54 protein-coding genes and 1 pseudogene are annotated in these 54,496 nt (G+C 67.5%); 39 read left to right on the top strand and 16 right to left on the bottom strand.

Annotation, left to right across the window (positions count from 1 at the left end; translation table 11 throughout):
• Positions 1–128: 128 nt before the first annotated feature.
• From LWH48_RS11910 to LWH48_RS11875, 8 genes and pseudogenes are all read left to right on the top strand, one after another.
• Positions 129–1,100 (top strand): annotated as a pseudogene (locus LWH48_RS11910) (OmpP1/FadL family transporter); the annotation flags it as partial.
• A gap of 199 nt (positions 1,101–1,299) precedes the next feature.
• Positions 1,300–2,398 (top strand): peptide chain release factor 2 gene (prfB, locus tag LWH48_RS11905; protein WP_143004396.1). Its coding sequence is split into 2 segments (ribosomal slippage): positions 1,300–1,374 and positions 1,376–2,398, totalling 1,098 coding nucleotides; the frame shifts between segments, so codons are not numbered across the junction.
• 4 nt (positions 2,399–2,402) lie between these two features.
• Positions 2,403–3,953, top strand: a complete 1,551-nt coding sequence (gene lysS / locus LWH48_RS11900) for a lysine--tRNA ligase (RefSeq protein WP_232912744.1) — start codon at positions 2,403–2,405, stop codon at positions 3,951–3,953.
• Between the two features lie 243 nt (positions 3,954–4,196).
• Positions 4,197–4,583 carry a hypothetical protein gene (locus LWH48_RS11895; protein ID WP_161430017.1) on the top strand — a complete coding sequence of 129 codons (387 nt, stop codon included), beginning with the start codon at positions 4,197–4,199 and terminating at the stop codon, positions 4,581–4,583.
• Between the two features lie 74 nt (positions 4,584–4,657).
• Complete coding sequence (locus LWH48_RS11890) at positions 4,658–6,037, top strand: MFS transporter (RefSeq protein WP_232912743.1); 1,380 nt, start codon at positions 4,658–4,660, stop codon at positions 6,035–6,037.
• An 88-nt stretch (positions 6,038–6,125) separates the two neighbouring features.
• Entirely contained in the window at positions 6,126–6,434 is a 309-nt protein-coding gene (locus LWH48_RS11885; RefSeq protein ID WP_161430019.1) for a BolA family protein, read from the top strand.
• Positions 6,431–7,249 carry a hypothetical protein gene (locus LWH48_RS18260; RefSeq protein ID WP_269816191.1) on the top strand — a complete coding sequence of 273 codons (819 nt, stop codon included), beginning with the start codon at positions 6,431–6,433 and terminating at the stop codon, positions 7,247–7,249. Before LWH48_RS11885 ends, LWH48_RS18260 begins: the two co-directional genes overlap by 4 nt.
• Positions 7,239–7,787: a GNAT family N-acetyltransferase gene (locus tag LWH48_RS11875; protein ID WP_232912742.1), complete on the top strand. Its 549-nt coding sequence runs from the start codon at positions 7,239–7,241 to the stop codon at positions 7,785–7,787. Before LWH48_RS18260 ends, LWH48_RS11875 begins: the two co-directional genes overlap by 11 nt.
• Positions 7,788–7,801: 14 nt before the next feature.
• Here LWH48_RS11875 and LWH48_RS11870 read toward each other — a convergent pair whose 3' ends face one another.
• Positions 7,802–7,996 (bottom strand): cell division protein ZapB, encoded by a 195-nt coding sequence (locus tag LWH48_RS11870; RefSeq protein ID WP_161430021.1) that lies wholly within the window; start codon positions 7,994–7,996, stop codon positions 7,802–7,804.
• 97 nt (positions 7,997–8,093) lie between these two features.
• Positions 8,094–8,759 (bottom strand): 16S rRNA (guanine(966)-N(2))-methyltransferase RsmD, encoded by a 666-nt coding sequence (gene rsmD, locus LWH48_RS11865; RefSeq protein ID WP_232912741.1) that lies wholly within the window; start codon positions 8,757–8,759, stop codon positions 8,094–8,096.
• A 90-nt stretch (positions 8,760–8,849) separates the two neighbouring features.
• Between rsmD and ftsY the strand changes: the two genes are divergently transcribed.
• The 4 genes from ftsY to rpoH all read left to right on the top strand — a co-directional run bounded on the left by ftsY (position 8,850) and on the right by rpoH (position 12,870).
• Complete coding sequence (gene ftsY, locus LWH48_RS11860) at positions 8,850–10,241, top strand: signal recognition particle-docking protein FtsY (RefSeq protein ID WP_232912740.1); 1,392 nt, start codon at positions 8,850–8,852, stop codon at positions 10,239–10,241.
• The gene (gene ftsE / locus LWH48_RS11855; RefSeq protein ID WP_161430024.1) at positions 10,238–10,906 is read left to right on the top strand and encodes a cell division ATP-binding protein FtsE; all 669 of its coding nucleotides are present in this window, start codon (positions 10,238–10,240) and stop codon (positions 10,904–10,906) included. Before ftsY ends, ftsE begins: the two co-directional genes overlap by 4 nt.
• Complete coding sequence (ftsX, locus tag LWH48_RS11850) at positions 10,903–11,877, top strand: permease-like cell division protein FtsX (RefSeq protein ID WP_161430025.1); 975 nt, start codon at positions 10,903–10,905, stop codon at positions 11,875–11,877. The genes ftsE and ftsX overlap by 4 nt, the downstream gene beginning before the upstream one ends.
• 126 nt (positions 11,878–12,003) lie before the next feature.
• Positions 12,004–12,870, top strand: coding sequence for an RNA polymerase sigma factor RpoH (rpoH, locus tag LWH48_RS11845; RefSeq protein ID WP_232912739.1), 867 nt, complete (start codon positions 12,004–12,006; stop codon positions 12,868–12,870).
• Between the two features lie 180 nt (positions 12,871–13,050).
• Here the strand turns inward: rpoH and slmA are convergent, their stop codons facing one another.
• The 5 genes from slmA to coaBC form a co-directional block, all read right to left on the bottom strand.
• Positions 13,051–13,662 carry a nucleoid occlusion factor SlmA gene (gene slmA / locus LWH48_RS11840; protein ID WP_232912738.1) on the bottom strand — a complete coding sequence of 204 codons (612 nt, stop codon included), beginning with the start codon at positions 13,660–13,662 and terminating at the stop codon, positions 13,051–13,053.
• Positions 13,663–13,669: 7 nt separating this feature from the next.
• Positions 13,670–14,569: an acetylglutamate kinase gene (gene argB / locus LWH48_RS11835; RefSeq protein WP_232912737.1), complete on the bottom strand. Its 900-nt coding sequence runs from the start codon at positions 14,567–14,569 to the stop codon at positions 13,670–13,672.
• 68 nt (positions 14,570–14,637) lie between these two features.
• Positions 14,638–16,032 (bottom strand): phosphomannomutase/phosphoglucomutase, encoded by a 1,395-nt coding sequence (locus LWH48_RS11830; RefSeq protein WP_232912736.1) that lies wholly within the window; start codon positions 16,030–16,032, stop codon positions 14,638–14,640.
• Positions 16,033–16,072: 40 nt separating this feature from the next.
• A complete protein-coding gene (dut, locus tag LWH48_RS11825; RefSeq protein WP_232912735.1) occupies positions 16,073–16,540 on the bottom strand; it encodes a dUTP diphosphatase in 468 nt (155 codons plus the stop codon).
• Positions 16,541–16,582: 42 nt separating this feature from the next.
• Positions 16,583–17,848, bottom strand: a complete 1,266-nt coding sequence (gene coaBC / locus LWH48_RS11820) for a bifunctional phosphopantothenoylcysteine decarboxylase/phosphopantothenate--cysteine ligase CoaBC (protein ID WP_442908313.1) — start codon at positions 17,846–17,848, stop codon at positions 16,583–16,585.
• 130 nt (positions 17,849–17,978) lie between these two features.
• Here coaBC and radC point away from each other — a divergent pair, with 130 nt between their 5' ends.
• From radC to LWH48_RS11770, 10 genes are all read left to right on the top strand, one after another.
• Positions 17,979–18,653, top strand: a complete 675-nt coding sequence (radC, locus tag LWH48_RS11815; RefSeq protein ID WP_232912733.1) for a RadC family protein — start codon at positions 17,979–17,981, stop codon at positions 18,651–18,653.
• 299 nt (positions 18,654–18,952) lie between these two features.
• Entirely contained in the window at positions 18,953–19,189 is a 237-nt protein-coding gene (gene rpmB / locus LWH48_RS11810) for a 50S ribosomal protein L28 (RefSeq protein ID WP_023007520.1), read from the top strand.
• 43 nt (positions 19,190–19,232) lie between these two features.
• Positions 19,233–19,388, top strand: a complete 156-nt coding sequence (gene rpmG / locus LWH48_RS11805) for a 50S ribosomal protein L33 (RefSeq protein WP_021819788.1) — start codon at positions 19,233–19,235, stop codon at positions 19,386–19,388.
• A 103-nt stretch (positions 19,389–19,491) separates the two neighbouring features.
• Positions 19,492–20,322, top strand: coding sequence for a bifunctional DNA-formamidopyrimidine glycosylase/DNA-(apurinic or apyrimidinic site) lyase (gene mutM / locus LWH48_RS11800; protein WP_232912732.1), 831 nt, complete (start codon positions 19,492–19,494; stop codon positions 20,320–20,322).
• A 16-nt stretch (positions 20,323–20,338) separates the two neighbouring features.
• Positions 20,339–21,532 (top strand): class I SAM-dependent rRNA methyltransferase, encoded by a 1,194-nt coding sequence (locus tag LWH48_RS11795; protein WP_232912731.1) that lies wholly within the window; start codon positions 20,339–20,341, stop codon positions 21,530–21,532.
• 1 nt (position 21,533) lies between these two features.
• Complete coding sequence (locus tag LWH48_RS11790) at positions 21,534–21,851, top strand: putative signal transducing protein (protein WP_232912730.1); 318 nt, start codon at positions 21,534–21,536, stop codon at positions 21,849–21,851.
• A gap of 32 nt (positions 21,852–21,883) precedes the next feature.
• Entirely contained in the window at positions 21,884–22,318 is a 435-nt protein-coding gene (locus LWH48_RS11785; protein ID WP_232912729.1) for an acyl-CoA thioesterase, read from the top strand.
• 71 nt (positions 22,319–22,389) lie between these two features.
• A complete protein-coding gene (locus LWH48_RS11780) occupies positions 22,390–23,415 on the top strand; it encodes a tryptophan--tRNA ligase (protein ID WP_232912728.1) in 1,026 nt (341 codons plus the stop codon).
• 190 nt (positions 23,416–23,605) lie between these two features.
• Complete coding sequence (locus LWH48_RS11775; protein WP_232912727.1) at positions 23,606–24,802, top strand: YeeE/YedE family protein; 1,197 nt, start codon at positions 23,606–23,608, stop codon at positions 24,800–24,802.
• Positions 24,803–24,956: 154 nt separating this feature from the next.
• On the top strand, positions 24,957–26,636 hold the full coding sequence (locus LWH48_RS11770) for an NAD-dependent malic enzyme (protein ID WP_232912726.1): 1,680 nt from the start codon (positions 24,957–24,959) through the stop codon (positions 26,634–26,636).
• 72 nt (positions 26,637–26,708) lie between these two features.
• Here LWH48_RS11770 and acnA read toward each other — a convergent pair whose 3' ends face one another.
• The gene (gene acnA, locus LWH48_RS11765; RefSeq protein WP_232912725.1) at positions 26,709–29,453 is read right to left on the bottom strand and encodes an aconitate hydratase AcnA; all 2,745 of its coding nucleotides are present in this window, start codon (positions 29,451–29,453) and stop codon (positions 26,709–26,711) included.
• A gap of 187 nt (positions 29,454–29,640) precedes the next feature.
• Between acnA and LWH48_RS11760 the strand changes: the two genes are divergently transcribed.
• Both LWH48_RS11760 and trxB read left to right on the top strand, forming a co-directional pair.
• Positions 29,641–29,850 carry a CPXCG motif-containing cysteine-rich protein gene (locus LWH48_RS11760; protein ID WP_232912724.1) on the top strand — a complete coding sequence of 70 codons (210 nt, stop codon included), beginning with the start codon at positions 29,641–29,643 and terminating at the stop codon, positions 29,848–29,850.
• A gap of 109 nt (positions 29,851–29,959) precedes the next feature.
• Positions 29,960–30,910 (top strand): thioredoxin-disulfide reductase, encoded by a 951-nt coding sequence (gene trxB / locus LWH48_RS11755; RefSeq protein WP_232912723.1) that lies wholly within the window; start codon positions 29,960–29,962, stop codon positions 30,908–30,910.
• 322 nt (positions 30,911–31,232) lie between these two features.
• Here the strand turns inward: trxB and LWH48_RS11750 are convergent, their stop codons facing one another.
• The gene (locus tag LWH48_RS11750) at positions 31,233–31,478 is read right to left on the bottom strand and encodes a SlyX family protein (RefSeq protein WP_232912722.1); all 246 of its coding nucleotides are present in this window, start codon (positions 31,476–31,478) and stop codon (positions 31,233–31,235) included.
• A 94-nt stretch (positions 31,479–31,572) separates the two neighbouring features.
• Between LWH48_RS11750 and LWH48_RS18255 the strand changes: the two genes are divergently transcribed.
• Positions 31,573–32,037 (top strand): cold-shock protein, encoded by a 465-nt coding sequence (locus tag LWH48_RS18255; RefSeq protein WP_269816190.1) that lies wholly within the window; start codon positions 31,573–31,575, stop codon positions 32,035–32,037.
• A gap of 95 nt (positions 32,038–32,132) precedes the next feature.
• On the opposite strand, the gene LWH48_RS11740 is transcribed toward LWH48_RS18255, so the two are convergent.
• The 7 genes from LWH48_RS11740 to map form a co-directional block, all read right to left on the bottom strand.
• Positions 32,133–32,534: a hypothetical protein gene (locus tag LWH48_RS11740; RefSeq protein WP_232912721.1), complete on the bottom strand. Its 402-nt coding sequence runs from the start codon at positions 32,532–32,534 to the stop codon at positions 32,133–32,135.
• A 7-nt stretch (positions 32,535–32,541) separates the two neighbouring features.
• Positions 32,542–33,714: a succinyl-diaminopimelate desuccinylase gene (gene dapE, locus LWH48_RS11735; RefSeq protein ID WP_232912720.1), complete on the bottom strand. Its 1,173-nt coding sequence runs from the start codon at positions 33,712–33,714 to the stop codon at positions 32,542–32,544.
• Positions 33,701–34,726, bottom strand: coding sequence for a 2,3,4,5-tetrahydropyridine-2,6-dicarboxylate N-succinyltransferase (dapD, locus tag LWH48_RS11730; RefSeq protein ID WP_161430046.1), 1,026 nt, complete (start codon positions 34,724–34,726; stop codon positions 33,701–33,703). The genes dapE and dapD overlap by 14 nt, the downstream gene beginning before the upstream one ends.
• A 54-nt stretch (positions 34,727–34,780) precedes the next feature.
• Positions 34,781–35,125, bottom strand: a complete 345-nt coding sequence (locus tag LWH48_RS11725; protein ID WP_161430047.1) for an arsenate reductase — start codon at positions 35,123–35,125, stop codon at positions 34,781–34,783.
• Positions 35,125–36,351, bottom strand: a complete 1,227-nt coding sequence (gene dapC, locus LWH48_RS11720) for a succinyldiaminopimelate transaminase (RefSeq protein ID WP_232912719.1) — start codon at positions 36,349–36,351, stop codon at positions 35,125–35,127. The genes LWH48_RS11725 and dapC overlap by 1 nt, the downstream gene beginning before the upstream one ends.
• 312 nt (positions 36,352–36,663) lie before the next feature.
• Entirely contained in the window at positions 36,664–39,345 is a 2,682-nt protein-coding gene (locus tag LWH48_RS11715) for a [protein-PII] uridylyltransferase (RefSeq protein ID WP_232912718.1), read from the bottom strand.
• 4 nt (positions 39,346–39,349) lie between these two features.
• Complete coding sequence (map, locus tag LWH48_RS11710) at positions 39,350–40,141, bottom strand: type I methionyl aminopeptidase (RefSeq protein ID WP_232912717.1); 792 nt, start codon at positions 40,139–40,141, stop codon at positions 39,350–39,352.
• A gap of 316 nt (positions 40,142–40,457) precedes the next feature.
• Here map and rpsB point away from each other — a divergent pair, with 316 nt between their 5' ends.
• The 14 genes from rpsB to lpxB all read left to right on the top strand — a co-directional run.
• Positions 40,458–41,207: a 30S ribosomal protein S2 gene (rpsB, locus tag LWH48_RS11705; protein ID WP_161430051.1), complete on the top strand. Its 750-nt coding sequence runs from the start codon at positions 40,458–40,460 to the stop codon at positions 41,205–41,207.
• Positions 41,208–41,369: 162 nt separating this feature from the next.
• Positions 41,370–42,239 carry a translation elongation factor Ts gene (gene tsf, locus LWH48_RS11700; RefSeq protein ID WP_232912716.1) on the top strand — a complete coding sequence of 290 codons (870 nt, stop codon included), beginning with the start codon at positions 41,370–41,372 and terminating at the stop codon, positions 42,237–42,239.
• A gap of 113 nt (positions 42,240–42,352) precedes the next feature.
• Complete coding sequence (pyrH, locus tag LWH48_RS11695) at positions 42,353–43,114, top strand: UMP kinase (protein ID WP_161430053.1); 762 nt, start codon at positions 42,353–42,355, stop codon at positions 43,112–43,114.
• Between the two features lie 4 nt (positions 43,115–43,118).
• A complete protein-coding gene (gene frr / locus LWH48_RS11690) occupies positions 43,119–43,676 on the top strand; it encodes a ribosome recycling factor (RefSeq protein WP_232912715.1) in 558 nt (185 codons plus the stop codon).
• Between the two features lie 59 nt (positions 43,677–43,735).
• Positions 43,736–44,524, top strand: a complete 789-nt coding sequence (uppS, locus tag LWH48_RS11685; protein WP_269816189.1) for a polyprenyl diphosphate synthase — start codon at positions 43,736–43,738, stop codon at positions 44,522–44,524.
• The gene (locus LWH48_RS11680) at positions 44,517–45,317 is read left to right on the top strand and encodes a phosphatidate cytidylyltransferase (RefSeq protein WP_232912714.1); all 801 of its coding nucleotides are present in this window, start codon (positions 44,517–44,519) and stop codon (positions 45,315–45,317) included. Before uppS ends, LWH48_RS11680 begins: the two co-directional genes overlap by 8 nt.
• A 1-nt stretch (position 45,318) precedes the next feature.
• On the top strand, positions 45,319–46,518 hold the full coding sequence (gene ispC, locus LWH48_RS11675; RefSeq protein ID WP_232912713.1) for a 1-deoxy-D-xylulose-5-phosphate reductoisomerase: 1,200 nt from the start codon (positions 45,319–45,321) through the stop codon (positions 46,516–46,518).
• Between the two features lie 49 nt (positions 46,519–46,567).
• Entirely contained in the window at positions 46,568–47,926 is a 1,359-nt protein-coding gene (gene rseP, locus LWH48_RS11670) for a sigma E protease regulator RseP (protein WP_232912712.1), read from the top strand.
• A 169-nt stretch (positions 47,927–48,095) separates the two neighbouring features.
• A complete protein-coding gene (gene bamA / locus LWH48_RS11665; protein ID WP_232912711.1) occupies positions 48,096–50,444 on the top strand; it encodes an outer membrane protein assembly factor BamA in 2,349 nt (782 codons plus the stop codon).
• A 62-nt stretch (positions 50,445–50,506) separates the two neighbouring features.
• Complete coding sequence (locus LWH48_RS11660; RefSeq protein ID WP_232912710.1) at positions 50,507–50,989, top strand: OmpH family outer membrane protein; 483 nt, start codon at positions 50,507–50,509, stop codon at positions 50,987–50,989.
• Positions 50,990–51,008: 19 nt separating this feature from the next.
• Positions 51,009–52,046 carry a UDP-3-O-(3-hydroxymyristoyl)glucosamine N-acyltransferase gene (gene lpxD / locus LWH48_RS11655; RefSeq protein WP_232912709.1) on the top strand — a complete coding sequence of 346 codons (1,038 nt, stop codon included), beginning with the start codon at positions 51,009–51,011 and terminating at the stop codon, positions 52,044–52,046.
• 102 nt (positions 52,047–52,148) lie between these two features.
• Entirely contained in the window at positions 52,149–52,592 is a 444-nt protein-coding gene (gene fabZ, locus LWH48_RS11650; protein ID WP_161430061.1) for a 3-hydroxyacyl-ACP dehydratase FabZ, read from the top strand.
• Positions 52,589–53,356, top strand: coding sequence for an acyl-ACP--UDP-N-acetylglucosamine O-acyltransferase (gene lpxA / locus LWH48_RS11645; protein WP_161430062.1), 768 nt, complete (start codon positions 52,589–52,591; stop codon positions 53,354–53,356). Before fabZ ends, lpxA begins: the two co-directional genes overlap by 4 nt.
• An 86-nt stretch (positions 53,357–53,442) precedes the next feature.
• The coding region (gene lpxB, locus LWH48_RS11640) for a lipid-A-disaccharide synthase (RefSeq protein WP_232912745.1) at positions 53,443–54,496 on the top strand (1,054 nt) is incomplete at its 3' end.

Genomic DNA, 54,496 nt, shown 5'->3' with positions numbered 1-54,496 from the left:
TCACTTTGGTCATCAACGTGACACCGCTCAGGACCATGACACAGGGCAGCGCTGTGCAGCTGCAGCCAAGGCCGAGACGATAACTTAAATCGGGACGTTTTCTGTCTTGACGATGGGGTCCACTTTACTTTGCCTTCTACGCGCACCCGGTCAATGAAAAGCTGGCCTTTGGCTTCGGTGTCTATGCGCCTTTTGGTTCCAAGACCGATTACGAGGATGACTTTCAGGGCCGCTATTTCGGTAACTACACCGAAGTGACGGTAATCAGCGCACAGCCGACGGTATCCTATCGCTTCAATGACAAGTGGTCGGTCGGTGCTGGCATTACCTACAACCAGGTGGAGGGCGAACTTCGCCGTCAACTGCCGAGCAGTGCCGCTTATGATCCTGCCGGCGATATTGACTCACGTGTCGATGGCGACGATGACGGCTGGGGTTATAACCTCGGGGTGATCTATCAACCGGTTCCGGAGACCACGTTGGGCCTCACCTATCGCTCCAAGGTGGATTACACTCTGACCGGTGATTTTCGTGCCTATGATCCGATGGGGAATGTGGTTCGCGCCGATGATGCCAACCTTGATCTGACTACGCCGGAAACCGCCAACTTCTCCATTACTCAGCAGATGACAGACCGCCTCAAGCTGATGTTTGGTGCCTCCTGGACACGTTGGAGCCAGTTCGACCAGATTCTGGTGGTCAATAATCAGGGTGAGCAGATCACAAAGGAGACACAGAACTACTCGAATGCCTGGGCATTCGCCGTCGGTGGCGAATATCAGCTCAATCACCAGTTGGCACTTCGTGCGGGTCTCTCCATCGATAACTCGCCGACCAACGACGAGTATCGCAGCGTGCGTATCCCGTCTGATGACCGCCGTATCTTTTCATTGGGTGCTGGTTGGACACCTACTGACAACCTGACGCTGGACTTCGCCTATTCCTACCTCACAGAGCGTGGCACTCATGTAGAGCAGGAACGTGCTGATCTGCTGGCGAGTGCGGCAACAGGTGGTGTCCCGGTTGGCGGTGCCACCTACTCTGCCGACTACAAGAACGAGGCCCACGGCTTCGGCGCCCAGCTGACCTACCGCTTCTAGGCGTCAGCCAGCACGGCGTATCCAGGGAACCCGGCTTCGGCCGGGTTCCCTGCGTTAGGGGCCGGGAGGGCGCGGCGAGTGGATGCGACTCGGCGCGGCTTTCGCTACAATGGATGTCTTTTCCGTGCCGCCGCGGCGCCGGCCTCTCGCCGGTGCCGCGGCGGCCGTACGTCCACCGCAGATTCAGGCGAGACGCCCCATGCTGGAAACCAACCCGATTCACAACCTCATCAAGGACCTGTCTGAGCGGACAGATGTCCTGAGGGGGTATCTTTGACTATGCCGAGAAGAAGGATCGGCTAGAGGAAGTCACCCGCGAGCTCGAGGACCCCAACGTCTGGAATGATCCGGACTATGCCCAGAAGCTGGGCAAGGAGCGGGCCTCCCTGGAGCTTATCGTCGCCACCATCGACGAGCTGGACCAGGGCCTCGGCGACAGCCGCGACCTGCTGGAGCTGGCCGAGATGGAGGAGGACGAGGGCACCGTCGCTGAGGTGGAGAAGGAACTGGAGGGCTTCAGGGCGAGCCTCGAGAAGCTCGAGTTCCGGCGCATGTTCTCCGGCGAGATGGACGAGAACAACGCCTACCTCGACATCCAGGCGGGCTCCGGCGGCACCGAGGCCCAGGACTGGGCCAACATGCTGCTGCGCATGTACCTGCGCTGGGCCGAGCATCACGGCTTCAAGGCGGAGATCACCGAGCTCTCCGCCGGCGAGGTGGCGGGCATCAAGTCGGCCTCCCTGCATATCCAGGGCGACCACGCCTTCGGCTGGCTGCGCACCGAGACCGGCGTGCACCGCCTGGTGCGCAAGAGTCCCTTCGACTCCGGTGGCCGCCGCCATACCTCGTTCGCCTCGGTGTTCCTGTCACCGGAGATCGACGACAGCTTCGAGGTGGAGATCAATCCCTCGGACCTGCGGGTCGATACCTATCGCTCCAGTGGTGCCGGCGGCCAGCACGTCAACACCACCGACTCGGCGGTACGCATCACCCACGAGCCCACCGGTATCGTGGTGGCTTGCCAGAGCCAGCGCAGCCAGCACGCCAACCGCGACTTCGCCATGAAGCAGCTCAAGGCGAGGCTGTGGGAGCACGAGATGGAGAAGCGCAACGCCGCCAAGCAGGAGGCCGAGGACTCCAAGTCGGACATCGGCTGGGGCAGCCAGATCCGCTCCTACGTGCTGGATGACCAGCGTATCAAGGATCTGCGCACCGGCGTGCAGACCAGCAACTGCGACAAGGTGCTGGATGGTGATTTAGACCAGTTTATCGTCGCCAGCCTAAAGCAAGGATTGTAGCGAAATGGCCAACGAGAGCCCCACCCCGGACAGCCCCCAGAACGACGAGAACCGCCTGATCGCCGAGCGTCGCGCGAAGCTGGCGGCGCGCCGCGAGCGGGCCGCCGCGCAAGGCGAGAGCGCCTTTCCCAACCACTTCCGTCGTGACAGCCATGCCGCCGAGCTCAACGCAGCCCTGGGCGACAAGGACAAGGCCGAGCTCGAGGCGTTGAACCGTCAGGCCGGCGTGGCCGGGCGTATCATGCGCAAGCGTGGCCCCTTCATCGTCATCCAGGACGTCAGCGGCCAGATCCAGCTCTATGTCGACAAGAAGGGGCTGCCCGCCGAGACCCTCGAGGAGATCAAGGGCTGGGATATCGGTGATATCGTCGCGGGGCGTGGCCCGGTGCACAAGTCGGGCAAGGGCGACCTCTACGTGATGATGGAGGAGGCGGTGCTGCTCACCAAGAGCCTGCGTCCGCTGCCCGACAAGTTCCACGGCCTCACCGACATGGAGGCGCGCTACCGCCAGCGTTATGTGGACCTGATCATGAACCCCGACTCGCGTCAGGTGTTCGAGACCCGTGCCGGGGTGATCAGCGCCATGCGCCGCTTCTTCGAGGCGCGCGGCTTCATGGAGGTGGAGACCCCCATGCTGCAGGCGATTCCCGGCGGCGCCACGGCGCGCCCCTTCGTCACCCACCACAATGCGCTGGACCAGGACATGTACCTGCGCATCGCACCGGAGCTCTATCTTAAGCGCCTGGTGGTGGGCGGTTTCGAGAAGGTTTTCGAGATCAACCGCAATTTCCGCAACGAGGGGCTCTCCACGCGTCACAACCCCGAGTTCACCATGATCGAGTTCTATCAGGCCTACGCGGACTACCATGACCTGATGGACCTCACCGAGGAGATGCTGCGCACCCTGACTCGCGAGGTGCTGGGCACCACCACCGTGGTCAATACCGTGCGCAACCGCGACGGCGAGGTGCTGGAGCATTTCGAGTACGACTTCGGCCAGCCGCTGCGCCGTCTGACCGTGTTCGACTCGATTCTCGAATATAACCCCGAGATCCATGCCGATGCGCTGGCCGATGAGGCCGCGGCGCGCCAGATCGCCGAGCGTCTGGATATCGACGTCAAGGATGGCTGGGGACTGGGCAAGATCCAGATCGAGATCTTCGAGAAGACCGTGGAACATCGCCTGCAGCAGCCCACCTTCATCACCGAGTACCCCACCGAGGTCAGCCCGCTGGCGCGCCGCAAGGACGCCAATCCTTTCGTCACCGAGCGATTCGAGTTCTTCGTCGGCGGCCGCGAGATCGCCAACGGCTTCTCGGAGCTCAACGACGCCGAGGATCAGGCCGAGCGCTTCCGCGAACAGGTGGCGGAGAAGGAGGCCGGCGACGACGAGGCGATGTACTACGATGCCGACTACGTGCGCGCGCTCGAGTATGGCCTGCCGCCCACCGCCGGCGAGGGCATTGGTATCGATCGCCTGGTGATGCTGCTCACCGACAGCGCCTCGATCCGCGATGTCCTGCTGTTCCCGGCCATGCGGCCTGAGGTGGACTGACATTTGCGTCGATGGCGGAAGAGCTCGGGGCTGATCCGGGGGTAGGCCTCCGAGGAGGCGCTGTGAACCCCTCCCTGGGCGCTACCGACGCCATCCCTGGCGTAGGACCTCCTCTTCGGCCTACCCCCGGCGCTCCCTCGCGCATGGGCAACAGCGGCTGTCCTGGTCTGTAAGAGGGAAGCATTGGTAAACACTGCAGACAGCGCCCATAATGGCGGTCGTTTCGACGTCGAGGAGACCACCATGAAACTGCTCAATCGCTCTGCCCTGAGCGTCCGCCCGACCCAGCACTTCGTGGACTGGATCAACGGGCTCGAGCCCACCCTCGGCGACGATGACCTGACGCTGGCCGACGTCGAGCGCGAGAGCACCGTCTACCTGATTCCCGAGATGGACACCCCGGAGGCCCTGCAGGGCTTCGTGCGCGAGCGCTATCTCGAGATCCTCGAGACCGAGCTGCGCGCCTGGGAAGAGGACGAGCGGCAGTGGCCCGAGACCATCGACTGGTCGCTGTTCCAGCGCTTCCTGCAGCTCGAGCACAGCTATCTGGCCATCGACCTCGACAACGAGGCGGCGCTGGAGATCTCCGAGATCGATGACAGCCTGCTGCTGGAGACCGATCAGGACTGACGGTCGACTCGCAGTATCCAGGAGAAACCGGCTTCGGCCGGTTTCTTTTTTGACGGACCCCGACGGAACATGGAATGAGCCGACTCTTCGAGACGCGCCCCGGCGACGATGGCCTGCCGGGACCCGAACGGCGCCTGGCCGTGCTGGCGCTGATCCTGGGTACCCTGATGGCGGTGGTGGACACCACCATGGTCAATATCGCGCTGCCCTCTATCGCCAGGAGCCTCGAGGTCTCCGCCTCCCGGGTGGTGTGGGTCACCAACCTCTTCCAGGTCAGCTGTGCCGCCTTCCTGCTGGTATTCGCCGCTCTCAGTGAGCTGCTCAGCCGGCGTCGACTCTACGTGGCCGGCGTCGCGGTCTTCGCCCTGGCGGCGCTGGGCAGTGCGCTCTCGACCAGCCTCGAATCGCTGCTGCTGTTCCGTGCCTTGCAGGGGCTGGGGGCGGCGGCAACCCTCTCCATCGGTCCCTCGATCTACCGGCAGATCTTTCCCACGCGGCTGCTGGGCAGTGCCCTGGGGCTCTCCGCCATGGTGGTGGCGGGCGGCTATGCCGCCGGTCCGGCCATCGGCGGGCTGCTGCTCTCGGTGGCCGACTGGCCCTGGCTGTTCGCGCTGCATCTGCCGCTGGGCGCGGTGGCGGTGGTGCTGGCCTGGCGGGCGTTGCCCCGCGAGTCGGCACGCCCCGGCGGCTTCGACTGGCAGGGGGCGCTGCTCTCGGTGGCCATGCTCGGCGGCTTCTTCGTCGCCATGGATGGCCTCGGGCATGGCATGCCGGTCTGGGCGCTGGTGGCGTGGCTGGGCAGCAGCCTGGTCGCGGCGCTGCTGTTCCTGCGTCGCCAGCGGCGTGCCACCCATCCGCTGCTGCCGCTGGCGATCTTCGCCGAGCGGCGCTTCAGCCTGGCGCTGGCCGCCCAGGGCAGCGCCTTCGTGGGCCAGGGGCTCGCCTTCGTGGCACTCTCCTTCCTGTTCCAGCAGCAGATGGGCTTCACGCCGCTGGAGACCGCCTGGCTGTTCACTCCCTGGCCGCTGGCGATCATGCTGGTGGGGCCGCTGGCGGGCCGGCTGGCCGACCGGGTGAACCCGACCCTGCTGGCCTCGCTGGGCCTGACCCTGCTGATGGTCGGCCTCGCCGCGCTGGCCCGGCTAGATGCCGAGGCCGGGGTGGTCGAGGTGTTGTGGCGCATGGCGCTGTGCGGGCTGGGCTTCGGGCTCTTCCAGCCGCCCAACAACCGCGAACTCATCGGCAGCGTGCCCGCCGCGCGCAGTGCCAATGCCTCCGGGGCCATGAGCACCTCGCGCACCGTGGGGCAGTCGCTGGGGGTGGCCCTGGTGGGTGCCTTCCTGGCCGCCGGCGTGGCGGTGCAGGCGACGCTGTGGCTGGGCGCGCTGACCACCCTGATCGCCTTGCTGTTCAGCCTGCTGCGGGTCCCGCTTGCCGCCGCCCGGGGCGAGTAGCGACGAGCGCGCGCGACCCAGGCGCATCGTTCGCGCCGCCGATAGCGAGTACAATGGGGCCTTCACTTCACCACTTCGGGAAGCCGCCATGAGCATCCAGTCAAGCATCGAAGAGAAGCTCAAGGCCCTCGAGCCCGCCTTTCTGCAGGTGGAGAACGAGAGCCATCGGCACGCCGTGCCGCCCAACTCCGAGACCCACTTCAAGGTCACCCTGGTCAGCGAGCGCTTCGCGGGGCTGATGCCGGTCAAGCGTCACCAGCAGCTCTACTCCCTGCTGGCCGACGAGCTGGCTGGCCCGGTGCATGCCCTGGCCCTGCACCTCTACACGCCGCAGGAGTGGGAGGCCAGCGGCCAGGCGCGCCCCGACTCCCCCGACTGCCAGGGCGGCGGGCGGTGACCAGCGAACCGCAGCGCCTCCAGTACCTGGAGGCGATGGGTCTGACCGCCTGGGTATCACGCTATGTGCTGCCCAACGCACGCAGCACCCCGGCCTGCGACTGGGAGCTGCCCGAAGCCGCCCCCGAGGCCGATCACGGCGAGCGCCTGCATGCCCTTCTCGAGGAAGCGCGGGAGCAGCCTGCTGCCCCCCGGCCGGAGGCCCCCGCCCAGGAGCGTGCCGTGCGCCCGCCGCGACCGGGCAAGGCGCGAGCGGCCCTGCTGGGGGATATCCCGACTTCGCCAGAACCCGACAGCGGGGCCGAGACGGCAGGACCTGCCGCGCAGGCGCCGGGAGAGGCGCTGCGCTTCGCCTTCCAGGTCGCCTGCCTGGAAGGGCGCTGGCTGCTGGTGCTGCCGGGCGAACAGGCGCCGGGGCGTCCCCAGCTGATGCTGCTCGCCAACCTGCTGCGGGCCGCGGGTATCGATTCGCCGCTGCCGGTCTTCCAGGACTTTCGCTGGCCGCTGCAGGAGGGGCTGCCGGTGCATGAGCCGCTGGAGGAGGCCCGCGAGGGCCTGAAGGCCTTCATTGCGGGAGCCAGCCGGCGCGGCTGGGCGCCACGCCGGCTGCTGATGTTCGGCCAGGATGACATCCTGGGCCGGGTGCTGTCGTTCGAGGCGGGGCACTGCCCGCTGTTCGACCTGCCAGCCTGGCAGGCGCCGTCACTGAGCGAGCTCTCCACCAATGCCGATGCCAAGCGCGCGCTGCTGCCGCAGCTGCTGGAGCTGGGCGAGGCGTGGCGAGACGCGGCAGGGGAAGTGCCGGATGAACGCTAGCAAGCGCGGGAAGAAGCCGATGCTGGTGCGCCTGACGGAGGCCGACCTCCCGGCGGTGGCGGCGCTGGAGGCGGCTCATGGCTGGCCTGTGGGCGGCTCCGAGGCGCAGTGGAAGACAGCCCTGGCCGACCCCGCCACGGCTGTCTACGGCTTGATGGCCGGCGATGCCCCGATGGGTGATGAACTGCTGGGCTATGCCGCCGTGGCCCGGCTGCCCTTCGAGGCGGAGCTGCAGGCGATCCTGGTGGACGAGGCGTTGCGGGGCCAGGGGCTCGCCCGGCAGCTACTCTCCGTGGTGGCCGACCAGGCCCGTGACTGGGGCAGTGAGCGGCTGCTGCTGGAGGTGCGGGCGGGCAATGCCCCGGCCATAGCGCTCTATCGTGCGGCGGGCTTTCGCGAGGATGGCATTCGTCGCGGCTACTATCCGCCCCTGCCGAGTCGTGACTCGTCCGCGTTGCATGCCCCGGACACGCCACCGCCCCGGCAGGCCGGGGCGGTCAGGGAAGATGCGCTGCTGATGTCGCTGGCGCTGGGGTGAGTCCGCTCGGCGGCTCAGCCCTGGCTGTCGCCATCCAGCTCGTCCAGCTTGCCCAGCACGGCGGTCAGGCGGCGCTCCCACTCCTCGCGCTCCTGCTTCAGGCGGCTGTTTTCCTCGCGCAGCTCTTCGGCTTCCATCTTCAGCAGCTCCAGAGCCTCCACGGCACTGGTGACCTTCTGTTCGAGCCGGTTGAAGAGTTCGATGCTCATCCTGTTCTCCTGAGGTGTCGTTCCGGGTGGTCCTTGCGGCCGAGCCGGGGGCCGTGGCGGGCGTTCCAGCCCAGCAGCGTAACGCCGAGCTACTGGCTCAGCAAGCGTCGTCGGGCGGCGACATCACTCCGGCCTGACGGCGGTAGAGCCGGCCATGGCTGTCGCCGGCCTGCACCTCGCGGTGCAGCTGCCAGCCGGCGGGGACCTGCGGGTCGAGTCCGCCCTCGGTCTCCAGGTAGATGAAGGCGTCGTCCGCCAGCCAGCCCGCCTCCAGGGCGGCGCAGCAGGGCTCGGCCAGGCCCTGTCGGAAGGGCGGGTCGAGGAAGACCAGGCTGGCGGGGCAGGGCGTGCCGGCCAGGAAGGTGGCAACATCGGCGTTGACGACCCGCCCGCGCGGCGCTGCCCCCAGGGTGGCGAGGTTCGCGGTGAGCTGGTCGGCGACCCGGGCATCGCGCTCCACGAAGGTGGCTTCCCGGGCGCCTCGCGAGAGGGCTTCCAGGCCGAGGGAGCCGGTGCCGGCGAAGAGGTCCAGAACCCGGGCGCCGGGCAGGGTCGCTGCCAGCCAGTTGAACAGGGTCTCGCGGACCCGGTCGGGCGTGGGCCGCAGCCCGGGGCTGTCGAGTACCGGCAGCAGTCGGCGGCGGTAGTCGCCGCCGATGATGCGCAGGCGGCCGGCACTCCGGTGGCCGGTGTCCTTGCCGCCGTGCTGGCGGGCGGTGGCGGGCTTGCCTGAACGGCGTGAGCGTGGGTGGCGTCGAGTCATGGCGAGGATTGTAACGGGCGGCTTGTCCACAGTCATGGTGGGCAGTGGTAGGATGTGGCGATTCGTTCATCCGCGAGGCTGATTCTGTCCATGTTCGGTTTTTTCAAGCGCAAGAAGAAGCAGGAGCAAGAGGCGACCCGGGAGGAGCATGACCTCCAGGACGAGACCGCCCCGCCTGCCGATGAGGGTGAAGGCTCCGCCGAGGGGGAGCGTGACGGTGAGCCCGAGGGCCGGGCCGAGCCACCGCACGCCGAGACGGCCGAGGAGCCTCTCGACAAGGGCGTCGCGGAGGACGGCGCTGCGGCGCGTCAGCCGGAGTCCGAGGTCGATGTGGCACCTGATGCAGGGGGCGACCAGGCAGCAGGCGTTGCCCCCGATGTCCCTGAGCAGCAGGCTGCTGTCGAGCCCGAGCCCGAGCCCGAGCCCGAGCCCGAGCCCGAGCCCGAGCCCGAGCCCGAGCCCGAGCCCGAGCCCGAGCCCGAGCCCGAGCCCGAGCCGCCCCGGACCGCGCTGCAGGAGAAGCCGGTCGCCGGCGAGAAGAAGGGCTGGTTCGCTCGCATCCGCTCGGGCCTCGGCAAGACCCGCGCCAACCTGACCGACGGCCTGGCCGACCTGTTCCTGGGCCGGAAGCAGATCGATGACGACCTGATGGAGGACCTCGAGACCCAGCTGCTGATGGCGGACGTGGGCATCGAGGCCACCACCGAGATCATCGATCGCCTGACCGAGCGGGTCTCGCGCAAGGAGCTCAAGGATAGCGATGCACTTTACCGCGCCCTGCAGGAGGAGCTGGCCATCATGCTCGAGCCGGTGAGCCATCCCCTGGTGCTGCCGCCCAAGGGGGAGGGGCCCTTCGTCATCCTGGTGGTTGGCGTCAACGGCGTGGGCAAGACCACCACCATCGGCAAGCTGACCCAGCGCTTCCAGCGCGAGGGGCGCAGCGTGATGCTGGCCGCCGGCGACACCTTCCGAGCCGCCGCGGTGGAGCAGCTCAAGGTGTGGGGCGAGCGCAACAAGGTACCCGTGATCGCCCAGCACACCGGCGCCGACAGCGCCTCGGTGGTCTATGACGCCGTGGCGGCCGCCAAGGCCCGCGGTGTCGATGTGCTGATCGCCGATACCGCCGGGCGCCTGCACAACAAGGCTCACCTGATGGAGGAGCTCAAGAAGGTCCATCGGGTGATGGGCAAGCTAGATGCCAGCGCGCCCCACGAGGTGATGCTGGTGCTCGACGCCGGCACCGGTCAGAACGCCCTCTCCCAGGCCAGCACCTTCCACGAGGCGGTGCCCATCACCGGGGTCACGCTGACCAAGCTCGACGGCACCGCCAAGGGCGGAATCATCTTCGCCCTGGCCAAGCAGCTGGGTATTCCGATCCGCTTCATCGGGGTCGGCGAGTCTCTGGACGACCTGCGGCCCTTCGTGGCCGGCGAGTTCGTCGATGCCCTGTTCGACCGCGAGAGGGACGACGCCCAAGGATGATCGTCTTCGAGCACGTCGGCAAGCGCTATGGCGGGCGCTTCGATGCCCTCGCCAACCTCGATTTCCGCGTGCGGCGTGGCGAGATGCTGTTCCTGACCGGCCACTCCGGTGCCGGCAAGAGCTCACTGCTGCGCCTGATCATGCGCCTGGAGCGCCCCTCCCGGGGGCGAATCCTGGTCGCCGGCCACGATATCGACCGGCTCCACCCCAGCCAGGTGCCCTTCTATCGTCGCCAGATCGGCGTAGTCTTCCAGGATCACCAGCTGCTCTACGACCGCTCGATCTTCCACAACGTGGCGCTGCCCCTGGCGATCCAGGGCGTCGAGCCCCGCGAGGCGGCGCGTCGGGTGCGGGCGGCACTCGACAAGGTAGGGTTGCTGCACCGCGAGAAGGCGTTGCCCATCGAGCTTTCCGGCGGCGAGCAGCAGCGCGTCGGGATCGCCCGGGCGGTGGTCAACAAGCCGGCCCTGCTGCTGGCCGACGAGCCCACCGGCAACCTCGACCCCCAGCTCTCCGCCGATATCATGGCGCTGTTCGAGGACTTCAACCGCATCGGCACCACGGTGATGATCGCCAGCCACGACCTGGCGCTGATCGCCCGACTCCACCATCGCACACTGCGCCTGCGCGAGGGTCGCCTGGTGGGTGACCAGGAGGCCGCATGAGCCGTTCTCCCGCTCCGCCCCCTCGCGGCGCTCGCACTCACCGTACGCGTTCATCGAGCCGCTTCCGCGGCTGGCTGCGCCACCATCGGGCCATGGCCCTGGACAGTGCCCGGCGGCTGCTGCGGACGCCCATCGGCAGCCTGGTGACCATGCTCGCCATCGCCATCGCCCTGGTGCTGCCGGCGGCGCTGTGGCTGACCCTGGACAGCGCACGGCTGCTCGACGCCGAGCTCACCGAGAGCGCGACCCTCACCGCCTACCTCGCCCCGGGGGTCGATGATGGCGAGGCGGGACGCATCGAGGAGGCCCTGGGGGCCCAGCCCGGCGTAGCCCGCACCCGGCTGATCACCGCCGCCGAGGGCATGGCGGAGTTTCAGCAGGCGCTGGGGCTCACGGACGCCCTGGCGCGCCTCGACGACAACCCTCTGCCGGCCAGCGTGGTGGTGACCCCCGAGGCTCCGGCACCGGATGCAGTGCGGGAGCTGGCCGAGACGCTGGGGGCGCTGTCCGGAGTGGAGGAGGTGCGCCTGGACATGGCCTGGATCGAACGCCTGCGCAGCCTGGCCGAACTGGGGCAGCGCGTGGCGCTGGCGCTGGCGGTGCTGTTCGGTGGGGGAGTGCTGCTGGTGGTGGGCAATACCATCCGCCTGGCGGTGGAGAGTCGCCGCAAGGAGATCGAGGTGATCACCCTGATCGGCGCCACGCATGGCTTCGTGCGCCGCCCCTTCCTCTACAGCGGCGCCTGGTATGGCCTGGGCGGCGGCCTGCTGGCCTGGGCGCTGCTGACCCTGGGCGGGGAGTGGCTGGCGGCACCGGTCTCGGCGCTTGCGGCCAGCTACGGTGCCAGTTTCAGCCTGCCCCGGCTGGGGGCGGGCGGTTCCGCCACCCTGGTCGGCTGTAGTATACTATTGGGCTGGTTAGGTGCCTGGATCGCGGTCAGTCGCCACCTCGCGGAGGTGAAGCCGCGCTGAGGCCAGGCCAGCGCGTCGATGGCTCCAAGGCCACGGGCCTCGCGGAACTTTTCGATGTTCCTGGCGTCTGAAGAGCCGCACGCCAAGACACACATGGGCTGATTGAATTGAGGAGACATCCTGCACATGAGCAACAGTCTTCTTCCGGTGGGCCAACTCTCCCCGGGGCACGACCTCAACGGGTATATCCGGGCAGTGAATGGCATTCCCATGCTTACCTCCGACGAGGAGCGTGAGCTGGCCTTCCGACTGCATGATGAGGGCGATCTGGAGGCGGCACGCCGCCTGGTGCTGTCGCACCTGCGCTTCGTCGTGCATATTGCCCGCAGCTACTCCGGCTATGGCCTGCCTCAGGCGGACCTGATCCAGGAGGGCAACGTCGGCCTGATGAAGGCGGTCAAGCGTTTCGATCCCAATCAGGGCGTGCGACTGGTCTCCTTTGCCGTGCACTGGATCAAGGCCGAGATCCACGAGTTCGTGCTGCGCAACTGGCGTATCGTGAAGATCGCCACCACCAAGGCCCAGCGCAAGCTGTTCTTCAACCTGCGCAGCGCCAAGAAGCGCCTGGCCTGGCTCAACAGCGACGAGGTCGAGGCGATCGCCAAGGACCTCGACGTCAAGCCCGAGGTGGTGCGCGAGATGGAAGGTCGGCTCTCCTCCCACGATGCCGGCTTCGATGCGGCTCCCGGCGAGGATGACGAGAGCAGCTGGCAGGCGCCGGTGCACTATCTGGACGACGCCTCCGCCGATCCGGCGACCCAGCTCGAGGCGAGCGACTGGGAGGGTGACTCCACGCGCCGCCTGCAGCAGGCCATGGAGGCCTTGGACGAGCGCTCCCGGGATATCCTGCAGCGTCGTTGGCTCAGCGAGCCCAAGGCGACCCTGCACGACCTGGCCGATGTCTACGGTGTCTCCGCCGAGCGCATCCGCCAGCTCGAGAAGAACGCCATGAAGAAGATCAAGCAGCAGATCGGCGACGCCCTGGTGGCATGACCCACGGCAGGGCGCCTGGTGTCTGGCGTGGGCGGCTGAGCTCGCCATGAAGTATCGAGGAGCAAGCTGCAAGGGAATCCCTTGGCTTGCTCCTTCTGGTTCAGGCCAGCCTGACTTGCTCCTTGCTCCTTGCTCCTTGCTCCTTGCTCCTTGCTCCTTGCTCCTTGCTCCTTGCTCCTGTCAGGCCGTCTGCGGCGCCTCCCGGAGCAGCTGCGCCGAGAGCAGCCCCCACTGGTCCTCCCAGTGCTCGGTGGGGCGGCGGCGGAAGTCGCTCCTCACGTACTGGCTGATGCGCCCTTCGGCGGTGGCCAGCAGCAGGTTGGCGGCGGCGGAGGCGGGCAGGCTGGGGCGACGCCCCTCGCGCAGCTCGGCCTCGCGCAGGACCTGCTTGAGCTGGGTCTCGAGCCGCTCGAACAACTGGTGGATGCGGGTTCGCAGGCGCGCCGTCTCGCCGGTGAGCACGCCGCCATCGAGCAGTCGTGAGAGGCCGGGGTTCTTCTCGGCGAAGCCCAGCAGCAGGGCCAGCAGCGCCGCGCAGCGCGGCAGTGCCTCGTGCTCCTCTTCCAGGATGCGCCCGATACGGGCGAACAGGGTCTCCTCGATGAACTCGATGAGGCTCTCGAACATGCGTGCCTTGCTGGGGAAGTGGCGATAGAGCGCGGCTTCGGTGACGCCGACCTGCTTCGCCAGGGCGGCCACGGTGATGCGCTTGCCGCTATCCTCTTCCAGCATCAAGGCCAGTGCCTGCAGGATCTGCTCGCGGCGACTGGGGGTGGGAGTTGCCTGCGTCATGGTTTGGTCAGCTTTCGTCGGTGATCAGGGTGCCGACCCCGGCGTTGGTAAAGATCTCCAGCAGGGTGGCGTGGGGCACCCGGCCGTCGATGATATGGGCGCTCGCGACGCCGCCCTTCACTGCCTCCAGGGCACAACGGATCTTGGGCAGCATGCCGCCGTGGATGGTGCCGTCACTGATCAGCGCATCCACCTGGGCTGTCGTCAGGCCGGTCACCACCTCGCCGGAGCCATCCATCAGGCCGGCCACGTTGGTCAGCAGCATCAGCTTCTCGGCACCGAGCGCCTCGGCCACCTTGCCGGCCACCAGGTCGGCGTTGATGTTGTAGCTGTGGCCCTCGGCGTCTACCCCGATGGGGGCGATCACCGGGATGAAGTCGCGCTCGGCGAGCATCTCGATCAGGTCGGTGGAGATATGCTCCACCTCGCCGACATGGCCGATGTCGATGATCTCGGGGACGGTCATTTCCGGGCTCTGGTGCTCCACCTTGAGCTGGCGGGCACGTATCTGGGCGCCGTCCTTGCCGGTGAGGCCGATCGCCTTGCCGCCGCACTGGTTGATCAGGTTGACGATGCCCTTGTTGACCAGGCCGCCCAGCACCATCTCCACCACGTCCATGGTCTCGGCATCGGTGACCCGCATGCCATTGACGAAGCGTGACTCGATGTTGAGCTTCTTGAGCAGCTCGCCGATCTGCGGACCGCCGCCGTGGACCACCACCGGATTGATGCCGACCTCCTTCATCAGCACCATGTCGCGGGCGAAGGAATCGATCAGGGTGTCCTCGGTCATGGCGTTGCCGCCGTACTTCACCACCACGGTCTTGCCGGAGAAGCGCTGGATATAGGGCAGCGCCTCGGAGAGCACCTCCACCACCAGGCGCGGGTCGCGGGTTTGTTCGGTCATTTCGGGTTCCCTTGTCATGCTCGAGACCCGCCGCTGATGCGGCGGGTCAGCCATAGGGTAGCGTGCGCCTACAGCGCCACTTCCAGTTCGGGTGCCACTGCTTTCAGGGCGTCGGCGAAGCGCGCCTTGATGCGCTCGAGTGCCGCCTCGTCCTTACCCTCGAAGCGCAGTACCAGCACCGGGGTGGTGTTGGAGGCGCGGCACAGGCCCCAGCCGTCGGGGTAGTCGACACGGATGCCGTCGAGGGTGGTCTTGACCCCCTCCTCGCCGAAGTCGCCCTCGCGGGCCAGGCGTGCCACCAGGTCGAACTTGGTCTCGTCGGTGACGGTGATGTTGATCTCCGGGGTGCCCTTGTCCTGGGGGTAACGGTCGAAGAAGGCGTCGGCATCCAGCTCCTGGCGGGAGAGGATCTCCAGCAGGCGGGCGGCGCCGTAGAGGCCATCGTCGAAGCCGTACCAGCGCTCCTTGAAGAAGATATGCCCGCTCATCTCGCCGGCCAGCAGGGCTCCGGTCTCCTTCATGCGCGCCTTGATCAGCGAGTGGCCGGTGCGCCACATCTCGGGCTCGCCGCCGGCCTCATCGATCACTCGGGCCAGGTTGCCGGTGCACTTGACGTCGAAGATCACCTTGGCTCCCGGGTTGCGCTCCAGCATGTCCTCGGCGAAGGCCATCATCAGGTGGTCGGGATAGATCAGGCGGCCGGAGGGGGTGATCACGCCGAGGCGGTCGCCATCACCGTCGAAGGCCAGGCCGATATCGGCGCCGCTCTCCTGCACTACGCGGATCAGGTCCTGCAGGTTCTCGGGCTTGCCCGGGTCCGGGTGGTGGTTGGGGAAGGTGCCGTCGATCTCGGCGAACAGCGGCAGCGTCTCGACGCCGAGCTTCTCCACCAGTTTGGGGCCGAGCTCGCCGGCCACGCCATTGCCGCAGTCCACCACCGCCTTCAGCGGGCGGGCCAGGCGCACGTCGGCCAGGATGCGCGCCAGATAGGCGTCGCGCACGTCTACCTCGCGCACGCTGCCCTGGCCTGTGCTCAGGTCGCCCTCGACGATACGGGTGTGCAGGGCGGTGATCGCCTCGCCGGAGAGGGTCTCGCCGCCGAGCACGATCTTGAAGCCGTTGTAATCCGGCGGGTTATGGCTGCCTGTGACCATCACCCCCGAGGCGGTGCCGTCCAGCGCATGGGTGGCAAAGTAGAGCACCGGGGTGGGCACCATGCCGACATCGATGACGTCGCGGCCGGCGGCGGTCAGCCCGCGCATCAGGGCGTCCTTGAGACGTTCGCCGGAGAGTCGACCGTCACGGGCCACCACCACGGTTGATTCGCCCCGGGCGGCGGCCTCGCTGCCGATGGCACGGCCGATCAGCTCGACGCTGTCCTCGGTAAGGGTGTCATCGACGATGCCGCGGATATCGTAGGCGCGGAAGATGGAGGCGGGAACGGTCTGGGTGTCGGCTGTCATGGGTGTCCTTTTCCTGTTGGTCGCAGCGCATGGTCCGGTATCAGTGACGGCCCGAACTGCCGAAGCCGCCGCTGCCACGCGGGGTGGTGTCGAAGTCATCGACCACCTCGAGTTCGGCCTGCACCACGGGGACAAGCACGTACTGGGCCAGGCGCTCGAAGGGCTCGAGAGTGAAGTCGGCCGCACCGCGGTTCCAGACCGAGATCATCAGCTCGCCCTGGTAGTCCGAATCGATCAGCCCCACGAGGTTGCCGAGCACGATGCCATGCTTGTGGCCCAGGCCCGAGCGGGGCAGGATCATGCCAGCCAGGCCCGGGTCGGCGATATGGATGGCCAGGCCCGTACGCACCAGCTCGCACTGGCCGGGCGCCAGGGTCAGGGGCGCATCGAGCAGGGCGCGCAGGTCCATGCCGGCGGAGCCCTGGGTAGCATAGTGGGGCAGGTGGTCGCGCAGGCGCTCGTCGAGAAGCTTCACGGCCAGGCGCGGCTTGGCATCGGTTCGGGGCATCGGCGGTTCCTGGTTGTTCGTCGGAGTTTGCTGGCGCTGGACTCAGCGGGTGGTGCGTGCGGCGAGGCAGGCCAGGGCACGGCCCATCACCGCCCGGGCCATCTCGCGCTTCGGCTGGGGCGCAAGGTGCTCCTGCTCCTCACCCGCAGTGCCACGCCACAGCATCAGGGCGGCGTTATGGTCGCTGCCGAAGCCGAGTCCTTCCCGGGAGACGTCGTTGGCGATGATCATGTCGAGCCCCTTGCGGGCGAGCTTGTCCCGGGCGTAGCGCTCCACGTCTCGGGTCTCGGCGGCGAAGCCTACCACCAGCGGTCGGCTGGCCTCGGGCAGGGCGGCCACCGCGGCGATGATGTCGGGGTTCTTGACCAGGCGCAGGGTCAGGGCGTCCTCGCCTTCCACCTTCTTGATCTTGTGCTCCGCGGCCGTTTCGGCGCGGTAGTCGGCCACCGCGGCACAGCCGATGAAAAGGTCGCTCTCGGGTGCCAGTCGCTGGGCGGCGGCGTGCATCTCGCGGGCCGTCTCCACCTCGAGACACTCCACGCCGGCCGGGCAGGCCAGGGCCACCGGGCCACTGATCAGCTTGACCCGGGCGCCCAGCGCCGCGGCGGCCTCGGCCAGGGCGTAGCCCATCTTGCCGGAGCTGTGGTTGGAAAGGTAGCGCACCGGATCCAGCGGCTCCCGGGTGGGGCCAGCGGTGATGGTAATGGTCAGCCCCGAGGCGGGACCCTTGCCGGTGTTCGCGGCTCCCTCTGCCACCCGCAGGGCCTCGAGTATCGCCTCGGGCTCCAGCATGCGCCCGGGACCGACATCGCCACAGGCCTGGTCGCCGCTGTCCGGCCCCAGCAGGCGCCAGCCGTCCTCGGCGAGCCGGGCGGCGTTGCGCCGGGTGGCGGGGTGGGCCCACATCGCCTGGTTCATGGCCGGGGCCATCACCTTCTCGGCGTCGCTGGCCAGGCACAGGGTGGTGAGCAGGTCGTCGGCCATGCCGACGGCCAGCCGCGCCATCAGGTCGGCGGTGGCGGGGGCGATCAGGATGGTGTCGGCCCAGCGGGCCAGCTCGATGTGCCCCATGCCGGCCTCGGCCTCGGGGTCGAGCAGCGAGGTGCGCACCGTCTCGCCGGTCAGTGCCTGCAGTGTCAGCGGGGTAATGAAGGCCTGGGCGCCCTGGGTCATGACGACCCGCACTTCACAGCCCGCCTGCTTGAGCAGGCGGGCGAGCAGGGCGCTCTTGTAGGCGGCGATGCCGGCGCTGATGCCGAGCAGCACGCGTCGGCCTGTCGTGGGTCCGGATGGCGATGACATGGGCATGTCCCAGGGCGCTGTTGTCAGCCGCCTACCTTACCATCGGCGCCCGACCTTGCGTAGCCGGACTGGCCATGCCGGAAGTGTGGCTACACTGAGATCACGCGGCGTGTGGGAGAAGAGTGGGAGGGTGGCGATGTCGATCAGGGACTGGCCGGAGGGGGAGCGCCCCAGGGAGAAGTTGCTGGCGCTGGGGGCGGAGGTGCTCTCGGATGCCGAGCTGCTGGCGATCTTCCTGCGGGTGGGCGTGCAGGGTCGCTCGGCGGTGGACCTGGCGCGTGACCTGCTGCTGGAGTTCGGTGGCCTGCGCCAGTTGCTGGAGGCCGAGCGCGAGCGCTTCTGTGCGGCGCGGGGCATGGGGGATGCCAAGTACGTGCAGCTCCAGGCTACCCTGGAGCTGTCGCGGCGCCACCTGGCCAGCCAGCTGGCACGGGGGGAGGCGCTCACCTCGCCGACCCTGGTGCGTGCCTATCTCTCCAGCCAGTTGCGCCATCTCGGGCACGAGGAGTTTGCCGCGCTTTTCCTCGATACCCAGCACCGGGTGATCCGCTACGAGTCGCTGTTCCGCGGCACCCTGGACAGCGCCTCCGTCTATCCCCGCGAGGTGGCTCGCCGCGCTCTGGAGCTCGGTGCCGGGGCGCTGATCCTCGCCCACAACCATCCCTCCGGCGTGGCCGAACCCAGTGATGCCGACCGGCGCATCACCGAACGGCTGCGTGAGGCATTGGGGCTCTTCGAGATCCGCGTGCTCGACCATTTCGTGGTGGGGGATGGCGAGGTTGTCTCCTTCGCCGAACGAGGGTGGTTATAGTCAGCGGGGCATGACGCGGGGCGCCACTTCCTCTATAATGCCGCCTCGGCTGCGCCTGACCCCGCAAATCGGGGTCGCCTGCCAAGCGCCTGCCCACCGTCAGTCGCCTTTCGCGTCGCACTCGCCGTCGCGGGGCATGTCATGCCCTTGCGCTCCGGGCTTGTCCGGCGAGGCGGTCTCTGGTATAAAGTGCAGCCTTTGAATTCCCTTGGGTCAAATGTCACGGGATCTCCCGGTTTGCCCGACAGGTTTTGAACACAACAGGTGATTGAACACCTGGCCAGTGGTTGGAGGCTCCCATGTCCAAAGTATGTCAGGTTACCGGCAAGCGCCCGGTGACTGGTAACAACGTTTCACACTCCCAGCGCAAGACTCGCCGCCGGTTCCTGCCGAACCTGCACACCCACCGTTTCTGGGTGGAGTCCGAGAACCGCTTCGTCAAGCTGCGCGTCTCTTCCAAGGGCATGCGCATCATCGACAAGAAGGGTATCGAGGCGGTACTCGGCGATATCCGCAAGCGCGGCGAAGCCGTCTAAGCGATTCGCTTTCTAGCGATTCATCAAAGGGGAGCAAGTAGTCATGCGTGACAAGATCAGAATGGTGTCCAGCGCCGGTACCGGCCACTTCTACACCACCGACAAGAACAAGCGGAACACTCCGGACAAGCTGGAGATGAAGAAGTTTGATCCGGTCGTCCGTAAGCACGTGATGTACAAGGAAGCCAAGATCAAGTAAGCCTTGATCCTCTTCCGCAGGTGTTCAAGCCTGTTGACCTGAACCCGGCTGACTCCTCAGCCGGGTTCAGGCGTTTCTGAGGCTGCCGCAGAGACTGCCGTCGATGCCCGAACTTCCCGAAGTCGAGACCACCCGCCGCGGTATCGCGCCCCATGTCGAGGGCCGCGAGATCGGCGAGGTGATCGTGCGCCAGCCCCGCCTGCGCGTGCAGGTGCCCGGCGACCTGACCGAGCGGCTGGTGGGCGCGCGCATCGGTACGCTGGCCCGACGCGCCAAGTACCTGCTGCTGCCCCTCTCCGGGGGAGAGGCCGCCGGGGCCACCCTGCTGTGGCATCTGGGCATGTCCGGGAGCCTGCGTATCGCGCGTCTCGGCGAACTCCCCAGGAAGCATGATCACCTCGACCTGGTGCTCGACGACGGCGTCATCCTGCGCTACCACGACCCGCGCCGCTTCGGCTTCGTCGACTGGCTGGCCGGTTGCCCCGAGCAGGATTCGCGCCTGGCGCGCCTGGGGCCCGAACCGCTCTCGGCGGCCTTCGACGGCGAACGGCTCTACCGGCTTTCCCGCGGGCGCCGCGTTGCGGTCAAGCCCTTCCTGATGGACAACACCGTGGTGGTGGGGGTAGGCAATATCTACGCCTCCGAGGCGCTGTTCATGGCCGGCATCGACCCGCGCCGTGCCGCCGGGCGCATTTCGGCCGAGCGCTATGCTCGCCTGGCCGCCGCCGCCAAGGAGGTGCTGGCCGCGGCCATTACCCAGGGCGGCACCACCCTGCGTGACTTCGTCGGCGGCACCGGCGAGCCCGGCTACTTCAAGCAGCGGCTCAATGTCTATGGCCGCCACGGCCAGCCCTGCCGCCGCTGCGGCGCCGAGTTGCGCCTCATTACCCTCGGGCAGCGGGCCAGTGTCTACTGCCCCCACTGCCAGACCTGATTCCCCGGAGAGACCCATGACCCTGTCCTCACTGCGCCTGAAGAAGAACGCCGACCGCCGCCTCAAGGCCGGCCACCTGTGGCTCTACTCCAACGAGATCGACACCGATGCCACCCCGCTCAAGGGGCTGGAGGCCGGGGCGCAGGTGGTGGTGGAGGCCGCCAACGGCAAGGCGATGGGCGTGGCCTACGTCAATCCCAACTCGCTGATCTGTGCACGGCTGGTCTCCCGGGACCCCAAGCAGGGCCTCGACCGTTCGCTGCTGGTGCATCGTCTCAACCAGGCGCTGGCGTTGCGCCAGCGCCTGTTCGCCGCGCCCTACTACCGGCTGGTGCACGGCGAGGGCGACCTGCTGCCGGGGCTGGTGATCGACCGCTTCGGCGATACGCTGGTGGTCCAGCTCAATACCGCCGGCATGCAGGCGGCCCTGCCCGAGCTGCTCGACGCCCTGGACAAGGTGCTCTCGCCCACCACCGTGGTGCTGCGCAACGACACTTCGGGGCGGCGCCAGGAGGGCCTCGAGCGCGTCGTGGAGGTGGTCAAGGGGGAGGTGAGTGATCCCGTGCTGCTGGAGGAGAACGGCGTGCGCTTCGCCGCGCCGGTGCTCGACGGCCAGAAGACCGGCTGGTTCTATGACCACCGCGCCAACCGCGCCTGGCTCAACCAGTTCGTGGCCGGCAAGCGGGTGCTGGACCTGTTCAGCTATGTGGGTGGCTGGGGCGTGCAGGCGGCGGCCCACGGTGCCAGTGAGGTGCTCTGCGTGGATGCCTCCGCCCCGGCGCTCGAGCGGGTCGCCGAGAATGCTGCGCTCAACGGCCTCCAGGAGCAGGTGTCGGTGGGCGAGGGCGACGCCTTCGAGGCGCTGGCGGCCCTCAAGGCGGAGGGAGAGCAGTTCGATGTGGTGATCCTCGACCCGCCCGCCTTCATCAAGAAGCGCAAGGATATCCCCAACGGCGAGCGCGCCTACGCGAAGCTCAATCGCGAAGCGATGCGCCTGCTGGGGCGTGACGGCCTGCTGCTCTCCGCCTCATGCTCCATGCACCTGGCGCCGGAGCGACTGGTGGACGTGGTGCGCGGTGCGGTGCGCCACCAGGACCGCCATGGCCAGGTCCTCTTCCAGGGCCACCAGGGGCCGGATCACCCGGTGCATCCGGCGATCCCCGAGACCAGCTACCTCAAGGCGCTGGGTGTGCGAGTCTTCCGGGACTGACATGGCAGGAGAGGCGGTGCGGGTCTTCGCCCACAGCAATGCGCTGCTGGTCAGCCATGTGCGCAACCTGCTCGAGGCGGCGGGGATCCCGGCACAGCTGCGCAACATGACCCTGGGCGGCGGCGCCGGCGAGCTGCCGCTGGGGGAGTGTGAGCCCGAGGTGTGGGTGAAGCCGCATAACCGCGAGCGGGCGGAGGCGCTGATTCGCGAGGCCCTGGCCGGGGCGAGCGAGGCACCGGCCTGGCGCTGCCCCGACTGCGGCGAGCCGCTGGATGGCGTCTTCGACGCCTGCTGGAACTGCGGGGCGCTGCGTCCCTGAGATTCGAGCCCCTGACATGCGAGGAGCGTCTTATGGAGTGGGATCTGCCCGAGCCCTTCGTCATCGAACTCGTTGTCGAGCCCGCGGCCATCGATGAGTATGACCATGCCAACAACGCCGAGTACCTGCGCTGGATCGAGCGGGTGAGCTGGGCCCACTCCGACGCCCTGGGGCTCACCCTGGCGCGCTACCGGGAACTGGATCGCGGCATGGCGGTACACCGCCATGAGCTGGATTACCTGGCCCCGGCCTTCGCCGGCGACCGTCTTGCGCTCGCCACCTGGATCATCGCCGATGACAGCCGCCTGACCCTGACCCGCCGCTTCCAGCTGATCCGTCTTGCCGATGGCCGCACCCTGCTGCGGGCGCGCACCCGCTTCGCCTGCATCGAGCTCTCAAGCGGCCGCCCGCGGCGCCTGCCCGAGGAGTATCGGCGGATCTACGGCGAGGCGGCCGTGGCCGAGTGACCCCGGTCGCCTTGGCGGGGTGCGCGCGTTACCATAGCGGCCATTTCCGAACCGCAGAGTCAGCTTTTCCCATGAGTGCAGCTTCCGAGAAGACCCGCGTTCTTACCGGCATCACCACCACCGGTACCCCCCACCTGGGCAACTACGTCGGCGCCATCAAGCCCGCCATCGAGGCGAGCCAGGACCCCAACGTGCAGTCCTACTACTTCCTGGCCGACCTGCATGCGCTGATCAAGTGCCAGGACCCGCGCCGGGTGCAGGAGTCGCGCCTGGAGATCGCCGCTACCTGGCTGGCCCTGGGCCTGGATACCGACAACGCCATCTTCTACCGGCAGTCGGATATCCCCGAGATCCCCGAGCTGACCTGGATGCTCTCCTGCGTCTGCGCCAAGGGGCTGATGAACCGCGCCCACGCCTACAAGGCGGCGGTGGCGGAGAACGAGGCCGCCGGCAACCAGGATCCCGACAAGGGCATCACCATGGGCCTGTTCGGCTACCCGGTGCTGATGGCCGCCGACATCCTGATGTTCAATGCCAATCGGGTGCCGGTGGGGCGTGACCAGATCCAGCATATCGAGATGGCCCGGGACATGGCCGGGCGCTTCAACCACCTCTACAAGGGCCAGTACTTTACCCTGCCCGAGGCGGCGGTGGACGAGAAGGTGGAGGTGCTGGGTGGCCTGGATGGCCGCAAGATGTCCAAGAGCTACAACAACACCATCCCGCTGTTCGTCTCCGCGAAGAAGCTGCAGAAGCTGGTGCGCAAGATCAAGACCAACTCCTTGGAGCCCGGCGAGCCCAAGGACCCGGATACCTGCACCCTGTTCCAGATCTACTCCGCCTTCGCCACGGCGGAGGAGAGCGCGGCCATGCGTGACGAGTATGCCAATGGCATCGGCTGGGGCGAGGCCAAGAATCGCGTCTTCGAATACCTCGATGAGCACCTGCGCGAGCCCCGCGAGCGCTACCAGGCGCTGCTGGAGGATCCGGGCCATATCGAGCAGGTACTGCTGAAGGGGGCCGAGCGTGCCCGCGCCGAGGCCGCCCCGCTGATGGACCGCCTACGCCAGGCCGCGGGCCTGGGGCGCTTCGTCTGAGGCACGACCTGCCGGACGTGACAGCGGGCGCCTTCGGGCGCCCGCTGTCGTTGAGGGGCGGGACGTGTGGTACATATTCTTTTTTTGGAATCAATTCTTTCATTTAAATGCTTTTACGTGCTTTTCCGGGATCGTTAACATGGCCGGCCCATCGGGCTCCCCGCCCCTGACGATTTCGAGAGAGCACGCCATGAGTGAACTCGCCCTGACCCAACGATCCCGACTCTCCCTGCCGGTGTTGGCCACCGCCGGCCTGGTCGCAGCCGCCCTGGTGGTCGGCAGCGTCTTTGGCATTCGGCTCGGTGCCCTGATGCTGGTCGGCGGCCTGCTGGGCATGGTGCTCTACCATGCGGCCTTCGGTTTCACCTCCGCCTGGCGGGTCTTCATCACCGAACGCCGCGGCCGCGGCCTGCGCGCCCAGATGGTGATGCTGGCCATCGCGGTGCTGCTGTTCTTCCCGGCACTTTCGGCCGGCAGCCTGTTCGGCCAGTCCGTCTACGGTTACGTGTCACCGATCGGCGTGTCGGTGGTGTTCGGTGCCTTCCTGTTCGGCATCGGCATGCAGCTGGGCGGCGGCTGTGCCTCCGGCACCCTGTTCACCGCCGGCGGCGGCAATGCACGGATGCTGATCACGCTGCTGTTCTTCATCGTCGGCTCGGTCATCGGTACCGCTCACTTCAGCTGGTGGCAGAGCCTGCCCGCCTTCCAGCCGGTGTCGCTGGTCAACGAGTTCGGTGCCGGTGGCGGCATCGTGGTGAGCCTGGTGCTGTTCGCCGCCATCGCCGGCTTCACCGTACTGATGGAGAAGCGCCGCCACGGTCAGCTGGAGCGGGCGCCGACGATCGATGCCGGTAACCGTCGCTGGCTGACCGGACCCTGGCCGCTGCTGGGCGGTGCCGTGGCCCTGGCGCTGCTCAACTTTGCCACTCTGGCCCTGGCCGGCCGCCCCTGGGGTATCACGTCGGCTTTCGCCTTGTGGGGTGCCAAGGGCTTCGAGTCGCTGGGCGGCGACGTCAGCCAGTGGGGCTACTGGCAGGCGAGCTGGAATGCCTCCGCCCTGCAGGCCAGCGTATGGAGCGACATCACCACGGTGATGAACGTCGGCGCCCTGGTGGCGGCTTCCCTTGCCGGCAAGTTTGCCCCCAATTTCCGCATCCCGGCGCGTTCGGTACTGGCGGCGGTGATCGGCGGCATCATGCTCGGCTATGGTGCTCGCCTGGCCTTCGGCTGCAATATTGGCGCCTACTTCGGCGGTATTGCCTCCGGCAGCCTGCACGGCTGGGTGTGGCTGGTGGCGGCCTTCGCCGGCAACATGCTCGGGGTGAAGCTGCGGCCCCTCTTCTTCACTGGCGAAGCGGCGCTCAAGCCTGCTGCCAAGGGCTGCTGAGCCCGGTCGGTACTCCGAGAGTGTCCCGTGATTGCCGCGTGATCCGCGCCCCGGCCCAGGCCGGGGCGCGGCTTTTTCGTGCGTGGTAGAGTATCGCTACAAGGCGCCGGTAGAGCGCCAACGGCCCGTTCCCGTCAACCGATCGAGAGCTGAGATGACCACCGAAGCCAAGCGCCCCCTGTATATCCCCTATGCCGGCCCGCCGCTGCTGGAGATGCCGCTTCTCAACAAGGGCAGTGCCTTCAGTCAGGAGGAGCGCATCGAGTTCAACCTGATCGGCCTGCTGCCGCAGTGCGTCGAGAGTATCGAGGAGCAGGTGGAGCGGGCCTACCGCCAGTATCGCCAGTGTCAGACCGACCTCGACAAGCACATCTATCTGCGCGCCATCCAGGACGACAACGAGACCCTCTACTATCGGCTTGTCTCGGAGCATCTCGAGGAGATGCTGCCGATCATCTATACGCCCACGGTGGGCAAGGCGTGCCAGGAGTTCTCGAACATCTATCGCAATCACCGTGGCCTGTTCATCAACTACGGCGACCGCGATCGCATGGACGATATCCTGCGCTCCTCCACCAAGGAGAAGGTCAAGGTGATCGTGGTCACCGACGGTGAGCGCATCCTCGGCCTGGGCGACCAGGGCATCGGGGGCATGGGCATCCCCATCGGCAAACTGGCGCTGTATACCGCCTGTGGCGGCATCAGCCCGGCCTATACCCAGCCGATCATGCTCGATGTGGGCACCAACAACCAGGCGCTGCTCGACGACCCCATGTACATGGGCTGGCGTCACCCACGCATCTCCCAGGAGGAGTACGACGCCTTTATCGCGGAGTTCATCGCTGCGGTGAAGCGGCGTTGGCCCGGCGTGCTGCTGCAGTTCGAGGACTTCGCCCAGGCCAATGCCGTGCCGCTGCTCACGCGTTACCGCGACGAGCTGTGCTGCTTCAACGACGACGTCCAGGGCACCGCCTCGGTGGTGGTGGGTACCCTGATGGCCGCCTGCCAGGCACGTGGTGAGGGCATCGCCCAGCAGCGGGTGGTGTTCGTGGGCGCCGGTTCCGCCGGCTGCGGCATCGCCGAGCAGGTGGTGGTGGCGATGCAGGCCGAGGGCCTCACCGACCGGGAGGCCCGCGCCCGTATCTACATGGTCGACCGCGAGGGGCTGGTCACCGACGACCAGGAGTGGCTGCGCGACTTCCAGAGCCGCCTGGCCCATGAAGCGGCACTCACCCAGGGCTGGAGCGGCCAGGAGCTGGTGGAGACGATCCGTCGGGTCAGGCCCAGCGTGCTGATCGGTGTCTGTGGACGCCCGGGCATCTTCACCGAGGAGGTGGTGCGTACCATGCACGCCGGCTGCGAGACGCCGGTGATCATGCCGCTCTCCAACCCCACCTCACAGGCCGAGGCGCTGCCCGAGGACGTGATCCGCTGGACCGACGGTGCCGCGCTGGTCGCCACCGGCAGCCCCTTTGCCCCGGTGGAGCATGGGGGGCGCACCATCCCCATCGCCCAGTGCAACAACGCCTATATCTTCCCCGGCATCGGCCTGGGAGTGGTGGCCTCGGGTGCGAGGCGGGTGACCGACGACATGCTGATGGCGGCCTCCCGGGCGCTGGCCCGCGAGGCACCCATCGTCAAGCAGGGCGAGGGGGCGCTGCTGCCGCCGCTCGCCAAGATCCGTGAGCTATCCAAGGCGATCGCCTTCGATGTGGCCGGCCAGGCCCAGGGCGAGGGCGTGGCGCTGAAGACCGATGGCATCAAGCTGCGCGAGGCCATCGAGCGCAACTCCTGGGAGCCGGAGTACAGGCGTTATCGTCGCCGCTCCTTCTGATAGTGCACTGAATCGAGAAAGGCCCCGCCGGTTTCCCGGCGGGGCCTTTTGCTGCTGCGCTGAGGGTTGGGGTTACGCGGCGCCGATCATCTTGCGTAGCACGTAGTGGAGGATGCCGCCGTGGCGGTAGTACTCCAGCTCGTTGGCGGTGTCGATACGGCACAGCGCCTCGAGCGTCTTCTCGCCCTTGTCGGAGGCGATGGTCACCTTGACCTTGCCGCCCGGGGTGAGCTCGGAGAGCCCCTCGATGGAGATCCGCTCGTCACCGGTAAGGCCCAGTGACTGGCGGCTCTCGCCTTGCGGGAACTGCAGCGGGACCACACCCATGCCGATCAGGTTGGAGCGGTGGATACGCTCGTAGGACTCGGCCAGTACCGCCCTTACGCCGAGCAGGCGGGTGCCCTTGGCGGCCCAGTCGCGGCTGGAGCCTGTGCCGTACTCCTTGCCGGCCACCACCACCAGCGGCGTGCCCTCCTGCTGGTAGCGCATGGCAGCGTCATAGATCGCCATCTGCTCGCCTGAGGGAACATGTCGGGTCTCGCCGCCGACCACGCCATCGAGCATCTCGTTCTTGATGCGCACGTTGGCGAAGGTGCCGCGCATCATGATCTCGTGGTTGCCGCGGCGCGAGCCGTAGGAGTTGAAGTCCACCGGCTTGACCCCGCGCTCCTGCAGGTAGCGACCGGCGGGGCTGTCGGGCTTGATGGCACCGGCCGGCGAGATATGGTCGGTGGTCACCGAGTCGCCCAGCATGGCCAGGATGTGGGCCCCCTTGACGTCCTCGATGGCGTCGGGCTCGCGCCCCATACCCTCGAAGAAGGGCGGGTGCTGGATGTAGGTCGAGTCGTCGGACCACTGGTAGACCTTGCTCTGAGGGACCTCGATGGCCTTCCACACCTCGTCGCCGTCGAACACCTCGGCATACTCCTTGCGGAACATCTCGGTGTTGACCTGCTCCACGGCCTCGGCGATCTCCGCCTGGCTGGGCCAGATGTCCTTGAGGTAGACCGGCTCACCGTCCTTGCCGGTGCCGATGGGCTCGCGGGTCAGGTCGAGCTGGACGTTGCCGGCCAGGGCATAGGCCACCACCAGGGGCGGCGAGGCGAGCCAGTTGGTCTTGACCAGCGGGTGGACCCGGCCCTCGAAGTTGCGGTTGCCGGAGAGGACCGAGGCCACGGTGAGGTCGGCTGTGTCGATGGCCTTCTCGATGGGCTCGGCCAGCGGCCCCGAGTTGCCGATGCAGGTCGTACAGCCGTAGCCCACCAGGTTGAAGCCCAGGGCATTGAGGTCATCCTGCACGCCGCCGGCAGCCAGGTAGTCGGTGACCACCTTGGAGCCCGGTGCGAGCGAGGTCTTGACCCACGGCTTGGTGGTAAGCCCCTTCTCGCGGGCCTTCCTCGCCAGCAGGCCGGCGGCCATCATCACGCTGGGGTTGGAGGTGTTGGTGCATGAGGTGATGGCGGCGATCACCACGGCCCCCGGGTCGAGCCGGAAGGCCTCGCCGTCGAGGTCCACGTCCTGGCTGTCGGCGTGTTCGTAACTCTCCTCGATGCCGACCGCGGTCTGGCCGCCCTCGGACATCAGCTTGCCTTTCTCGGTGGTGGAGAGCGGCTTGCCGTCGTCCTCCATCACCTTGGAGAAGGCCGACTTCATGTCCTTGAGCGCCACCCGGTCCTGGGGCCGCTTGGGGCCGGCCAGGCTGGCCTCGACCTCGGTCATGTCCAGTGCCAGGGTGTCGCTGAATATCGGCTCGTCGCCGGGCTCACGCCACAGCCCCTGGGCCTTGCTGTAGGCCTCCACCAGTGCCAGCTGGGCGTCGTCGCGGCCGGTGAGGCGCATGTAGGTCAGCGTCTCGTCATCCACCGGGAAGAAACCGCAGGTGGCGCCGTACTCCGGGGCCATGTTGGCGATGGTGGCGCGGTCGGCCAGCGGCAGGTCCTTGAGGCCGTCACCATAGAACTCGACGAACTTGCCCACCACGCCGTGGTTGCGCAGCATCTGGGTCACGGTGAGCACCAGGTCGGTGGCGGTGATGCCCTCGCGCAGCTTGCCGGTGAGCTTGAAGCCCACCACCTCGGGGATCAGCATCGAGACCGGCTGGCCGAGCATGGCGGCCTCGGCTTCGATGCCGCCTACGCCCCAGCCCAGCACGCCCAGGCCGTTGATCATGGTGGTGTGGGAGTCGGTGCCCACCAGGGTGTCAGGGTAGGCCAGGGTCCGGCCGTCCTGCTCCTTGGTGAACACCGTCTTGCCCAGGTACTCGAGGTTGACCTGGTGGCAGATGCCGGTGCCGGGCGGTACCACGCGGAAGTTGTCGAAGGCCTGCTGGCCCCAGCGCAGGAATTCGTAGCGCTCGTGGTTGCGCTCCATCTCGATGGCCACGTTGTCCTTGAACGCCGTGGGGTTGCCGAACTTGTCGACCATCACCGAGTGGTCGATGACCAGGTCCACCGGCGACAGCGGGTTGATGCGCGCCGGATCCTCGCCCAGGCTTTCCACGGCGGCCCGCATGGAGGCCAGGTCGACCACCCCGGGTACACCGGTGAAGTCCTGCATCAGCACCCGGGCCGGGCGGTAGCCGATCTCGCGGTCGGAGCGCCCCTCCTGCTGCCAGTCGACCAGCGCCTGCATGTCCTCGCGGGCGACGCTCTCGTCGTCGGCGAAGCGCAGCTGGTTCTCGAGCAGGATCTTGAGGGTCTTGGGCAGGCGGTCGATGCTGCCCAGGGCCTCGGCGGCCTTCGGCAGGCTGTGGTAGTGGTAGGTATTGCCCGCGGCCTCTAGGGTCTGCAGGGTATCGGGAATGGAATCGGTGCTCATCGAAGTCCTCCTCGTCGCGGAGAGTGAACGAACCTTCCTGGTCGTCTGAGAGTACATGGTCATGATAGGCAGGCTTTTCAATGGCTGCCTGGCGGGCTCGCTTGAAACGTCAGGTGTTCGCCGCCATCTAGTCGACACACACTCTTCACGTTCTTGATGACGGGCCGGTGACGCCCGGGGAGCCAGAATGCATGAGCAGGAGCTGATCCCGCGGCGGGTGCGCTGTCCCTATTGTGATGCCCCCTTCGACCTGCTGCTGGATGTTTCTCAGGGCAGTCAGCTCACCTGGGAGGATTGCCACGTCTGCTGCGCGCCGATCCAGGTGCGCATCGACGCCGACCCCGGCGACCCGGAGGCGTTGACGGTCTCGCTGGGGCGCGACGACGAGGTGATCTAACCACCCGTGTCGGGCACGCGACGACGCGACGCGTCGGACGGGCCGCGATGTGCGCCGGTGGCTGCTACAATGGCGCCACTTTATCAACTCCCTAGCCACGAGGTTACTCATGAGCGATGCGCGTCACGAACGCCTGATCATTCTCGGCTCTGGCCCGGCGGGCTACACCGCCGCGGTCTACGCGGCCCGCGCCAACCTCAAGCCGCTGTTGATCACCGGCATGCAGGCGGGTGGCCAGCTGACCACCACCACCGATGTGGACAACTGGCCCGGCGACGACGCCGGCGTGCAGGGGCCCGAGCTGATGGAGCGCATGCAGCGCCATGCCGAGCGCTTCGACACCGAGGTGCTGTTCGACCATATCCACGAGGTGGAGCTGCGGGAGCGGCCCTTCACCCTGAAGGGCGACAACGGTACCTACACCTGCGACGCGCTGATCATCGCCACCGGGGCCAGTGCCCGCTATCTGGGGCTCGAGTCGGAGCAGAAGTTCATGGGGCAGGGGGTCTCGGCCTGCGCCACCTGCGATGGCTTCTTCTACCGCAACCAGGAGGTGGTCGTGGTGGGCGGCGGCAACACCGCCGTGGAGGAGGCGCTCTACCTGGCCAACATCGCCTCCAAGGTGACCCTCGTGCACCGTCGCGACAGCCTGCGTTCCGAGAAGATCCTCCAGGACAAGCTGTTCCAGAAGGGCGAGGAGGGCAAGGTGGTGCTGGAGTGGAACCACACCCTGGATGAGGTGCTGGGCGACAACACCGGCGTGACCGGCGTGCGCCTCAAGTCCACCGAGAGCGGCGAGACGAAGGAGCTGGCCGCGCCGGGCGTCTTCATCGCCATCGGCCACAGCCCCAACACCGGCATCTTCGAGGGGCAGCTGGAGATGAGCGGTGGCTATATCCGGGTCAAGTCAGGCCTCGATGGCAACGCCACCGCTACCAGCGTGCCGGGTGTGTTTGCCGCCGGCGATGTCATGGATCATGTCTACCGCCAGGCGATCACCTCCGCCGGCAGCGGCTGCATGGCCGCCCTGGACGCCGAGCGTTATCTGGACGAGGTGTAACCCATCTCATCCGGCAAAAAACGCCGAGTGTCAAAGCCACTGAGGTGAGCGGCGCCGGGGACAGTCCGTAGAGGAGGTCCTACGCCAGGGGTGAGGAGCACTGCTCCGAACGGGCTGGCCATGGATGGCCAGCACCGGTCCTGCAAGCGTAGCAGGACGCGAGAGCGAAGCAGGGCGTCGGTAGCGCCCAGGGATGGGTTCACAGCGCCTCCTCGGCGGTCCGGCGATCCGGGGACTGTCGCCGGGCAAGCCGCGGTTCGGTGCCGCGTAGGCCAGGTGGACAGCTGGGCCTGGTTGGTGATCATGCCAACTCCCCAGAGTGCTAGTAGTGCGGCGGCAGCTCGTCCTCGGGGCGAGGTTGCGCCGCGTCACTCTCCTGCAGCGCCCGCTGCTGCTCGCGGATCTTCTGCTGCATCAATGCATTGATGCGCTCCAGCTTGGCCAGGCGCGTCTCCTGGGCGGCTACCGCCTGATCCAGGGTATCCAGCCAGTGCTCCTGGTAGGCGATACGGCTCTCCAGCGCCTCCAGGCGCTCGTTCAGGGCATCGGACGCCCGTGTTGTGCTCATGCTAGAATCCTGTCGCTGCGTGTCACCGTTCACCGTGGCACCTTCCCATGGTTGTCAATATCGTTCATTACCAACAAGAGAGTCATTCGAGTCCATGAATCGCAAGGTCATGTTTCGCTGTAGTCTGGTCAGCCTGCTGCTCGCCGCCCCGGCGCCGCTGCTGATCGCCCTGTTCATTCACCTGGCCGGCGGCGCCCTCTCCGAGGCGCTGTTCGAGAGCCTCGCCATCGGCGGCGTCGCCGTGGTCTATGCCGCGGCCGCGCTGGCGGTCTTCCTGGTGCTGCTTATCGGCACCCTGGCGGTCAATGTCCTTACTCCCCAGCTGGTCAACCTGGCCGAGGTCGAGAACGACGATCGCGAGCTCGGCGAGGTGAAGTGGTTCAACGTCAACAAGGGGTACGGTTTCATCACTCGTGACAGCGGCGAGGATGTCTTCGTCCACTTCCGCGCCATTCGCGGTCGCGGTCATCGCACCCTGGCCGAGGGCCAGAAGGTGCGCTATCACGTGGTGGAGAACGAGAAGGGCCTGCAGGCCGACGATGTTACCGTGATCACCTAGCAGTGCGGCTGCGCCCGTCGGCGCGGCCAGAGTAACGTCGGCACTCTCGCTAGACACGACATCGCCCCGCACATGCGGGGCGATGTCGTTTGCGGCTAGTGGCCGGAGTCGGGCCAGTGGATCTCCTCCTCGCGGCCGTCGGGGAGCACCCGCAGGAAGCGGTCGGGCTCGTCGCCGGGCTGCCACCCCCCCAGCGAACAGCGTACCTCGCTACCCAGCTGCATGGCGGCGGCGCGGGCGCAGGCCGCGTCGTCCGGCCAGGGAGTCTCCGCGCTGTCGAACCACAGGCTGGCGAAGCCGTCGGCGGCACGCTCCACCAGCAGCACCGGGATCTCACCGCCGGCAAGCCGGCCGCGGGTGCGCCACTTGCCCTTGCCGGCGGGGGCCAGGGGCTCGGCGCCGATGGCCGTACCCAGCCACTCATCGAGTGACGCCACGGGCGCCTTGGCCAGGTAGATCTCGATATCGGGGTAACGGGTTTCGCTGTCAGCTGTCATGCAAGCCTCAGGGTCGGGCGCTGCCGTTGATGAACAGGTGCTTCATGACCGCCTCGTAGATGCGGCTCAGCTCGTCCAGGTCGGCGGCGCGCACCCGCTCGTTGACCTGGTGGATGGTCGCATTGAGGGGGCCCAGCTCCACCACCTGGCTGCCCAGGGTGGCGATGAAGCGGCCGTCCGAGGTGCCGCCGCTGGTGGAGAGCTCAGGCGTGTGGCCGGTGACCTCCTCGACGCCCCGCACCGCGGCCTCCACGAGCTCGCCCTCGGCGGTAAGAAAGGGCTCGCCGTTTAGGGTCCAGTCCAGCTCGTAGTCCAGGCCGTGGGCATCGAGGATCGCTTCGGTGCGCGCGCGGAGTTCCTCGTGGGTCACCTCGGTGGAGAAGCGGAAGTTGAACACTACCTCCACCTCGCCGGGGATGACGTTGGTGGCGCCGGTGCCCGAGCGGAAGTTGGAGACCTGGAAGCTGGTAGCCGGGAAGAAGTCGTTGCCGGCGTCCCAGTGTTCCCGGGTCAGCGCATCCAGCGCGGGCATCGCCTGGTGGATCGGGTTGCGCGCCAGGTGGGGGTAGGCCACATGGCCTTGCACGCCCCTGATATGCAGTACGCCGCCCAGCGAGCCACGCCGGCCGTTCTTGATCACGTCGCCCAGCCGGGAAGTGGAGGATGGCTCGCCTACGATGCAGTAGTCGAGGCGCTCATGACGCTCGCGCAGGTGTTCCACCACGGCGCGTGTGCCGTCCTTCGCGGGGCCCTCCTCGTCGGAGGTGATCAGGAACCCCAGGCGGCCGTGGTGATCGGGATGGTTCGCCACGAAGCGTTCCACTGCGGTGATCATCGCCGCCAGGCTGCCCTTCATGTCGGCAGCGCCACGACCCCGGAGCATGCCGTCGTCGTCGATACAGGGCTCGAAGGGCGGGAAGTCCCAGCGGGTATGGGGGCCGCTGGGGACCACATCGGTGTGACCGGCGAAGGCCAGCAGCGGGCCGTGGTGGCCGCGGGTGGCCCAGAAGTTCTCGACGTCGCCGAAGGGCAGGCGCTCGACATGAAAACCGAGCGCCGTGAGGCGCTCGATCATCAACTCCTGACACTCCAGATCGTCCGGTGTCACCGAGGGGCGCGCCAGCAGGTCGAAGGCGAGCCGCAGGGTGGGCGAGAGACCGGCAGGATCAGTTGTGGGCATGCAGCGCCTCGTTGAGCGCGATGGCGCTCTTGTTGGTCAGGCACTCGATGCGGCCGTTCTGGGAGTTGCGGCGCAGCAGCAGGTCGTCCTGGTTGGCCAGCTCGCGGGCGGCCACGGTCTTGACCTCCTGGCCCTGGTCGTCGAGCAGGGTGACCTTGGCGCCGGCGGTGAGGTAGAGGCCCGCCTCCACGGTGCAGCGGTCACCCAGCGGGATACCGATGCCGGCGTTGGCACCGATCAGGCAGCCCTCGCCGACCTTGATAACGATATTGCCGCCACCGGAGAGGGTGCCCATGGTGGAGCAGCCGCCGCCGAGGTCCGAGCCCTTGCCCACCATCACGCCGGCGGAGATGCGGCCCTCGATCATGCCGGGGCCTTCGGTGCCGGCGTTGAAGTTGACGAAGCCCTCGTGCATCACGGTGGTGCCCTCGCCCAGGTAAGCGCCCAGGCGCACACGAGCGGTGTCGCCGATGCGCACGCCGCCGGGGACCACGTAGTCGGTCATCTTGGGGAACTTGTCGACACAGTCCACGGACAGGGGACGGCCCTCCAGGCGTGCCTTGAGGCGGCGAGCGGGCAGCTCCTGGACGTCGATGGCGCCCTCGCTGGTCCAGGCGATATTGCGCAGCAGGCCGAACATGCCGGTGAGGTCGAGGCCGTGGGGCTTGACCAGGCGGTGGGAGAGCAGGTGCAGCTTGAGGTAGACCTCCGGGGCGCTCTGCGGTGGCAGGTCCTCGGCGATGAACATCGCCACCAGCGGGCGCGTCGCCCCGGCGAAGGCCTCGGCCAGCTCCGCCTGCTCGGCGTGGCCGGCAGCCTTGAGGGCGCCGGCCAGCTCGGCGCACTGCTCGGGCAGGAAGCTCACCGCGGCGTTGCCTTCCGGCACATCCAGCACCCGCTTGACCGCCTCGATCAGGGTGTCGTCCGGGTTGAGCAGCGGCGCCGGGTAGTAGATCTCCAGCCAGTCGCCCTGGGTGTTCTGGGTGCCGGTTCCGAGTGCAAAGCTCAGCATGTCGAGAGTCCTCGTGGGTCGAGTGATAATAATGTGGGTCGTGAACGTCGGGGGTCAGCCCTGAAGATCGTCGTAGTCGCCGTCGCGATAGCCCACGCGAATCTCCTCGCCGGTATCCAGCAGCGGGCGCTTGAGCAGGGTGGGGTGGGCGAGCAGCAGCTCTCGGGCGCTGTTGGCATCCACCTCGTTCTTCTCTTCATCGGGCAGGTTGCGCCAGGTGGTGCTGCGCTTGTTGAGCGCTGTAAGCACCGGCACCTTGTCGAGGATATGCTCGAGCAGTGGCGCGGAAAGGCCATCCTCACGGAGGTCATGGAACTGGTAGGGAATGCCCGAGCCATCCATCGCCTTGCGGGCGCGGCGACAGGTATCGCAGTTCTTGATGCCGTACAGGGTGAACATCACAGCCTCCTCTCGATGAAATCGCGGATGCGGCGTGCCGCCTCGGCGGTGGCCCGGGCCTCGGCGACCAGCGCCAGGCGCAGTCGACCGCTGCCGGGGTTGGTGCCGCTGCCGCCGCCCCGGCCCATCCTGTCGTCGGCAGCGGGACGACCCATATAGGAACCGGGCAGCACGCTGACGTTGGCATGGCGCAGCAGCTCCCGTGTAAAGCCTTCATCGTCGCCACCGGGTACCGCCGGCCACAGGTAGAAGCTCGCCTCGGGAACAGGAAACTCCATCACCGGGGCGAGGATCTCGGTGACCGCGGCGAACTTCTCGCGATAGGCGTCGCGGTTGGCAAGCACGTGGGCCTCGTTGTTCCAGGCGGCGATGGAGGCGTGCTGCACCGGCAGGGCCATGGCGCAGCCGTGATAGGTACGGTAGCGCCGGAAAGGGGCGATCAGCGCGGCGTCGCCGGCCACGAAGCCGGAGCGCAGCCCCGGCAAGTTGGAGCGCTTGGAGAGCGAGTGGAACACCAGGCAGCGCCGGTAGTCATGGCGGCCCAGCGCCGCGCAGGCCTCGAGCAGCCCCGGCGACGGGGCCGCCTCGTCCAGGTAGAGCTCCGAGTAGCACTCGTCCGAGGCGATGATGAAGTCGTGTTCGTCGGCCAGTTCGATCAGCCGCTGGAATTCCGCCAGTGGCGTCACCGCACCCGTGGGGTTGCCCGGCGAGCAGAGGAAGACGACCTGCACCTGGCGCCAGGTGTCGGCGGACACGGCGTCGAGGTCGGGCCTGAAACCGTTGTCGGCGCGGCAGTCGAGATAGTAGGGCTCGCCGCCGGCGAGCAGGGTGGCGCCCTCGTAGATCTGGTAGAAGGGGTTGGGCATCGCCACCTTCGCCGGACGGGTGCGGTCGAGTGCCGCCTGGACGAAGGCGAAGATCGCCTCGCGGGTGCCATTGACCGGAAGCACCTGGGTCTCGGCGTCGAGCCCGGCGAGACCGAAGCGGCGCGTAGCCCAGCCACCGATCGCCTCACGCAGTGCGGCAAGGCCGCCGGTGGCCGGGTAGCGGGCGAACTCGTCCTGATGGGCGTGCAGTGCCTCGAGCGTCGCGGCGAAGGGGGCGTGCTGGGGCTCGCCGATGGTCAGCGGGATGTGCGCGAGCCCTTCGGGGGGCGTCACGTCGGCCCTGAGGGCGGCCAGCCGCTCGAAGGGATAGGGCTTGAGGGCGTCGAGATCGGGGTTCATGGGCGTCCAGGCGCGCCTCTTGGGCCGTGGCCGCGGGCGTCGTCGTTGTGATGGATCGTGGTCGGATGGGGGCTCGATTATAGGGAAGGCCGCGTAAGGCCTCAAACACGAGGCTGTTGCCCCAGGGCTATCGCAGATGGCAGCACCGCTCAAGGCTGTTCCGGCGACAGGTCTATGAGGGGGCGCTGTGAATACGTCCCTGTACGCTACCGACGCCATCCCTGGCGTAGGACCCCCTCTCCGACCTGTCCCCGGCGCCTTTCGCTATTCCCTGTCGCTAACTGCGATAGCCCGGCTGTTGCGGTCTCGCGCCTACCCTGACACATCCAGCACCTCCACCAGGCGCTCGCGCAGCCGCGCCTGGCGTTCGGGGTCGGTGAGGGGGCGGCCGGCCTTGTCGGTGATGAAGAAGACGTCCTCCACCTTCTCGCCGAGGGTGGCGATCTTGGCCGCGGAGAGGGCGATGTCCTGCTCCATGAAGATACGACCCACCCGGGCCAGCAGCCCGGGCCTGTCGGGGGCGATCAGCTCCAGCAGGGTACGCTCGTTAGCCGGGTCCTGCTCGATGATCACCTCGGTGGGCACCTTGAAGTGGCGCAGCTGGCGGGGGGTGTGGCGGGTAACGATCTGGGGGTAGTCGTCGGGATCGTCGAGCTCCTCCACCAGGTGGGCGCGGATCTCCTCCAGCCGCTCGGGCTCGCGGATCGGGTCGCCATGGTCGTCGAGCACGATGAAGGTGTTCAGCGTCCAGTCGTTGCTGGAGGTGGCGATGCGCGCATCGTGGATGGAGAGGCCGAGCTGGTCCAGGGCAGCGGCGGTGGCGGCGAACAGGTCATCCACCGAGCGGGTGTGGATGAACACCTTGGTACCGCCTTCGGCCATGCCCTCGGCCGGGGCGCTGAGCAGGATCAGCGGCAGCTGGCTGTCGGAGTGGCCGAGGATGCCCTGGGTCTGCCAGGCGATCTCGCTGGGGGCATACTGCAGGAAGTAGTCCTCGCCAAGCGACTCCCACAGTCGCTGCACCTGGTCCATGTCGGCGCCCACCGCGGCGAGCAGCGAGAGTGCCTCGTCACGGGTCTCGTTGACCCAGTCGTTGCGCTCCAGCGGGTTCTCCAGGCCACGGCGCAGGGCGCGCTTGGTCTCGGCATGCAGCTGGCGCAGCAGCGAGGCGCGCCAGCCGTTCCACAGCGTGGGGTTGGTGGCGTTGATGTCGGCCACGGTCAGCACGTAGAGGTAGTCGAGGCGGGTCTCGTCGCCCACCAGGCGGGCGAAGTCGGCGATCACGTCGGGGTCGGTGATGTCGCGCTTCTGGGCCACCATCGACATGGTCAGGTGGTGCTCCACCAGCCAGCTCACCAGGCGGGTATCCCGTGGCGAGAGGCCGTGGCGCTCGGCGAAGCCCTCCACGTCGCGGGCGCCGAGCAGCGAGTGGTCGCCGCCGCGCCCCTTGCCGATGTCGTGGTAGAGCCCGGCGATCCACAGCAGCTCCAGCTTGGGCAACTGGTGGATCACGTTGGCGGCGACTGGGAAGGTCTCGCGGGCCTCGGGCTTGCGGAAACCATGGATGAACTTCAGCAGATGCAGGGTGTGGGCATCCACGGTGTAGATATGGAAGAGGTCGTGCTGCATCAGACCCACGGCGCGGCCGAACTCCGGCAGGTACTTGCCCAGCACCCCGTAGCGGTTCATGCGCCGCAGCTGGCGTGCCACGTTGCCACCGGAGCGCAGCAGTTCCATGAACAGGCTCTGGTGGCGCACGTCATCGCGGTAGAGGTCATCGATCAGGTGGCGATGGTCGCGGATCTGGCGGATGGTGTCGGCCCGTACCCCCTCGATCCCCGGGTGCTCGGCCATCAGCAGGAACAGCTCGAGCAGTGCCGAGGGGCGATCGCGGAAGACGGTGCGCGAGCGCGCCTGGATATAGCCATCCTTGATCTCGAAGCGCTCGTTGAGCGGCTCCACCGGCAGGGCTTCGCCGGCGTGGAGGATCGCCTCGTCGAAGTGCTGCAGCAGCATGTCGTTGAGGCCGGCCAGCGCCGTCACGTGGCGATAGTAGCGCTTCATGAACTGCTCGACGGCGAGGCGCTCCGGGGTGTCGCGGAAGCCGAACAGCTCGGCGATGGTGCGCTGGTGGTCGAACAGCAGGCGGTCCTCGGCGCGGCCGGTGAGCATGTGCAGGGCGTAGCGCACCTGCCACAGGAAGGCCTGGCCCTGGCTGAGGATGCGCAGCTCCGGGTCGTTCATGAAGCCCGTGGCGACCAGGTCCTCGTAGCGCTCGCTGCCGAAGTGGCGCTTGGCCACCCAGCCGATCATCTGGATATCGCGCAGCCCGCCGGGGGCACTCTTGATGTTGGGCTCCAGATGGTACTCGGAGTTGTTGTGGCGGTAGTGGCGGTTGATCTGCTCCTGCCACTTGGCCTCGAAGAAGCGGTCCGCCGGCCACACTCGCTCGGGCGCCAGGCGTGTCTTCATCGCTTCGCGCAGTCGCTCGGGGCCGGCGATGGTGCGGCTCTCCAGCAGGTTGGTGATCACCGTGACGTCGGCCTCGGCTTCGCGCTCGCAGTCGGCCAGCGAGCGCACGCTGTGGCCGATCTCCAGGCCAATGTCCCACAGGAAGGTGATGAAGGCGGTCAGCGCCTCCCGGTAGGGGGCGTCGTCGTCCTGCTCGAGCAGTAACAGCAGGTCGACGTCGGAGTGCGGGTGCAGCTCCCCGCGGCCGTAGCCACCCACGGCGAGCAGGGCGACGCCCTCATCGGGCCAGGTGTGCTGCTCCCAGGCCACCGCCAGCAGCCGATCCAGGCACCAGGCGCGACCGTGGACCAGGTCGCGGATATCGGCGCCGGCGCGGAAGCGCTCGTCGAGGCGTGCCTGGATCTCACGCAGCGCCGCCTTGAAGGGGGCGATGGGCGAGCGGCTGCCCGAGAGCTCTTCGCGAAAGCCGTCGACGTCGAACAGCGTCTCGTCCGGCGTGAAGCGGTAGTGGTGGAGCAGCATCGGCTCAGTGCTCGAGGAAGGAGAGGTCTTCGTCGCTGCGTGCGGTCAGCACCTCGACGCCCGTCTCGGTGACCAGCAGGGTGTGCTCCCACTGGGCGGAGAGGCTGCGGTCACGGGTCACCGCGGTCCAGCCGTCGCGCAGCACCTTGGTGCGGTAGCCGCCCACGTTGATCATCGGCTCGACGGTCAGGCACATGCCGGCGGCGAGTTCGATATCGGCCTCGGGGGCATAGCCGTCGTAGTGCAGCACCTGCGGGTCCTCATGGAAGCTGGCGCCGATGCCGTGGCCGCAGAAGTCGCGTACCACCGAGTAGCCGTTGGCCTCGGCGTGCTTCTGGATAGCCTGGGCCAGGGTGGAGAGGCGCACGCCCGGGCGCATCAGCGCCATGCTCTTGTACAGGCACTCCTGGGTGACCCGGCACAGGCGCTCGCCCTGGATGGTTTCGCCGATCACGAACATCACGCTGGAGTCGCCATGGTAGCCGTCGGCGGTCTTCACGGTGATGTCCAGGTTCATGATGTCGCCGTTCTTGAGCTTCTTGGCGTCATCAGGGATGCCGTGGCATACCACGTGGTTGATCGAGGTGCACACCGACTTGGGGAAGCCGTGGTAGTCGAGCGGGGCGGGGGTGGAGCCCAGCTCGTCGACGATGAAGTCGTGGCACAGGCGGTCGATCTCGCCGGTGGAGATGCCGGCCTTGACGTGAGGGGTGATCATCTCGATCACGCGGGCGGCCTGACGGCCCGCCTCGCGCATCTTCTCGATCTCGTCGGGCGTCTTGATGGGTACGTTCATGAGGTCTCGGATTCGGGGGTAGGGTGTCCGCGGGAGGGTACGGTACGCGCGCGGACGGCTTCATCTCGGCGTTATTCCATGGTATAAAGCTGCGCGCCTTCCTGCAATCGCCGAGCCTGTCGGCAGCGTCTCTTGCGACCTCCTGGTCGCGAAGCCGGGCCGGGAGCCCGCGATAGCGAGGGCGTCAATCAACATAACGCCTTGAAAACACACATGCACCGGCACATGGTCCCGGGTGCTGTCGCGTCTCTCACGAGTGCGGCGGTCGGATCCATGGGGTGCATGGAGGCCTAACCCGATATTTCAGGAGTCATCCATGGCACACGTCAATATGCGTGACCTGCTCAAGGCAGGTGCTCACTTCGGTCACCAGACCAAGTACTGGAACCCGAAGATGAGCAAGTTCATCTTCGGCGCCCGCAACAAGATCCACATCATCAACCTCGAGCACACCCTGCCGGCCCTCAATGAGGCGATCGATGTGGTCGAGAAGATGGCAGCGGCCAACAACAAGATCCTGTTCGTCGGCACCAAGCGCAGCGCGAGCAAGATCATCAAGGAAGAGGCCAACCGCGTCGGTCAGCCGTTCGTCAACCACCGCTGGCTCGGCGGCATGCTGACCAACTACAAGACCATCCGCGTTTCCATCAAGCGCCTGCGCGACCTCGAGACCATGCACGAGGACGGCACCTTCGAGAAGCTGACCAAGAAGGAAGTGCTGATGGCGACCCGCGAGCAGGACAAGCTCGAGCGGTCCGTGGGTGGTATCAAGGAGATGGGTGGCCTGCCCGACGCCCTGTTCGTGATCGACGTCGATCATGAACGCATCGCCATCAACGAGGCGAACAAGCTGGGCATCCCGGTCATCGGCGTGGTGGATACCAACTCCGATCCGGACGGCGTCGACTACGTGATCCCCGGCAATGATGACTCCATCCGCGCCATCCAGATCTACGTCAAGTCCATCGCCGATGCCTGCGCGCGTGCCAAGGAAGGTCGTCCCGACGAGTTCGTCGAGGTGACCGAAGAGCCCGCCGCCCAGGAAAGCGACAGCGCCGCCGAGTGATCGCGGCCCGTCTGATCGGCGGCAGTGGGTGGCCTGTCATGCCGCTGCCATCGATGCCGGTTAGACGAGAAGGGGGCCGCGGCCCCCTTTCTTCTCCGAATTTTCCGGATTCTCCCCAGTGAGGGTCCGGCCCACTTCCCGAGATATTCAGAGGTGACACCCATGGCAGCTATCAGCGCCTCCCAGGTCAAGGAACTGCGCGAGCGTACCGGGCTCGGCATGATGGAGTGCAAGAAGGCCCTCACCGAGACCGACGGTGACATCGATCAGGCCATCGAGAACCTGCGCAAGAACTCCGGTCTCAAGGCCGCCAAGAAGGCCGGTCGTACCGCCGCCGAAGGCATCGTGGTGACCCGCGTGGCCGAGGATGGCAGCTACGGCGTGATGGTCGAGATCAACTCCGAGACCGACTTCGTCGCCCGTGACGACAACTTCACGGCCTTCGCCGAGAAGATCGCCGACGCCTTCTTCGCGGCCAAGAGCGAAGACGTGGCCGCCGTCATGGCCGGTGATCTGGAAACCGCCCGCGAGCAGCTGGTGCAGAAGATCGGCGAGAACATCGGTGTGCGTCGCAGCGTGGTGGTCGAGGCCGGCGCCGGCAACCTGGTGGGCGAGTACGTCCACGGCGGCCGTATCGGCGTGCTGACCGAGCTCAAGGGTGGCAACGCCGAGGTGGCCAAGGACGTCGCCATGCACGTCGCCGCCATCAATCCGGCCGTGGCACGTCCCGAGGACATGCCACAGGAGCAGCTGGACGCCGAGAAGGCGATCATCCTGGCCCAGCCCGACATGGCCGGCAAGCCCGAGCAGATCGCCGAGAAGATGGTCCAGGGCCGCCTCAAGAAGTACCTGGCCGAGAACAGCCTGACCGAGCAGCCCTTCGTCAAGAACCCGGACCAGTCCGTGGCCGAGTTCGTCAAGGCGGCCGGCGGCGAGGTGGTCGGCTTCACCCGCTTCGAGGTGGGCGAGGGCATCGAGAAGGAAGAGGTCGACTTCGCCAAGGAAGTGATGGAACAGGCCAAGCGCAGCTGAGGTCGGAAGTTCCGCTAAGATGATGGCGTGCGCGCGAGCGCACGCCTTCGCGTATCCGGCCGGTCGATCCGGTCGCCCCGTCATGCCACCGCTGATGCTCAGGAGATGATGCCATGTCCACATCCGATCACGTCGAAGCGCCCGCCAAGCCGCGCACCCAGAAGTCGAAGTACAAGCGGATCCTGCTCAAGCTTTCCGGCGAGGCACTGACCGGGGATGCCGAGTTCGGCATCGACCCCAAGGTGCTCGACCGCATGGCTCTGGAGATCGGGCAGCTGGTCGGTATCGGCGTCCAGGTGGGCATCGTGGTCGGTGGCGGCAACCTGTTCCGCGGTGCCGCCCTGCACGAGGCCGGCATGGAGCGGGTCACCGGCGATCACATGGGCATGCTGGCCACGGTGATGAATGCCCTGGCCATGCGCGACGCCCTGGAGCGCTCCAACATCCGCTCGCGGGTGATGTCGGCGATTCCCATGAGCGGCGTGGTGGAGCACTATGATCGTCGGACCGCTATCCGCTACCTCACCTCCGGCGACGTGGTGCTGTTCTCGGCCGGTACCGGCAACCCCTTCTTCACCACCGACTCCGCGGCCTGCCTGCGCGGTATCGAGATCGATGCCGACGTGGTGGTCAAGGCCACCAAGGTGGATGGGGTCTACGACAAGGATCCGGTCAAGTACCCGGACGCGGTCAAGTATGACCAGCTCAGCTACGACGACGCGCTGGCCCAGAAGCTCGGCGTCATGGATTTGACCGCCATCTGCCTGGTGCGGGACCATGACATGCCGGTACGCGTCTTCAACATGAACAAGCCCGGCGCCCTGCTCAACCTGGTGGTGGGCGGCGAGGAAGGCACGCTGATAGACAGAGGCTGATATCGTGATCAATGACATCAAGAAGGACGCAGAGAGCCGCATGAAGAAGAGCGTCGAGGCGCTCCACGGCAACCTGAACAAGATTCGTACCGGGCGGGCCCACTCCAGCATCCTGGACTCGGTCACCGTCGAGTATTACGGCAGCCAGGTTCCGCTGAACCAGGTGGCCAACATCAATACCGAGGATGCCCGCACCCTCTCGGTGGTGCCCTGGGAGCAGAGCATGGTGCCCAAGGTCGAGAAGGCGATCATGACCTCCGACCTCGGCCTGAACCCCTCGACCGCCGGCAACAATATCCGCGTGCCGCTGCCGATGCTCACCGAGGAGACCCGCAAGGGCTATATCAAGCAGGCGCGTCATGAGGCCGAGAACTCCCGGGTGGCGGTGCGCAACGTGCGCCGCGATGCCAACGGTGACATCAAGGCCCTGCTCAAGGAGAAGGAGATCAGCGAGGATGAGCAGCGCCAGGCCGAGGAGGCGATCCAGAAGCTGACCGACAAGTATATCGCTGAGATCGACAAGACCCTGGAGTCCAAGGAACACGACCTGATGCAGGTCTGAGGACATCCGCCCGGCCCGCTCGCGGCCGGGCGGCGGCGACACACCCGAAGCGAGACCCCATGACGTCAACGCACTCCCCCGACGCCGGCTCCGATGCCGGCGCTTCTGCCGCCAGCGAGGCCGGCCTGCCGCGCCACGTGGCGATCATCATGGATGGCAACAACCGCTGGGCGAAGGCGCGCGGCCTCTCCGGCGTGCGCGGCCATCACGCCGGCGTCGAGGCGGTGCGCGCCACCATTCGCCGCGCCGCCGAACGTGGCGTCGAGGTCCTGACCCTGTTCGCCTTCTCCAGCGAGAACTGGAAGCGCCCCAGGGCCGAGGTGAGCGCGCTGATGGAGCTATTCCTGCTGGCGCTCAAGCGCGAGGTGAACAAGCTCCACGCCAACGGCATTCGCCTCACGGTGATCGGCGATCGCAGCGGCTTCTCCGAGGCGATCCAGGCGCATATCGCCCGCGCCGAGGCGAAGACCCGCGACAACACCCGTCTGCACCTGGTGATCGCCGCCAACTACGGCGGCCACTGGGACCTGGCCCGGGCGGCGCGTCGCCTGGGCGAGCGAGTCGCCGCCGGCGAGCTCGCCCCCGAGGCGATCGACGAGGCCGCGCTGGGCGGCGAGCTCAGCCTGGCCGGCGTGGCCCCGGTGGATCTGTGCATCCGTACCAGCGGCGAGCAGCGTATCTCCAACTTCGTGCTCTGGGAGCTGGCCTACGCCGAGCTCCACTTCACGCAGCGCCTGTGGCCCGATTTCGACGCCGACGCCTTCGATGCCGCGCTGGAGGACTTCCGGCGCCGCAAGCGGCGCTTCGGCATGACCGATGACCAGATCGACGAGGCTCAAGGTGCTTAGACAGCGCATCATCACCGCGGCCTGGCTGGCACCGCTGATGCTGGCGGGTCTGTTCGGTCTAGACGGCGGCGCCTTCGCCCTGTTCACCGCGGCCATCGTGCTGCTGGGGGGCTGGGAGTGGACCAACCTGGCTGGCGTCGAGGGGCGTCGCCGACGCCTGGCGCTGGTCGCCGCGCTGGCCGTGGCCATGGCCCTGCTGTGGGCCACCGGCGGCATCCAGGCCGCCTGGCCGCTGTGGCTGGGCCTGGTCGGCTGGGCGCTCAACCTCTACTGGGTCACCCACTATCCCGGGCGCACCGGGCAGTGGTCCTCCGCCGCCAGGCGCCTGGCCATGGGCCTCTGGGTGCTGCTGCCCGCCTGGGTGGGTCTCAATGTGCTGCGCGAGACCGGTGGCATCTGGCTGCTCTTCGTGCTGCTGCTGGTGTGGAGCGCCGATATCGGCGCCTACTTCGCCGGCCGCGCCTTCGGACGCCAGAAACTGGCGCCGCGGGTCAGCCCCGGCAAGAGCTGGGAGGGCGTGCTCGGCGGCATGGTGGCCACTTTGGTACTGGCCCTGGTGTTCGCCATCGGCCAGGGGCTGGTCGCGATCGACGCCGTCCTGCTGGTGCTGACCACCCTGGCGGTGACCCTGGTCTCGGTGCTCGGCGACCTGCTCGAGAGCATGCTCAAGCGCCACCGTGGCATCAAGGATTCCAGCAACCTGCTGCCCGGCCACGGCGGCGTGCTCGACCGCATCGACAGCCTGACCGCGGCGTTGCCGCTGTTCGCCCTGCTTGCACCGGGGGTGATCTAGGATGGCCAGCGATACTGCCCTGCGCCGCCAGGGCGTCACCGTGCTGGGTGCCACCGGCTCCATCGGCACCAGCACCCTGGATGTTGTCGCGCGTCATCCCGAGCGCTATCGGGTCCATGCGCTGACCGCCCACCGCTCCCGCGAACCGCTGCTGGCGCTGTGCCGGCGTCATCGTCCGGCCGTGGCGGTGCTCGAGCGTGAGGCCGATGCCAGCTGGCTGCGCGAGCGCCTGGCCGAGGCCGGCGTTGCCACCGAGGTGCGCAGCGGGGCCGAGGCGCTGGTGGAGGTGGCGGAGGCCCCCGAGGCCGAGGTGGTGATGTCAGCCATCGTGGGGGCCGCGGGCCTGCTGCCGACACTCGCCGCGGTGCGTGCCGGCAAGCGGGTGCTGCTGGCCAACAAGGAGGCCCTGGTGATGTCCGGGGCGCTGTTCATGGAGGCGGTGCCACGCCATGGTGCCACCCTGCTGCCCATCGACTCCGAACATAATGCCATCTACCAGTGTCTACCCGTGGAGCATCGCGGAGGCCTGGCTCGTCACGGGGTGACCCAGCTGCTGCTGACCGCCTCCGGCGGCCCCTTCCGGGGCTGGTCGGCCGAGGCACTGGCCGGGGTCACCCCGGCCCAGGCCTGCGCCCACCCCAACTGGAGCATGGGGCAGAAGATCTCGGTGGACAGCGCCACCCTGATGAATAAGGGGCTCGAGCTGATCGAGGCGTGCTGGCTGTTCGATGCCCGCCCCGATCAGGTGCAGGTGGTGGTGCATCCGCAGAGCGTGATTCACTCCATGGCCGCCTACAGCGACGGTTCGGTGATCGCCCAGCTCGGCAACCCGGACATGCGTACGCCCATCGCCTATGGCCTGGCGTGGCCCGAACGCATCGACGCCGGCGTCCAGTCGCTGGACCTCTTTCAGATCGCGCGCCTCGACTTCGAGCCGCCCGATGAGGCCGCCTTTCCCTGCCTGGGCCTGGCGCGGGACGCCATGGCGGCGGGCGGCACGGCGCCGGCGGTGCTCAATGCCGCCAACGAGGTGGCAGTGGCGGCCTTCCTTGCCGGGAGGCTTCCCTTCACCGGTATCGCCGAGCTGGTGGCGAGGGTGCGTGATGCCGAGCCGGTGCAGCCGGCCGACGAGCTCGAGGCGATCCTCGATGCGGACACCCGCGCGCGGCGTGCCGCCGAGTGCCACCTGGCACGTCGGTGAGGCGCGTCAGCTTGTACATGAATAGCCATGCTGTCAGGAGGAGAGTGACTTGGGCGTGATCCAGAATATCCTGGCCGTGATCGTGGTATTGGGCCTGCTGATCACCTTCCACGAGTTCGGCCACTTCTGGGTGGCGCGGCGCTGCGGGGTGAAGGTGTTGCGCTTCTCGGTGGGCTTCGGCACGCCGATCTGGTCGCGGGTGGATCGCCACGGCACCGAGTATGCCATCGCCGCCATCCCGTTGGGTGGCTACGTCAAGATGCTCGATGAGCGCGAGGGCGAGGTGCCGCCCGAGGAGCTCGATCGCGCCTTCAATCGCAAGAATGTCTGGCAGCGCATCGCCATCGTTGCCGCCGGCCCCCTGGCCAACTTCCTGCTCGCCCTGGTGGCCTACTGGGCGCTGTTCGTCGCCGGTACGGCAACGGTGGCACCGGTGATCGGTGAGGTGGCGCCGGATTCGCCCGCCGCGCGGGGTGGCCTGGTGGCCGGCCACGAGATCACTGCGGTGCAGGGCGAGGCGGTGCGCTCCTGGGACGAGATCAACCTCAAGCTGGTGGCGGCCATCGGTGAGCGCGAGGCCCTCGCCATCGCCACCCGCGAGGACGCCGCCGCCGAGATACGCCAGCACCAGGTGCCGGTGAACGACTGGCTGGTGCGCCAGGATCCTCCCCAGCCACTGCCCAGCCTCGGGGTAACCCCCTGGCGGCCACCGATGCCGGCGGTGCTCGGCCAGGTGATGGAGGGCGAGGCTGCTGCCGAGGCGGGACTGGTGGCCGGCGACGAGATCCTCGCGGTGGACGGCGAGCCGGTGGAAGACTGGGTCGCCTTCGTCGATGTCGTGCGCGCTAGCCCCGGGGAGACTCTGGCGCTCGAGGTGCGCCGCGACGGCGATACGCTGACCCTCGCGGTGACGCCCCGTGAGAATATCCTCGAAGAGGGCGTCACCATCGGTTATATCGGCGCCGGGGTGGCGCCGGTGGCGTGGCCCGAGGAGTACCGCCGCGAGATCCGCTATGGCCCGGTGGCCGCGGTGGGCGAGGCCTTCGCGCGCACCGGCGAGATGATCACGCTGACCTTCGATGCGGTGCGCAAGATGCTGGTGGGGCTGATCTCGCCCTCCAACCTCTCGGGGCCGATCACCATCGCCCAGATCTCCGGCGACTCCGCCCGGGCGGGGCTGGAGAGCTTCGTCAGCTTCCTGGCCTACCTGTCGATCAGCCTCGGGGTGCTCAACCTGCTGCCGATTCCGGTGCTGGATGGTGGCCACCTGCTCTACTATGCCATGGAGGTGGTGCGAGGTCGGCCGGTCTCGGAGCGCACCCAGGCGATCGGGCTGCGCATCGGCCTGGCGCTGGTGGGCAGCCTGATGCTGATGGCGATCTACTTCGATCTGATGCGGCTCTGGTAGGGCAGGGCAATCGCAGTGACAGAAACCAAGGGATGCCAGGTCAGCCCCGAGTGACAAACCATCTGCGATTGCCCAGGCCCCGAGGGCCTCGCCTTGTCAGTTGGCCGTGCAAATGTATAAGGTGCCTGTCTGGACAGGTTTGGCAGATCAACGCGAGCGAATCGACTGCATGAAAATCAAGACCATCGGACTGGCGGCACTGCTGCTTGCCGGGGCCAGTGTGGCCCAGGCGGAACCTTTCGACGTTGCCGACATTCGGGTGGAGGGCCTGCAGCGCATCTCTGCCGCTTCCGTCTTCAACGCCTTTCCTGTCACCGCCCGTGACCGCGTCGACGAGCGTGAGCTCGCCGAGGCGGCCCGTGAGCTCTTCGCCACCGGCCTGTTCGAGGATGTCAGGCTGGCTCGTGAGGGCGATGTGCTGATCATACAGGTGGTCGAGCGTCCCACCATCAGCCGCCTCAATATCGACGGCAACCGCCAGCTCGACGAGGACCAGCTGCGCCAGGGGCTGCGCGAGGCCGGCCTCGAGGAGGGTCAGGTGCTGCAGCTCTCCACCCTGGAGGAGATCGAACGCGAGCTCGAGGGCGTCTACCAGGCCCAGGGCCGCTACAGCGCCAACATCGAAACCAGCGTGCGCGAGATCGACGAGGGCCGTGTCCAGGTCGACATCGAGATCGACGAGGGCGCGGTGGCCAAGATTCGCCAGATCAATATCGTCGGCAATCGCGCCTTCGACGACGAGACCCTGCGTGAGGTGTTCGAGCTCAACGATCGTCCGGGGCGCATCTTCGGCTGGTTCTCCAAGGATGAGTACTCCCGGGAAGCCCTCGCCGGTGACCTCGAGCGGCTGCGCTCCTTCTATCTGGATCGCGGCTATGTCAACTTCAACGTCGAGTCGACCCAGGTCTCGATCAGCCCCGACAAGTCAGAGATCTTCGTCACCATCAACGTCAACGAGGGCGCCGAGTATCGGCTCGGCGACGTGCGCTTCGTGGGCGACCTGACGATCAGCGAGCGCGAAGCGCGTGAGCTGCTGGAGGTCACCCCGGGCGAGACCTTCTCGCGCAGCGACGTCACCGCCTCCACCGAGGCGCTGCGTGCTCGCCTGGGTGCCGACGGCTTCGCCTTCGCCAGCGTCGATGGCATCCCCGAGACCAGCGCCGATGGGGAGACCGTCGACCTGGTGTTCCGGGTCGATCCGGGCCGTCGTGCCTATGTGCGGCGCATCGAGTTCGTCGGTAACACCACCACCATGGACGAGGTGCTGCGGCGCGAGATGACCCAGATGGAGGGCGCACCGGCCTCCACCGATGCCATCAGCCAGTCCCAGCAGCGCCTCGAGCGCCTGGGCTTCTTCAAGCAGGTCGAGGTGGAGACCCAGCCGGTAGCCGGCGAGCCCGACAAGCTCGACGTCACCTACAGCGTCGAGGAGCAGCCCTCCGGCTCCATCTCCGCCAGCATCGGTTTCTCCCAGAGCGCCGGCGTCATCTATGGGGTGGGCCTCTCCCAGAGCAACTTCCTGGGCACCGGCAACCGCGTGAATATCGGCGCCCAGCGCAGCGATACCTTCACCAGCATCAACTTCGGCTTTACCGATCCCTACTGGACCATGGACGGGATCTCCCGGGGCTATAACCTCTACTATCGCGAGTCTGACTACGAGGACTCCGATATCTCCACCTACTCCACCGACGCCTACGGTGCGGGGATCAACTTCGGTTATCCGATCAACGAGATTACCCGCCTGAACTTCGGTACCGCGGTGGAAGACCTGACCATCAAGACCTATAACGACACGGCGTCGGAGATCAAGCGCTATGTCGACGAGCAGGGCGCCGATGCCCAGGCCCTGAAGCTCACCGCCAGCTGGACCCGCAACAACCTCAACCGCGGCATCATGCCCACCGACGGCAGCTACCAGCGCCTGTCGCTGGAGACCGCGGTACCCGGCAGTGACGCCGAATATGCCAAGCTGCGCGCCCAGGCGCGCCAGCTCTTCGCACTGGACGACAACCATGACTGGGCGCTGAAGTTCAGCGGCGAGCTGGGCTATGCCGACACCCTGGGCGGCAACGACCCCTATCCGTTCTACGAGAACTTCTATGCCGGCGGCCTGGGCTCGGTGCGCGGCTTCACCGGCAACACCCTGGGCCAGCCCACCACGCCGTCGGGTAACTCCACCCGCGACCGTACCCTGGGTGGCAACATGCTGGTGCAGGGCAGTGCCGAGCTGATCTTCCCGACGCCCTTCGTGGGTGACCAGCGTACGGTGCAGAGCTCGCTGTTCGTCGACGGTGGCAACACCTTCCTCTCCGACTGCTACCCGGTGCTCGATGCCGATGCACCGGCCAGCTGCAACTCGGGGATCGACCTTGGTGACCTGCGCTACAGCGTCGGCCTGGGGCTCTCCTGGCTGACCCCGGTGGGGCCGCTGACCTTCAGCGTCGCCGAGCCGCTCAACGACGAAAGTGGCGACGATACCCAGTTCTTCCAGTTCTCCCTCGGCCAGACCTTCTGACCGGGCCTCGACACCCTTGCTACCGGGCCGCCGCCGGCGGCGGCCCCAACAGGAGTCCTACCATGCGCAAGTTGACCGCCGCCTTCGCCCTGCTGCTGATCTCTGCCATCGCCCTGCCAGCCCTGGCCGCCGACGTGGCGGTGCTGGACTGGCGCCGTGCGCTGATGGAAACCGACGCCGCCCAGCGCTCCATGAGTGAGCTGGAGAACCGTGTCGGCAGCCAGCAGCAGCAGGCCCAGGCCCTCGAGCAGGAGCTCAATGCGCTGCAGCAGCGCGCCGACAGCCTCAGCGACAGCGAGCGCCAGCAGGCCAACCAGAAGGTGGCCGAGCTCAATCGCCTGATGGGCGAGGTCATGCAGGCCCGCCAGGAGTCCGAGCAGGCCCTGCTGCAGCGCGCCGAGCCCAGGCTGCAGCAGGCGGTGGAGCAGATCATCGCCCGCCACAGCATCCAGGTACTGGTGGAGCCCCAGGGGGTGCTGCACGCCGAGCGCGACCTGCAGGACGTCACCGCCGAGGTGACCGAGATTCTCAACAGCATGCTGTGACTGCGGCGGATCCCTTCCCATGACGCGAAGTGCTATTCCCAAGATGACCCTGGGTGACCTGGCCGAGCGGCTGGGCGCTCGCCTGGTCGGCGATGCCGAGCGCCAGGTCGGTGGCCTGGCCACCCTCGGCGAGGCCGGGCCGGACCAGGTGGCCTTCCTGGCCAACCGGGCCTACCTCAAGGACCTGCCCGGGACCCGCGCCGCGGCGGTACTGCTGCATCCTCAGCACGCCGACAGCTGTCCGGTGGACCGGCTCGAGCTGGATAACCCCTACCTGGGCTATGCCGCGGCGTCGCGGCTGTTCGACTCCCTGGCGGGACGTGATCCGACCGGCATCCACCCTTCGGCGGTGGTCGACCCCACCGCCACCCTGGGCGAGCGGGTCGAGGTGGGCGCCAATGCGGTGATCGAGGCCGGGGCCACCCTGGGCGACGACGTGGTGATCGGACCCGGCTCGGTGGTCGGTGCCGATACCACCATCGGCGACGGGTCGCGGCTGCATGCCAATGTCACCGTCTACCACGGCGTGGTGATCGGCCGGCGGGTGATCCTGCACAGCGGTAGCGTGGTCGGTGGCGACGGCTTCGGCTTCGCCCATGACGGCAGTCGCTGGCACAAGATCGCCCAGCTCGGCGGGGTAGTGCTGGGCGACGATGTGGAGGTGGGCAGCTGCTCGAGCATCGATCGCGGCGCCCTGGGCGATACCCTGATCGGCAACGATGTCAAGATCGACAGCCAGGTGCAGATCGCACACAACGTGCAGATCGGCGAGCATAGTGCCCTGGCCGGCTGCGTGGGTATCGCCGGCTCCACGAAGGTGGGGCGGCACTGCATGCTGGGCGGTGGCGTGGGCCTGGCCGGCCACCTGACCCTCTGCGATGGCGTCCAGGTGACCGGCATGAGCCTGGTGACCAACTCGATCCACGAGCCGGGCGTCTACTCCTCGGGCACCGGGGCCATGGCCAACGCCCAGTGGCGCAAGAATGCGGTGCGTTTCAAGCAGTTGGATGACATGGCCAAGCGACTCACTCGACTCGAGCGGGCGCGCGGCGCTTGAGGGCCCTGCGGGGGGCGCTATAATCCCCCCCCCAGACCGGCATGGTTGCCGGCTCTCGCCTGCCGGGACGGCAGGCATCCCGAGACTTCAGAGGTTGTGACGATGGTAATGGACATCAACGAGATCCGTGAGTATCTGCCCCACCGGTATCCTTTCCTGCTGGTGGACCGGGTCACCGAACTGGCCCTGGGCGAGACCATCGTTGCCTACAAGAACGTCAGCATCAACGAACCCTTCTTCAATGGTCACTTTCCCCATCACCCGATCATGCCCGGGGTGCTGGTGATCGAGGCGCTGGCCCAGGCCTGTGGCATCCTCGGCTTCAAGACCGTCAACAAGCTGCCCGCCGACGGCTACGTCTACTACCTGGTGGGCAGCGACAACGTGCGCTTCAAGCGCCCGGTCATGCCCGGCGACCGGCTCGACCTGCGTGCCGACGTGGTGCGCGAGAAGCGCGGCATCTGGAAGTTTGCCTGCAAGGCCAGCGTGGCCGGCGAGGTGGCCTGCGAGGCCGAGATCATCTGCGCCGAGAGGAAGGTCGCTTGATTCATCCCACCGCCCTCATCGACCCTGCCGCACGGCTGGCCGACGACGTCGAGGTCGGCCCCTTCACGGTGGTCGGTCCCGACGTGGAGATCGGCCCCGGCTCGCGCATCGGTCCCCATGTGGTGATCAAGGGGCCGACGGTACTCGGCGCCCGCACGCGCATCTTCCAGTTCGCCTCGGTGGGCGAGGACTGCCAGGACAAGAAGTATGCCGGCGAGCCGACCCGCCTGGTGATGGGGGATGACAACGTGGTCCGCGAAGGCGTCACCCTGCACCGCGGCACCGTCCAGGATCGTGGCGAGACCACCATCGGCTCGCGCAACCTGTTCATGGCCTATGTGCATGTGGGCCACGACTGCGTGATCGGCAACGACTGCATCCTGGCCAACCAGGTGACCCTGGCCGGCCACGTCAAGATGGGTGACTTCGCTATCCTCGGCGGCCTCTCCGCCGTGCACCAGTTCTGCCACTTCGGCACCCATGCCATGGCCGGTGGCGGCTCCATCATCACCAAGGACACCCCGGCCTACGTGATGATCAACGGCAACCCCGCCCAGGTCCATGGCCTCAACCTGGTGGGGCTCAAGCGCCGCGGCTTCTCCCGTGATGCCCTCAAGGCGCTGGGTGAGGCCTACAAGCTGGTCTATCGCCAGGGGCTCACCGTCGAGCAGGCGCTGGCCGAGATCCGCAGCCGCTTCGCGCTGGTCGAGACCGAGGCCTTCGCCGCCTCCATCGAGGCCTCGACCCGCGGCATCATCCGCTAGCCGTGCCGGCCGACGAGCGCGTCGCCGTGCAGCGCATCTACCTGGTGGCCGGCGAGCTTTCCGGGGATATCCTCGGCGCCAGCCTGATGCGTGCGCTCAAGTCTCGTCATCCCGGCGTCGAATTCCGTGGCATCGGCGGGCCGCGCATGATCCAGGAGGGCATCGACAGCCGCTTTCCCCTGGAGACCCTCTCGGTGATGGGGCTGGTCGAGGTTCTCCGCCACCTGCCACGGCTGATCGGCGTGCGCCGCGAGCTCAGGCGCGATGCGCTGGCCTGGCGACCCGATATCGTCATCGGCATCGACGCCCCCGACTTCAACCTCGGTCTCGAGCGCCAGCTGCGCGAGGCCGGGCTGACAACCGCCCACTACGTCAGCCCCTCCGTGTGGGCCTGGCGCCAGGGGCGGGTCAAGGGCATCGCCCGCTCCGTCGATGCCATGCTCACCTTCCTGCCCTTCGAGGCCGCCTTCTACGCCCGCCACCGCGTTCCCGTGGCCTTCGTCGGCCACCCGCTGGCCGACGAGCTGCCCCTTGAGAACGACCGCGCCGCCGCACGCGCCGAGCTGGGGCTGCCCGCGGCGGGCGAGGTGCTTGCCGTGCTGCCCGGTTCACGGGCCAGCGAGATCCGCTTTCTGGGCGAGACCTTCCTGGCCGCCGCCGAGCGGCTGTGTGCCGCGCGACCAGAGCTCTCGGTGGTGATCCCGGCGGCCACGCCGGAACGGCGCGGCGAACTCGAGGCGTTGCTCGCCACCTGCCCGGCCCTCGCCGAACGCCTGACCCTGCTCGAAGGCGGGGCCCGGGAGGCCATGGTGGCCGCGGATGCCGTGCTGCTCGCCTCGGGCACTGCGGCGCTGGAGGCGATGCTCTGCCATCGCCCCATGCTGGTCGCCTATCGCATGGCACCGGCTACCCACTGGCTGGCGAAGCGGCTGGTCAAGACCGAGTGGATCTCGCTGCCCAACCTGATCGCCCGGGAGAGCCTGGTACCTGAGCTGATTCAGGAGGCGGCCAGCCCCGAGGCGATCGCCGCTCGTCTCGGTGAGATGCTCGACGCCGCCGACGGCCGTGCGGCACTGGAGGCGCGCTTCGCCCGGATGCATGCCGGCCTGCAGCGAGACGCCAGCCGCCGCGCGGCGGAGG

The sequence above is a fragment of the Halomonas sp. G15 genome, from assembly GCF_021282295.1.
Lineage (GTDB): Bacteria > Pseudomonadota > Gammaproteobacteria > Pseudomonadales > Halomonadaceae > Halomonas > Halomonas alimentaria.
This window is presented reverse-complemented; position numbering and strand designations above follow the sequence as displayed.

Bases quoted from the DNA above. Each gene is read 5' to 3' on its own strand.
- lysS (WP_232912744.1), top strand. From the start codon at position 2,403: ATGGCCAACGAGAGCCCCACCCCGGACAGCCCCCAGAACGACGAGAAC.
- LWH48_RS11895 (WP_161430017.1), top strand. From the start codon at position 4,197: ATGAAACTGCTCAATCGCTCTGCCCTGAGCGTCCGCCCGACCCAGCAC.
- LWH48_RS11890 (WP_232912743.1), top strand. From the start codon at position 4,658: ATGAGCCGACTCTTCGAGACGCGCCCCGGCGACGATGGCCTGCCGGGA.
- LWH48_RS11885 (WP_161430019.1), top strand. From the start codon at position 6,126: ATGAGCATCCAGTCAAGCATCGAAGAGAAGCTCAAGGCCCTCGAGCCC.
- LWH48_RS11875 (WP_232912742.1), top strand. From the start codon at position 7,239: ATGAACGCTAGCAAGCGCGGGAAGAAGCCGATGCTGGTGCGCCTGACG.
- LWH48_RS11870 (WP_161430021.1), bottom strand. From the start codon at position 7,996: ATGAGCATCGAACTCTTCAACCGGCTCGAACAGAAGGTCACCAGTGCC.
- rsmD (WP_232912741.1), bottom strand. From the start codon at position 8,759: ATGACTCGACGCCACCCACGCTCACGCCGTTCAGGCAAGCCCGCCACC.
- ftsY (WP_232912740.1), top strand. From the start codon at position 8,850: ATGTTCGGTTTTTTCAAGCGCAAGAAGAAGCAGGAGCAAGAGGCGACC.
- ftsE (WP_161430024.1), top strand. From the start codon at position 10,238: ATGATCGTCTTCGAGCACGTCGGCAAGCGCTATGGCGGGCGCTTCGAT.
- ftsX (WP_161430025.1), top strand. From the start codon at position 10,903: ATGAGCCGTTCTCCCGCTCCGCCCCCTCGCGGCGCTCGCACTCACCGT.
- rpoH (WP_232912739.1), top strand. From the start codon at position 12,004: ATGAGCAACAGTCTTCTTCCGGTGGGCCAACTCTCCCCGGGGCACGAC.
- slmA (WP_232912738.1), bottom strand. From the start codon at position 13,662: ATGACGCAGGCAACTCCCACCCCCAGTCGCCGCGAGCAGATCCTGCAG.
- argB (WP_232912737.1), bottom strand. From the start codon at position 14,569: ATGACCGAACAAACCCGCGACCCGCGCCTGGTGGTGGAGGTGCTCTCC.
- LWH48_RS11830 (WP_232912736.1), bottom strand. From the start codon at position 16,032: ATGACAGCCGACACCCAGACCGTTCCCGCCTCCATCTTCCGCGCCTAC.
- dut (WP_232912735.1), bottom strand. From the start codon at position 16,540: ATGCCCCGAACCGATGCCAAGCCGCGCCTGGCCGTGAAGCTTCTCGAC.
- coaBC (WP_442908313.1), bottom strand. From the start codon at position 17,848: ATGCCCATGTCATCGCCATCCGGACCCACGACAGGCCGACGCGTGCTG.
- radC (WP_232912733.1), top strand. From the start codon at position 17,979: ATGTCGATCAGGGACTGGCCGGAGGGGGAGCGCCCCAGGGAGAAGTTG.
- rpmB (WP_023007520.1), top strand. From the start codon at position 18,953: ATGTCCAAAGTATGTCAGGTTACCGGCAAGCGCCCGGTGACTGGTAAC.
- rpmG (WP_021819788.1), top strand. From the start codon at position 19,233: ATGCGTGACAAGATCAGAATGGTGTCCAGCGCCGGTACCGGCCACTTC.
- mutM (WP_232912732.1), top strand. From the start codon at position 19,492: ATGCCCGAACTTCCCGAAGTCGAGACCACCCGCCGCGGTATCGCGCCC.
- LWH48_RS11795 (WP_232912731.1), top strand. From the start codon at position 20,339: ATGACCCTGTCCTCACTGCGCCTGAAGAAGAACGCCGACCGCCGCCTC.
- LWH48_RS11790 (WP_232912730.1), top strand. From the start codon at position 21,534: ATGGCAGGAGAGGCGGTGCGGGTCTTCGCCCACAGCAATGCGCTGCTG.
- LWH48_RS11785 (WP_232912729.1), top strand. From the start codon at position 21,884: ATGGAGTGGGATCTGCCCGAGCCCTTCGTCATCGAACTCGTTGTCGAG.
- LWH48_RS11780 (WP_232912728.1), top strand. From the start codon at position 22,390: ATGAGTGCAGCTTCCGAGAAGACCCGCGTTCTTACCGGCATCACCACC.
- LWH48_RS11775 (WP_232912727.1), top strand. From the start codon at position 23,606: ATGAGTGAACTCGCCCTGACCCAACGATCCCGACTCTCCCTGCCGGTG.
- LWH48_RS11770 (WP_232912726.1), top strand. From the start codon at position 24,957: ATGACCACCGAAGCCAAGCGCCCCCTGTATATCCCCTATGCCGGCCCG.
- acnA (WP_232912725.1), bottom strand. From the start codon at position 29,453: ATGAGCACCGATTCCATTCCCGATACCCTGCAGACCCTAGAGGCCGCG.
- LWH48_RS11760 (WP_232912724.1), top strand. From the start codon at position 29,641: ATGCATGAGCAGGAGCTGATCCCGCGGCGGGTGCGCTGTCCCTATTGT.
- trxB (WP_232912723.1), top strand. From the start codon at position 29,960: ATGAGCGATGCGCGTCACGAACGCCTGATCATTCTCGGCTCTGGCCCG.
- LWH48_RS11750 (WP_232912722.1), bottom strand. From the start codon at position 31,478: ATGAGCACAACACGGGCGTCCGATGCCCTGAACGAGCGCCTGGAGGCG.
- LWH48_RS18255 (WP_269816190.1), top strand. From the start codon at position 31,573: ATGAATCGCAAGGTCATGTTTCGCTGTAGTCTGGTCAGCCTGCTGCTC.
- LWH48_RS11740 (WP_232912721.1), bottom strand. From the start codon at position 32,534: ATGACAGCTGACAGCGAAACCCGTTACCCCGATATCGAGATCTACCTG.
- dapE (WP_232912720.1), bottom strand. From the start codon at position 33,714: ATGCCCACAACTGATCCTGCCGGTCTCTCGCCCACCCTGCGGCTCGCC.
- dapD (WP_161430046.1), bottom strand. From the start codon at position 34,726: ATGCTGAGCTTTGCACTCGGAACCGGCACCCAGAACACCCAGGGCGAC.
- LWH48_RS11725 (WP_161430047.1), bottom strand. From the start codon at position 35,125: ATGTTCACCCTGTACGGCATCAAGAACTGCGATACCTGTCGCCGCGCC.
- dapC (WP_232912719.1), bottom strand. From the start codon at position 36,351: ATGAACCCCGATCTCGACGCCCTCAAGCCCTATCCCTTCGAGCGGCTG.
- LWH48_RS11715 (WP_232912718.1), bottom strand. From the start codon at position 39,345: ATGCTGCTCCACCACTACCGCTTCACGCCGGACGAGACGCTGTTCGAC.
- map (WP_232912717.1), bottom strand. From the start codon at position 40,141: ATGAACGTACCCATCAAGACGCCCGACGAGATCGAGAAGATGCGCGAG.
- rpsB (WP_161430051.1), top strand. From the start codon at position 40,458: ATGGCACACGTCAATATGCGTGACCTGCTCAAGGCAGGTGCTCACTTC.
- tsf (WP_232912716.1), top strand. From the start codon at position 41,370: ATGGCAGCTATCAGCGCCTCCCAGGTCAAGGAACTGCGCGAGCGTACC.
- pyrH (WP_161430053.1), top strand. From the start codon at position 42,353: ATGTCCACATCCGATCACGTCGAAGCGCCCGCCAAGCCGCGCACCCAG.
- uppS (WP_269816189.1), top strand. From the start codon at position 43,736: ATGACGTCAACGCACTCCCCCGACGCCGGCTCCGATGCCGGCGCTTCT.
- ispC (WP_232912713.1), top strand. From the start codon at position 45,319: ATGGCCAGCGATACTGCCCTGCGCCGCCAGGGCGTCACCGTGCTGGGT.
- bamA (WP_232912711.1), top strand. From the start codon at position 48,096: ATGAAAATCAAGACCATCGGACTGGCGGCACTGCTGCTTGCCGGGGCC.
- LWH48_RS11660 (WP_232912710.1), top strand. From the start codon at position 50,507: ATGCGCAAGTTGACCGCCGCCTTCGCCCTGCTGCTGATCTCTGCCATC.
- lpxD (WP_232912709.1), top strand. From the start codon at position 51,009: ATGACGCGAAGTGCTATTCCCAAGATGACCCTGGGTGACCTGGCCGAG.
- fabZ (WP_161430061.1), top strand. From the start codon at position 52,149: ATGGTAATGGACATCAACGAGATCCGTGAGTATCTGCCCCACCGGTAT.